The sequence below is a fragment of the Parviterribacter kavangonensis genome, assembly GCF_056863335.1.
In genome coordinates this window covers 830,747-884,387 of record NZ_JBXPJA010000001.1, presented here as the reverse complement: position 1 = coordinate 884,387, position 53,641 = coordinate 830,747, and the positions used below count along the sequence as shown (strand labels likewise).

The window sequence follows — 53,641 nt, the reverse complement described above, 5'->3', positions numbered from 1 at the left end:
TGGCTACCGGCGTCTTCGCCGATGCGCTCGTCGCCCCGCGCTCCTCGAGCTCGGCCCGCCGTTGGAAGCTCGGACGGCGCCTGAAGGGGTTCGCATGAGCGCTCCGGGCGCCTCTCCCCTGCGCGACCAGGGCGCCTACTACGTCGCCACGGGCATCACGCCGTTCGTCTCACGTCGTCTCTTCGAGGCCGCCACCGGCCGCAAGCGCGAGTGGTGGCTCGTGCAGACCGTCGGCGCGCTGACCACCGTGATCGGCTCCGCGCTGCTGCTCGCCGCGCGTCGCCACGAGCCCTCGCCCGAGGCGCTCACGCTCGCAGCCGGCAGCGCCGCGTCGTTCGCCGCCATCGACGTCGTGTACGTCGCGCGGCGGCGGATCTCGCCGACGTACCTCGTCGACGCCGTCGCCCAGCTGGCGCTCCTCGCGCGGATCTTCCGCGCCACGTAGCTCCACGAGGCAACCTCGCGGACGGCGGGTACGTGGACGTCATGTCCGCAGAGAACGACCTGGACCTGGCGGCGGTGCGTGAGCAGCTGAGCCGAGAGCTGGCGGAGACCGACGCGCAGCTGGCCGGCATGACGAAGCCGGCCGAGCGCGGCGCCGCACAGGGATTCGGCAAGCGCATCGGAGACGGAACCGTCGAGGCGGTCAGCAGGCTGACCGACATCGGTGTGGGCCGGTCGGTGGAGACGAAGCGGATGAAGCTCGAGCGGGCGCTGCAGAAGCTCGACGAGGGCACCTACGGGATCTGCGACAGCTGCGGTCAGCCGATCATGCCGGCGCGGTTGCGAGCCATGCCCTCGAGCGTCGTGTGCGTGCCGTGCGCGGACCGCGCGCCGCGGATGCCCACGTCACGACGATGAGGAGCGGCGGAGCGGGCTAGCGGCGGAGCCGCACGCGCGCCTCGAGCAGGTGCGGCTTCTCGCCCAGCCGCAAGAACGCCACGCGGACGAGCACCCGCCGCGGACGCACGGTCCGCAGGCGCGCCGCCGCACGCCGCGTCACCCGCAGCCGCAGGCGCTTGGTCACCGGACCCACCGGCAGCGCGCGCCGGGACACGGTGCCGCGCCGAGGCGGCACGAGGAGCCGCACGCTCGCCCGGCAAGCCGGCTCGCAGGCGATCCGGAGCGGGAGCCCGCGGCGCAGGAGCGTCGACATCCGGATGGACGGCGGAGCGCCGAGGCGCTGCCGACTGCGCGGTCGGGCCGCCGCGCCGGGCGATGGCGTTCCCTGCGGGACGACCGCCGGGGGTGCGTCCAGGCCGACGCTCGACGGGGTCGTGGTCTGCACGCCGCCGGGTGCAGTTGCGGGATTCGGCAGCGACTGCCAGTCCGGGGACTCCTCGAGATCGGGGCTCGAGGCGACCACGTGCTGGTCCGACCCGTCGCTGCGCATCACGAAGATGTCGCCGTCGGGGTCCGAGCGCCCGCTGGTGAACGCGATGCGCGCGCCGTCCGGCGACCACGCGGGGCCCTCGTCCAGCGCGTCGTTCGCCGTCAGCCGGCGCTCGTCGCCGCCGGCGGCGGCCATCGTCCAGACCTCGTTCGTCGGGTCGTCGCCGCCCGCGCCGCGCTCGAACGCGATCCGGGCGCCGTCCGGCGACCACGCCGGCGCCGAGTCGAAGACGTCGTTCTGCGTGAGCTTCTGCACCCCGCCGCCGTCACGCCCCATCGTGTAGATGTCGGTGTCACCGTCGCGCGTGCTCGTGAACACGATCCTCGTGCCGTCCGGGGAGAAGCTCGGGTAGCGCTCGTCGCCGGGGTCGTCGGCGACCTGCCGCGCGTCGGTGCCGTCGGCGCGCATCAGCCAGACGTCGGGCTCGCCGTCGCGGTTCGACCGGAACACGATCTCCGTGCCGTCGGGCGACCAGGACGGCTGCGAGCTGTACGGCAGGGCTCCGTTCGCGGGCCGCGGCGTGAAGGTCAGGCGGTGCTGCGCGCTTCCGTCGGCGTTGACGAGGTAGATCTCGAAGTAGTGCTCCCCCGTGCGACGCGCCCGGAACGCGAGGCGCGTGCCGTCCGGCGACCACGCCGGCTGCGCATCCTCCCCGGGCGTCGTCGTCAGCGGCAGCCAGGCGCTGCCCGGTTCGGCGTCGGCGGCGTAGATGTTCTTGTCGCCGCCGGTCAGGCTGCTGAACACGAGCTTCCCCGGCTGTCCCGGGAACGCGGCGCGAGCGGCCCCCGGCGCCAGCGCCGCAGTCGCGATCGACGCGGCGCAGGTGGCGGTGACGATGACCGAGTGAACGCGAGTCACGGCTTGCGCCGGACGGTAGCGCGCCCGACGGGCCGCTCACTTGTAGGCGATCGCGGCGCTCGCCGGACCGGCCAGAGGACGGACCTCGGTCTCCCGGAAGCCCACCTCGCGGCACCAGCCGTCGAAGTCGCTCCCGGTGTAGTCGAAGGCGTCGCCGAACTCGATCAGCATGTTTAGCGACATCATCAGCCCGAACGCGTTCTCGCGGCGAGCGTCGTCGATGAGGAACTCGATGGCGATCAGCGCTCCTCCCTCGTTGAGCGCCTCGTACGCCGCGCGGATCAGAGCCATCTTCCCGTCGAGGTTCCAGTCGTGGAGGATCAGGCTCATCGTGATGACGTCCGCCCGCGGCAGCGGGTCGGCGAAGAAGTCGCCGGACGCGACCGCCACGCGGTCGCTCAGGCCCGCGGCGGCGATCGACTTCTCGGCGATGGGCGCGACCACCGGCAGGTCGTAGCTCGTGCACCGCAGGTGCGGATGGCGCGCCGCCACGATCGTGCAGAGCTGGCCCGTCGCCCCGCCGACGTCGCAGACGGTCTCGTACTTGGAGAAGTCGAACGTCTCGGCCAGCGCATGGAAGTTGCCGAGCGAGGCGCCCTGCATCGCGGCCATGAACTGCTCGAGCCGCCCCGGGTCGCGGTAGAGCTCGGCGAACATCGAGCTGCCCGTGTGCTTGATCTCGTTCTGCGGCTTGCCGGTCTGCAGCGCTTCGGTCAGGTCGCCCCAGAACGGATAGAGCCGCGCGTTCGCCATCTCCAGCAGGCCGCCGACGTAGGTCGGCCGCTCCTTGTTCAGGAACGCCGCCGTCTCGGCGGTGTTCCGGTAGCGGGCGTCGTTGCCGTCTCCGTCGCGATCGAGGAACCGGAGGGCCACGAGCGTGTCCAGGAAGTCCGCGATCGCCCGCGGGTGGAGACCGAGCTGCGCGCCGATCTCCTCACCGGTCAGCGATCCATCGCCGAGACGCGTGAACAGCTCCAGCTCCACGGCCGAGAGCACCGTCTTCGACGCCCAGAACCCCATTCCGACCTGCATGATGTGGGCGGGATCCAGCTCCGTCGTTGCCATGGCGTTCGCCTCCTCGGATTCGCGCGCCCCCTGGCAACCATAGATCTCCGGGCGTAGTCTCGACAGTGCTTCCGCGCAAGGAGGGAGCCATGAGCAGCGACACCGAGACTGCGATCCTCGCCGGAGGCTGCTTCTGGATCATGCAGCAGCTGCTGCGTCACCCGGACGGCGTCATTGCAACGCGCGTGGGATGGATTGGCGGCGAGGGGGCGACCCCCACCGAGGAAGAACCGCAGGGTCATGCCGAGGCGGTCAAGGTCGTGTTCAATCCCGAGCGGCTCTCGTTCCGAGATCTCCTCGAGTACTTCTTCCAGGTCCACCGTGCGGACCTCGGCGAAGATCTCGTGGGGTCGATCTACCGCTCCGAGATCTTCTACACGAGCGAGGAGCAGCGCAGGGTGGCCGAGGAGACGATCGCGGAGGTCGACGCCGCGGGCCACTGGCTCGGCGAGACCGTCACGCGGGTCAGCGCGGCCGGCCGCTTCCTCGAGGAGCGGGCCGAGATGCAGGACTACCTCCTTCGGTTCCCGGAGTACCCCGAGGGCACCAAGCGCCCGTTCCCGCGCACGCAGACCGCTGGGCCTCACGTCTAGCTAGGCACCCTCAGAAGCGCCAGCGCGTCGCGCCGTATGCCTCTGCCGTCGCGACGCCGAAGACGGTGTGCGCGGCGACGCGGTAGACGCGCCATGGCGGCGGCCCGGTGCCCGGCGCGTTGTAGGGCGCGACGATCCCGTCCCCGCTGACCTCGGCTGCCCAGCCGCCCTCCCGCCAGACAGCGGCGACTGCCTCGAGCGTCGGACCGTCGGTGACCCGCTCGACCACGCCCTCGAAGACCAGATCGATGCCCGCCAGGCTCATCGAGAGCGTGCACGCCGGGTTGACCTCGAGATTGCGGGCCTTGCGGGTCTGCTGCCCGGTCTGGAAGTAGACGTCGCCGTCGTACCAGGCGGCGCCGACCCTCGCCGAGTGCGGGCGGCCGTCGGGCCGCACCGTGCCAAGGAAGACCGCCGCACCCTCCCGGAGCGCACCACCGTCAAGCAGATCGGACGCCCGGCTCCACGGAATCGTGTCGGCCTCGGACGTCTCGTCGAGGTTCTTCGTAGCTGTGGGCTCACGGTTCCTCATGTCGGTCAAGACCGCCCCGCGGCCGCGAACTCATCGCCCGGCTTCCGCCCCCACGCCCGCCGCGGTGCGCGTCGAATCTCCCGGAGCAATCGCCGGTCCACGCTGCTGCTTCTCGTCCAAAGCAGGAGCGCCCAGCCTGGTCGCTCCAACGCCTCCCGCCGGAGAACTTGCCGCGACCGGCCGACCGGCCCATCCGCGGGCCCTGGAGCATCGCGCCGGAAGATGGACAGATGGACGAGTGCGGGTCCGCGGGATCGCCGTTACCTTCCGCCGCGTTCGAGGCCGGCATGACCGTCGGTCGGTTCATCCAAGGGAGGGCCACCATGGCTCGTCGTCTGTCTCTCATCGCTGCGTCCGGAGCGCTGCTCGCCTCCGCGGTTCTTGCCGCTCCCACCGGCGCGCTGGCCAGCGCTGCCCAGCCCTCGCTCAAGGCCTCGTGCCAGGGCCAGGTCAACGGCTACTACAACCGCAACAACAACGACGGCGGCGCGCAGACCTCCGCCTACGTCCACGCGAACGGCGGCCCTGCCTTCTCCGACGCCATCACGCTCGGCGCGCAGTCCCACGACTGCAACGTGCCGGACGGCGTCTAGGACGCCCACGACGGCCCGCGCGAGGAGGTCGCCGGCCTCCTCGCCGACGTCGTCGCAAAAACGGCTGCATGCCGTCGGCGCGCGACGCGAACACTTGCGTGTCGCCGCGAGGGGTTGCCAATCGCCGCAGAGGTGCCGCGTGCGTCGCCGAACTTGCTCTCGCCTTGGCCGAAAGCAGCGGTTGGTCCCCGCGAGCTCGCCGCTGCCGCTTTCCATGCAAAGCAGCAGCCCGTGGCGCGACGAGCAAGCAGCCGGCTCCCCATCCTTGACGAGTTCCGGTTAGGTACTGCCAGGTTCGCCGAAGTGGGGACCGGAGGGGTCGATTCGGGCACCCTCGAGTCACTTGGGCGTTGCGTGGTGAGTGGAGTCGAGCGGCGTCCCCGAACGCGAAACCAAGGACCCAGCGGCTATCGGTGCGCGACGCCGAGCGCGGCGGCCACCTCATCGATCGCCTGCTGTTCGCCGGGGCTCACCCGCACGTCGTCCTCCTCGTGGCGCTCCGCGACACGCTGGGTCAGCGTCAGGACGAATCCTCGATAGTCCTCGACCTCGTCCGCGGTCGCTTTGGCCTCGAGCAGCGCGACGGCCTCGCGCAGCCGCTGGAGGCCGTGCTCCTTGAGCTCCTCGAACGAGTGGTACCGGGTGTGATCCCTTGTCGGCTTCGCCGAGACGAGCTCGTCGAGCAGCTCACTTTCACCGTGCTGCCGGCGCGCCTCCCCGTACACCTGCGCCATCTCGAACGTCTCACGGATCGTTCCGCCACGGGCTGCGGAGATCACGATCATTCCAGCGGTCGGCGGTCCGGCTCGAACGAGATCCCATTCCTGTTCTGTGAAAGCAGCTTTGGTGGTCATGCGCGCGACGCTAGGCACCGGACGGGTTGATGCACATCGCCTCGACGGGGTGATCTGCCGCCGCCCCACCACGCCACGCCGCTGCTGCTGCTGCTTCGCATGGAAAGCTCAGAAGCTGATCAGGACGCGACTACCACGTCGCTGAGCTGGATGATCGGCGCTTCGCTCGCGTAGTTCGCCACGTCGTTCCGGATCTGCTCGGCGACCGGGCCGATCGCCTGCTGGTACGACTCGACGGAATCGAAGCGCAGATGGCAGAGCACTGCGAACTCCGCCTTCGTCCCGGGAGCACGACCGCCGAGCCCCTGCTCCACGATGCAACCTCTGAGCGCGCTCCCGAGCGCGCGCTTCAACATCGGGATGTGCGACGTGAGGTAGTAGTCCATGTCGAACTTCGCGCCGTCTTCGTTCGGATAGAGCACGTTCAGGGTGATCATCGGCCTGCTCCTTCCATCGTGAGTGGGGGACGCATGCTCGGCGCGACGCGCGAAGGAGAACCGCCTGAGTGGCAGGTGCCCGCTCCGCCTGGTCCGCGCAGCTCGACCAGGGGGTCGACGTCGTTCGTGGGCAGGGCGAGCATGCTGGTCCCTTGACGTGGCGCCCGGGGCCGTTGTGACACGCAGATGCCACTTGCCGGGTGTCACGGGATCGAGTTGCGCACCGTCAGGCTGGCATGACGATCCGAACCGATGTGGCCATCCTCGGCGGCGGTGCGGCCGGTCTTTACGCGGCGTGCTGCGCGGCCGCGCAGGGCGCACGTGTCGCACTCGTCTGCGCCGGGCCGTCGAGCGCGAGCGCGAGCCACCGCGCCCAAGGTGGGCTCGCCGCGGCCCTCGGTGCCGGGGACTCGCCTCGGCTTCATCGCCACGACACCGAGCGGGCGGGGCGGGGCCTCGTTCGCCGCTCAGCGGCCGATGTCCTGGTGAGCGACGCAGGGCGGATCGTCGCCGACCTCATGGCGCTCGGGGTGCACTTCGACACCGATCGGGCGGACCGCCTCGCGCTCGGCCTCGAGGGCGGGCACTCGAAGCGAAGGATCGTCCACGCCGGAGGCGCGACGGGCAGCCACATCGTCGAGCGGCTCACCGCGCTGGTCGCCCAGGACAGATGCGTACGGGTGCTGGACAACGCCCGCGCCGGCGCGTTGTGGCTGCGGGACGACGGGAGCTGCGCCGGCGTCGTCCTTGCGGACGGCCGAGCCATCGCTGCGCGCGCCACGATCCTCGCGACCGGTGGTGCGGCCGCGCTCTGGGCGCGGACGACCGCCCCGGTCGCAGCCGTCGGCAGCGGGATCCGGCTCGCTCATGCGGCCGGCGCCGCCCTCGCCGACCTCGAGTTCTTGCAGTTCCATCCCACCGCGGTCGCAGGCATCCGCGGCCTCGACGGCTACCTGGTCAGCGAGGCCGTCCGCGGCGAGGGCGCCGTGCTCGTCGGAGCCGACGGCGAGCGCTTCGTCGACGAGCTCGCGCCGCGCGACTCGGTCGCCCGGGCGGTGACGCTCCAGATGCGACGCGATGGCGCGACGCATGTCCACCTCGACATGCGGATGGTGGACCCCGGGCGCTTCCCAACCATCGTGGCGCGGCTGGCGGCGGCGGGCCTCGACGCGATGAAGGAACCCGTGCCGGTATCGCCCGCTGCCCACCACTTCACGGGAGGCGTCGTGGCCGACGGGTTGGGGCGGACCACAGTGCCCTCGCTGTACGCGATCGGCGAGGCGTCATGTACTGGACTGCACGGGGCGAACCGGCTGGCCTCGAACTCCCTGACCGAATGCTTCGTCTGGGGTCGCCGTGCTGCGCTGGCAGCTCTCGACGAACCCGACGGTTCGCGAGCGCGCGTCCCGGCACCGATGGAGCTCCCGCCGCCGTCCCCGCAGACACGCGCCGCGCTCTCGCAGGACGCGGGCATCGAACGCTCCCACGAGGGCCTCAGCCGGCTCCTCGACGACCCACACCCGCTCGTACGTCTCGTGGCCGGAAGCGCGCTCGCCCGCCGCGAGAGCCGAGGCGCCCACTTCCGCACCGACCACCCCCGAGCCGACCCGGCGCTCGACGGCTGTCACAGCGTCATTCGCGGCGACGGCGAGCTCGCCCACGAGAGATGGGATGTCACAACCGGCGACCGCGTTCCGTCAGAGTTCCACCATGGGATCGGCAATGGCCGATGCTGAGCTTGATGCGGTTCGTCGTCGCGCGTTCGGCATCTCGTACCGGATGCTCGGAAGCGTCAGCGACGCCGAGGACGTCGCCCAGGAAGCCCTCCTTCGGTTCGTGCGCACGACAACACGCATCGACGAGCCGGCGGCCTGGATCACGACCGTGGCCACCCGGCTGTCGATCGACGTCCTGCGCGACGTAAGGGATCGTCGCGAGACCTACGTCGGGCCCTGGTTGCCCGAGCCGCTCATCGGAGACGCGACCATCGAGCCGGGACAGCGAGCGGAGCTGGCCGACTCGCTGTCGCAGGCCTTCCTCGTCGTTCTCGAACGCCTGACCCCGGTCGAGCGCGCGGCGTTCCTCCTGCACGAGGTCTTCGAATACGACTACCGGCAGATCGCGGTGATCGTCGACCGCACCGAGACCAACTGCCGGCAGATCGTCACCCGCGCCAAGAAGCATCTCGAGGCATCCAGACCACGCTTCGACGCCGACGACCATCACCGTGACCGCCTCCTTGAGCTCTTCCTCGCAGCCGCCGACGAGGGCGACCTGGGGGCGCTCGAGGCGCTGTTGGCCGACGACGCGGCGATGTACTCGGACGGCGGCGGCAAGGCGACGGCGGCCCGCAAGCCTCTGTTCGGCGCGTCGCGCATCGCGCACGTCGTCGTCTCGATGGCCGCGAAGATGACCGGCGATGCCAGCCTCGGCCGTGAACTCGTTCACGTGAACGGTCAGCCGGGCGTGATCCTCCGGACGCCCGCCGGCGACGTCTTCAGCGTGCTCTCGATCGATGTCGTCGGCGGCCGGATCCAGACGCTCCGAGTCATCCGCAACCCGGAGAAGCTGGCTCATCTGTAGGTGGGAAAGCGGAAGTCTCGTCGGGCCCTATGTCGCCAAGGGGCGGGTGGCTCGTGCCTCGAGTGGCGAGGAGACGCGTTGGGCTCGGGCCAGAAGCGCGACTGCGCCGGCGAAGCACAGGAGCCCTATCGGTCCGATCGGCGGCGGGTGCGACACCACCATGAACGACAGCGCGAACAAGATCGCGGCGAGAAGCGGCGCGCCGACCTGGCGGTATGCGACGGCGGCCGCCACAACGGCTACGACCCAAGCGAGCGATCCCGCCATGGCCACGACGCCCGGGTCGCCAACGATCACGTTGTCGCCCAAGCTCTGGATGCTGTCCGCCACGGCCGGCCGCTGGCGCGCGGGCACCTCGTTGCCGTGCTGCACGAGCGCCCCGATGGCGAGCCCGATCACGCTCTCCCAGGCGGCGTAGAAGAGCACGAACGGACCGATCGCGAGCCGGCTGATCCTCGCGGCCTTTCCCGGCAAATCCCGAACCAGGAGGTAGAGAGCCAAGCCCATCAACCCGATGAAGACGAGCGTCCCTGCGTGGACGATCTGGTAGGCGACAACGTCCTCGCGCAGGTCGGCGTAGACGTGGTTGGGGTCGACGTCCGGGTGGAACCACAGCAAGACGGCCCAAGCCAGCGGCACCCCGATCGTGAGGGTGAGCAGTGGCCGCGTGAACCTGACGGGCGAGTCCATGAAGGACCTCCTTGGCCCGGGGTCTCCACTCTACGCCCGTGGTGGGGTCAGGTCCACATCAGCGCTTCTGGTCTTCAACGATCCGCCGCGAGGGTGCCGGCCTTCGCCCAGTTCTCGTCGCCGACCTCGTGGATGAAGACCTGGACGTGCTCCCTCGGGACCTTGTACGCGTCGACGAATGCGTCGGTGATCCCGGCGACCAGACGTCGCTTCGCCTCCAGATCGCGCGGTGACTGCTGCACAGTGACGATCGGCACGGCTGCCTCCTTCGGTGGACTTCCGTGGATCGTGCCTCACCTGCGCCTTGTGGTGTACTCGGCTCCATGCCGCTTCTCGATCCGTCGGAGTGCGTGCTGGTCGTCATCGACGCGCAGCCGGGCTTCTACGACGACGGCGCGTTCTCGGAGTCCGACCGGGCTGCGGCCTCGTCCGCGCTGGCTCGGGCGCGCTGGCTGGTGACCCTCGCTGCGCGCCTGGACGTCCCGGTCGTGGTGACCGAGGAGGACGCGGCGAACAACGGTGCGACGGACGCGGGCATCCTCGAGCGCCTCTCCCCCGGCACCCCGGTGCTCGACAAGTCGACCTTCGGGTTGGGTGGGACGCCCACGATCGACGAGGCCATTCGGCGGACCGGTCGCCAGGTCGCGGTGCTCGTCGGCTTCGAGACCGACATCTGCATCGCCCAGTCGGCCGTGGGACTGCTCGACGCGGGCCTGCGCGTGCTGGTGATCGAGGACGCGACCTTCTCTCCCGGGGAGATGCACGCGCGCGGCCTCGCACGCGCGGCGCGTGATGGTGCGGAGCTCGACCACGCCAAGGGCATCGGGTACGAGTGGGTGCGCACCGTCGAGGCGTCGCGGCGGATCATCGACGCCGACCCGCAGCTCAACCCCGCGCCGTTCCGCCTGTAGGACCGGTCGGCGACCTCGCGGTTCGTCAGTCCCTCGGCGACGAGCGTGGCGATCCTCCGCTCCGCGGGCGTGAGTGACGCCCACCCGCCGGGCGGCCGTCCCCCGCGAGCAGCGCGTCCATCTGGCCGATCGCCTCCTGCATGCCCTCGGCGGCGCCCATGTCGAGCAGCTGCTGCATCTCCTCCTTGGAGGCGTTGACCGAGGTGAGCTCCATGCGCGTGCGCCCGTCCTCCTCGGTGAGGCGCATGTGCATCTGCCCGGTGGGCATGTCGGGATCGACGTTGCCGTCGGCGTCCGCGAAGGAGTCCTCGACGTCCAGCGACCGCGGCGGGTCGACCGCGACGACGCGCCAGACGCCGTAGAAGCGCTCACCCTCGGCGCTGGTCATGAAGTAGGTGACGGTGCCGCCGGGCTCGAGCTCGTGGCGCTCGAAGGTCGCAGGGGCCATCGGCGGCCCCCACCAGCGCTCGAGCTTGCGCGGGTCGGCCCACAGCTCCCACACGCGTTCCAGCGGCGCATCGAACTCGGCGGTGATGGTCAGGGTGCAGGCGTCGAGGTCCTTGTCGACGTTGATGACGGTCACTTCGGGTTCCCTTCTTCGGAGAGGACTTCGGACATGCGGGCCACGCGGCCGCGCCACAGGTCTTCGAGCTCGTCGAGCGCGCGCCGTGCCCCGGCCACCGCGGCGGCGTCGGTGCGCACGAGCGTCTCGCGCCCCCGGCGTTCCTTGACCACCAGGCCGGAGCGCTCGAGCACGGCCACATGCTTCTGCACCGCGGCGAAGCTCATCGGATAGGCCTCGGCGAGCCGCGACACCGACGGGGCATCGATCGCGCAGCGCCGCAGGATGTCGCGCCGCGTCGGATCGGCGAGTCCGCTGAAGAGCTGGTCGACATTACCTACAACCACTTGGTTGTAGGTTAGCGCACACGCGCGGGGCCGCCGTGGCAACGTCCCGGCGGCGTTGAAGACGTTCCCGCGGGAACGTTCAACCGCACAAATCCGTCCGGCGCAAGTGCGAACATACGTTCGCACACGAGGAGGAGCTCATGGACGACAACCAGTGCTCGCTGGAGGCGCTCGGCGACCAGGTCACCGAGCTCGCAGCGCACCTGAACGCGGCGACTGCGCGGTGGCTGCGGCTCATCCGGGAGTTCGACGCGCGCGAGGGTTGGGCGAGGTGGGAGTGCCGGTCGTGCGCTCACTGGATCTCGTGGCGGTGCTCGATCGCCACCGGCGCGGCGCGCGAGCACGTTCGTGTGGCGCGGCGCCTGGCCGACCTGCCGTTGGTGAGCGCGGCGTTCGAGAGCGGTGAGCTGAGCTACTCGAAGGTGCGGGCGCTCACGCGTCTGGAGGAGGTTGAGCGTGAGCAGGAGCTGCTCGAGCTGGCCCGGTCCTGCACCGCCGCGCAGCTCGAGCGGATCGTCCGCGGGTACCGGTCGGTAGTGGCCGTCGAGGCCGGCCGCTCACACGACGCGCGCTTCCTCCGCGTCACTTACGACGACGACGGATCGGTTCTGCTGCACGGCCGGCTCGCTCCGGACGAGGGCGCCCTCGTCGTCCAGGCACTCGGAGCGGCGCGTGACGCGCTCTACGCACAGCGGGCCGCCGACGCGTCAGATGCCACCACCGATGCCGACCCGGCGGTCGACGGTCCGGAAGCCCGCCGCGAGGTTCACAGCGCCGACGCGCTGGTCGCACTCGCCGACAGCGTGCTCGAGCACGGCCTCGGCGGACACCGAACCGGCGGCGATCGCTATCAAGTCGTCGTCAGCATCGACGCGACCGCCCGGACCGCCCAGCTGGAGAACGGCACCCCGTTGGCGGTCGAGACCACCAAGCGGATCTGCTGCGACGCGTCGTTCGTCCCGGTCGTCGAGCACGAAGGGCAAGCGCTGTCGATCGGGCGCAAGTCGCGGATCATCCCGCCGGCGCTGCGCCGAGCCCTTCGACGGCGCGACGGCGGCTGCCAGTTCCCGGGCTGCGACCAGCATCGCTGGGTCGACGCGCACCACATCGTCCACTGGGCGAACGGTGGCGAGACGAAGCTCTCCAACCTCGTGCACCTCTGCCGCCGGCATCACCGGTTGCTTCACGAGGGCGACTACACAGTCCGCCGCAAGGGCACCCGCTTCGTCTTCCGGCGCCCCGACGGAACGACCATCGACGCGCTCCCGCGCGAGCGTCGCGGTAGCCCCGGATGCCTCATCGACGCCAACCACCGCAACGGACACCGGATGGCACCGACCACGACCGTGCCGCAGTGGTACGGCGACCGCCTCGATGCCGGCGCCGCCGTCGATGCGCTGCTCACGTTCGCGCCCATTCGGCCTCCGGGGGCGACGCCGGCGCAGCCGCAGGTCGCCTGACGCCGGACGTTCCGCGGAGACGTTCTCGTGCTGCGCCACGGCGGGTCGCCGATCGAAAGCCCGCGCACTCGGGGATCGGCGCGGCGGGAGGACCCTCGCCTTGCTCGATCGCAGTGACGACGCCTCGTCCGCTCCGCGCAAAGGATCAGTCAATTGACTGGTCGGCTTGCGCTCTTGCTTCTCGCGCGAACCGGAAGTGCAGCCTGCCCCTCGGCCCCGCTTCCACCTCTCGTCCGAAGCGCTAGCGCGGGGCTAGGCTTCGCCCGAACTCAGCTCGCCGATTCGGCGGAGCAGCACATCGGCCAGCTCGGCCGCCGGGACCGTTGCCGTCAGGACCAGGTCGGCGGAGCGGCGCAGCAGTGGCTCGACCTCGTCGAGATCCGCGAGAACCCGGGCAAGCTCCGCGTCATCGCGACCGTACGAGTTGGTGGTGCGCGTGCGTAGCCGCTCGACCAGCACGCCTCGCGGAGCCGTCAACAGAACTCGGTAGTCGAACGGAAGCTCGGCCTGCTCCTCGGAGCAGCCTGCGAAGAACAGCAGCCGGTCAGGCGCCCGCGCCAGAAGGTCGGCGACCAGATCGGCGCGCCAGCCCCACCGCCCGTCGGCTCGCGGCTCTGCGAAGCCGTCGTCGGCATCATGTGCGGCGTAGCCACGCTCTCTGAGCTCGTCGACCAACGTCGACTTGCCAGCTCCGCTCATGCCCGTCAGCAGCACGCGCACGACCTCAGCCTACGTGCGAAGCGCTCGCCGGCGCCGGCGCCGGCGCGCGGCGCCAGCGTCTTCCATGCCGGTCCAGCAGCGGCAGGAGACTCGCTTAGCGCGAATAGCGGCAGCGGACGAGCGGCCGCTCTTCGTCCGTTGCGACAGTGGGCGAGCGCTGCGAGGGGCGCTGCCGCTCGTGCCTCATCGCGACAGCGACGCCGCGCGAGCTTCCTCAGCTCGCTCGCCAAGAATCGGCAGCAAGCGCTTCGCGCATCGCATGCCGGCCGCTGCCGCAGATCGTCCAAGGGACAGTGCTCGGGAATACTGCTCAGCGCCGCGCCCGGTGCGGAGCGCGGCGCCGCCAGCTCGCGCCGGTCGGAATCGTGAACGTGAAGACGCTTTCGCCACCGGAGGTGGGCTCGGCCCAGATCTGTCCTCGTCATCCTCGACCATCCGGCGGCTGGTGCGAGGCCGATGTGAGGGGTGAATGGTGGCGCGATTGTCAGCGCAGACCGCTTACCCCCGTAGGCCGGCGTGCGGATTGCAGCCGATCGTGACCAGTATTCCCTCGGGTGGCGCGCCCGGCGGATGGATGAAGAGCGTCAGGCTGCTAGCGCCCTTTTGTGTCAGGACCGTGCCGAAGAACGGGTCATCTGCACGATGTCCGTAGTTCTGCACTGTGCCTGGCGTCGCGGCTCCATCGTCCAACCCTGAGAACGCGCACGCCGAGCTCGCGTTCAACGTCCCGCCCGGCGTTCCGTCGCCGTTCGGACCTCCCTTGCCACTCCCGGTGATCTCACCGGCGAACACGGCACTCGGCCACGCGCCCGCAACGGCGGCTGTGCACGCCGCAACGGCAAAAAGACGTGCCTTGCCCATCGCTACCTCCCTTGACGGTTGACGCCGCGATGGCGCACGGTCCCAATGACCGCCGTCATATCCGAGCCCTTTCGAACATCCGAACTTCTTCTCGGCGTCTTCCAACTGGACTTGGGGCGGCCCAGACCCGCGAGGGTTCTTGGTGCCGCACGGCGAGCCTAACCGGGCCCGTCGCGGCGCGCAATCACCGGAGCGGCGAAGGGCGCGACCTGCTGCTTGCCGCCGCTCCTTTCCTCTGGCAGCGCGAGCAACGCGCATGTCGCCCCCGCTTGGACTTTCCGTGCTCGGGAGCAGTGAGGACGACGACCGCTCGTCGTCCAAAGCGGGAGCGAGCGCGAGGGTCCCGACTTGCTTAGTTCGTGGCGGCGGTCGGCACGTGGGTGCGGAGGAAGGCGAGCTGATCGGCGACGACTCGTTCGAACTGCTCGCCCATGTAGATGTCGAAGTGCCCGACTGGGTAGCGGCGTATCTCTCCGCGGGGTGCCTTGGCCGCGTGGCGCAACGTCGCCTTGGCTGGGGCAACGCTGTCGGCGTCGCAGACGCAGAAGAGGATCGGGCACTGAATTTGACCGGCCTTGCGGCCCGGGGCGTCGAAGGCGATCTCCAAGGCGATGCGGGCTGGGACCTCGTTGCGGTACTCAGCTTCCGTCAGTCCGGAGGCTTCGAGGAGCGCGATGACCGTGTCCACTGCCTCGGCGTCGTTCATCAGCCCGAGCTCGCCGGGGCGCGCTGCGACCTTGACTCGGACCGGTCCGCGGCCGGCCAGATGCGCGAGCCGGTCCTTGGCGCCGGCGAGCATCAGCCTGGCCGACTCCCGGGGCGCGATCTGCAGGACGGAGGCCAGGCCGTCCGTGAACGGGCACTGTGCGATCGCCGCGACGACCTCGCGGTCGACCGCGGCGGTGGCGATCGCGTGCCCGCCGCCGAAGGAGGTCCCCCACAGGACCACCCGCGAGGAGTCGACCTCGGGCAGGGAGCGCACGAAGCGGAGGGCTGCCTGCCAGTCGCCGCGCTGTCGGGCGATGCTCAACAGCTCGCGCGGCTGTCCCTCGCTGTCGCCGAAGTAGCGGTAGTCGAAGATCAAGCAGGCATAGCCCGCGGCTTGGAAACGCTCAGCGAAGGCCGATAGCCGCAGCACCTTGATCGCGCCGAGACCGTGGGCCATCACGATGACCGGCGGCGGGCCGGCGTCAGCGGCTTCGGGCAGGTAGAGCCACGCATGGCACCGGTCAGAGCCAGAGGCGAAGTGCAGCTCGCGGCGAGCGGCCAGGTCGACGGTCATGGAGCACATCATCGAGCAACGCCGCAGTGGCCTGCGCCGACCAAGCTTCGGGGGCGATGCCTCGGTGGCGCGCCCCGCGCCCGCTTGCGCTTTCCATGCAAAGCGACAGCGATGCGGCCCGGCTCCCGGCGCTAGACGTCGGAGACGTCCAGAGCGGTGAGGCCGAAGAACCGCGCCTTGTTCTGGAAATTGCGGTCGCGGGTTACCAGCACGACGCGGGACCTCATGTGAGTTGCTGCCGTGGTCAAAGCGGTGGCGAGGATTCGGTCGTCGAAGTGCTCCGCATCGAGATTCGGATACAGCGACATGTCCGGAGCGAAAGCGAGCTCGCGCAGGGTCCGTCCCTCGCTGACCTTCACACCACGCAGCGTGTCGCCTCTGCGTCCATACTCCTTGAGGCGCCGGATCACCTTCTCTGCCTTCGGACGCACGTGAACGTTGCCGTCGACCTTCTTCGCGTCAAGCTCGGCAACCACGGCTTGGGCGATCAGAAAGCACACCGGTTGGTCGCCTAGGACCCAATCCTCGATCGCGGGGTCCTGCAGGAGAGCATTCGTGTCAGGCACCAGAAAGAGGTCGTCCGGCTCGTCAGCTGGGGCCAGCGTGTCGATGATCGCCAGCTGCCGATTAAGTGAGGCGTCTAGGCCTTCGACGAGCGCCGCGGCTGTACCAGCCCTCGGCCCCGCGCTTGAGCCACTGCGGTCGTAGATGGTGCGCAGCAACTCTGCGTCGTCGTCAAAGTCCGTCAGGTACTCGGGCGCGGAGACCCCGATCACATGTCTGGCCGCCGCGAACCACGCGTTACTGGCGGCGCGGGCGGCTGCCAGCAATGGCGCGTCCGTGGGCTCCAGAGGCAGCCACGAATACGGGTTTTTGGGGACGTAGAAGACCCCGCTGTGCGGATCGTTTCTGAAGGTCCTGATCGCCGACTTGCTGGCAAGTTCACCGAGCGCCGACCGCGCCTCCCCGGCGAGTTGCAGGAGAACGTCTCGGTGGGAAACGACACGATCCAGTTCCGGAGCGGGGACGGTCGGACGCGTGCGCTGCGCGGGGGCGGTCGGCTGCGTCGTGAGTCGGTCACGCACGTCAAAGGCTTCGCTTGTGAAGGCGAAGTAGGTCCCAGCGCTGCCTTGGCGCAGCTTCCTGATCAGTCCTGCGCTGCGCAGTTCCTCGAACTGTGCGGTCGGCCGTCGGCCGGGGAACGAACGGTTCGTGCGCCCGTAGAGCCAGTACCGAGCCCCCGAGCGGCCGGGTTGACCAACGCGCAGCTCCGGCAGGTGCTCGTCGGCTCGATCCAATCCCTCGAGAAGCTCTATGAGCAGACCCTGAGTAGCCGGCAAAAGATCAGACACCGCCCGCTCAGCGTAGGTCTCGCTCCGGCGGTCGCTAACCCGGCCAGCTTCCGCTTTGCATGGAGGCAGCAGTCTTCCCGCCCTCGTGGCGACCGCGTGTCCTGCCCACCTTGACGATCGCGGTCGTCGGACGACTCGACGTGCGAGGGTGCGGCCCTTGCGAGCTGGCGGACGGAGACCAGGTCCGCCGGACGCGCCCGACTTCCTCATTCCGACGGTTCAGTTGTTCGGGCATCGGAACGAACGACATCGGGCCGCGTCGTCGACGCGGCCCGATGGGACGGCAGTCGGCGGCCGAGCAGCCGCCGCTAACGGCTACCGCTCGTCGGCGTCGTACGGGTCACGGCTGCCGGACTTGGCGAGACCGCGGGACACCATGTAGCCAACGGTGAGGATCGTGGCGTAGAGCCAGACCTGCTTGGCGCCGTAGCCGCCGGCGTCGGACGAGTCGACGACCGCGCCGGCGATCAGGATGCCGGCGAGAACAGCGACGTACGAGAAGAACTCGGTCGTCTTGAACGCGGCCTTCGTCTCGGTGCTCAGGCGACGGTTGGTGCGCGGCGCGATGCTGCTGCCGTGATCGCGGTCGGTCGCGCCGACGCGCGGGGAAGCGGAAGTGCTCATGTGGTCCTCCAGGGACTGATTCAGGACGGGCGACAGAGGTGCTTCGTCGCCCAGGGGGGCCGCGAGGAGGGAATGCCACACCGGCTCCTGGCGTTGTCTGGTCTTACCGCGCAGACGCAAGAAGCAAACATCTGTTCGGGACACGGTGCCGTCAGCCGCTGACCCGCTGAACCCGGTTTGGGGCGTCATGCCGTCAGTAGCGCCGAACCCTTCACGCGCGGTGCTCGCTCACTGTCGCTTTGGACGAGGAGCAGCAGCATCGGCGCCCCGGCTACTGCTTCCGCGTGACAGCGACAGCCGGGTGTCGATGTGAATTGTCGTCGATGACCGCGCTGCGCCGCGCGAATCTCGGCGCCGCACTGCGGCCTGCTAGGGCAAGGCAAGGCGAGGACGGGCGGACGAGCCGTCAGTTGGGGCGGAGGCGATTGCGGCAGCACGAGACCGCCGGGCCATCGGGCTGGCAAGGACGTGCGGAACCGCGTCAGCGGAGCTGGTGCATGGGCTAGCGTCCGCGCCCGCCATGAACGCCCGTCGCCTGCTCGCACTGATCTCGCTCGCCACGCTCGTGCTCGCAGGGTCCGCGGGCGCGCATGTGCCGCGTCAGGCGATCACTCAACCGAACGACCTGCTCGCGCTCGGCCAGGGATTCGGCGACCGGCCCGACGCCGCGCAGATCGTCAAGGCGGACGGGCCGCCCGTCGCCCCCACCCCGCGTGCGGAGTGCGGTCCCGGTTCGAAGCCCGAGCCGGACATCCAGGGCGGGGTGCCCGCCGGCTCGGCCGACGCCGGCCTCTGGTGCAACCTCGCGCAGATCGCGCACCAGGGCGACTCGGGCGGGTTCAAGACGTTCCGCTACATCGACGCGAAGGGGCACGAGTGCGCGTACTACGACACCGCGCTCCTGTTCCCGGCCAACGCGTTCAACCTGAACAGCAGCAGCGTCGGCGTGGCGGTGCTCGACATGACCGACTCCGCCAAGCCGGTGCAGACCGCGACGCTGACCGAGCCGGCGATGCTGACGCCGCACGAGTCGTTCGCGCTCAACCGGAAGCGCGGGCTGCTCGCGGCGGTCAGCGGGAACCCGGCGACGTACCCGGGCTGGGTCTCGATCTACGACGCGCACAACGACTGCCGCAAGCCCGAGCTGCAGTTCAGCGGGCCGATCGCGCGGCTCGGCCACGAGAGCGGCTTCTCCGAGGACGGCAAGACGTTCTACGCGACCGGCACCGCCTACCGCTCGATCACCGCCATCGACGTCACCGATCCGAAGAACCCGTACGTCGTCTGGCAGGGCGACGAGCAGACGCACGGCATGACGCTCAGCCCCGACGGCAACCGCGCGTACCTCGCCAACCCGGACACGCAGTTCGGCGACATGATCGTGCTCGACACGAGCGAGATCCAGGCCCGCAAGCCCAACCCGCACGCGCGCGAGATCAGTCGTACGACGTGGGATCGGGTGTCGATCCCGCAGAACGCGATGCCGTTCACCTCGCGCGGCGTGCCGTACGTGCTCGAGTTCGACGAGTACAACGCGGGGACGCTCGACCCGAGCGGCGACCCCAACCAGGTCGGCGCGGGACGGATCTTCGACATGTCCGACGAGCGGCGGCCGCGGATCGTGTCCCACCTGCGCCTGCAGATCAACGAGCCCGCCGAGCACGCGAAGTACGCCGGCGACCCGGGAGCCCAGGGCGAGAACGGCGGCGCGCAGGGCTACGCCGCGCACTACTGCAACCTCTCCTCGCCGGTCGACCCCACGCTGGTGGCCTGCTCGTTCATCGCGTCGGGGCTGCGCCTGTTCGACATCAGCGACCCCGCCAAGCCGCGCGAGGTCGGCTACTACGTCCCGCCGGTCAAGGCGAAGCCGGAGAACCAGAACCAGGCGAGCGCGTACGCGATGAGCCAGCCGGCGTTCGTGCCCGAGCGGCGCGAGGTGTGGTTCACCGACGGCACGAGCGGCTTCTACGCCCTGCGCGTCGCCGACTCGATCTGGAAGGGATCCGCGAGCGAGGGAGCGGCGACCTGCAGCGGCCGCCGCCGGTTCGCCGCGCATGTGTTCGCGCCGCGCGGGAAGCGCATCCGCAAGGCGTCCGCGACGCTCGCCGGCAAGCGCATCGAGGTCTCGCGTCGCGGGCGCAAGGTCACCGTGCCCGTCGACCTGCGCGGCTTCAAGCGCTCGACGGTCCGGCTCGTCATCCGCGTGCAGCTGCGCAACGGCCGGACGATCACCTCGCGCCGCACGTACCACCCGTGCACGCGCCGCACGAGCTGAACGTCGACCGGCGCCTACGCCGCGTGCTCGCGACGCGGCAGCTTCCAGTTCGGCCGCGGGAAGTGGCAGTTGTAGCCGTTGGGATAGCGCTGCAGGTAGTCCTGGTGCTCGGGCTCGGCCTCCCAAAACGGGCCGGCGGCGCTGATCGCGGTGACGACCTTGCCGGGCCAGAGGCCCGATGCGTCGACGTCGGCGATCGTGGCCTCCGCGACCTCCCGCTGCTCGTCGCTCATGGCGAAGATCTCCGAGCGGTAGTCCGAGCCGATGTCGTTGCCCTGGCGGTCCCGGGTCGTCGGATCGTGGATCTGGAAGAAGAGCTCGAGGATGTCCCGGTACGAGATCCGCGCGGGATCGAACACGATCTCGACGGCCTCGGCGTGACCGGGATGGTTGCGGTAGGTCGGGTTGTCGTTCCGACCGCCCGTGTAACCGACGCGGGTGCGAAGGACCCCGTCACGGTGGCGCAGCAGCTCCTGCACTCCCCAGAAGCAGCCCCCGGCGAGGATGGCGGTCTCGGTGTCGCTCGACATGGTCAGAGGACCACCCACGCGATGAACGCTCCGGTGCAGAGCAGCTCGGCCACGACCCACAGGGCCAGGGTGAAGCGGGTCGTCGCGTCGCCGTCGTGGTCGCGGGACTGGGCTTGGGATCGCATGTCGTCTCCTTCGACGAGCTCGTGCCTCACGCGGGTTGCGCAGGACCAAGCCTGGTCATCTTCTCCGCCCGTCGCACCGGTGAGCCCCCCGGTCCGCTCCCCGGGGTGCGTGGGCTTCAGACCCGCGCGACCTGCGGGTCCGAGCCGGCCAGCACGCTCGCCAGCTCGTGGCGCGAGCGGATCCCGAGCTTGTTGAACACGTTCCGGAGATGCCACTCGACCGTGCGGGGGCTGAGGAACAGCTGCGCACCGATCGCCGGATTCGACATCCCGTCGCGCGCAAGTCCGGCGATCTGCTGCTCCTGCGGAGTGAGGTCGTCGCGCGTCTCGACGCTGCGCTTCCGCACCTTCTCGCCCGTTGCCAGGAGCTCCCGCCGGGCGCGCTCGGCGAACGCATCCATCCCGATCGCCATGAGCATGCCCCGAGCCGTCCGCAGCTGCTCACGCGCTTCGACCCGCCGCCCGTCCCGGCGCAGCCATTCGCCGAACAAGAGATGCGCCCGGGCCAGCTCGGGGCGGAGCTGCGTGCGCCCGAGCCGGTCGATCGCCTCCAGATGGGCGTCGGCGGCGCAGGCGCCCGCAGCGACGAGCGCGCGACAGCGGGCTTCGATGCCCGCCGCGAAGTCGTTGCCGCAGTGCTCGGTCATCTCCGCCAGCCGGCGATGCGCATCGCGTGCCAGCTCGGCATCGCCCGCGCGCGCGGCGGCCTCGACGAGCTCGGGCAGCGCCCAGATGCCAGGCACCGACGGGGCCGCCGCGCCCACGGCGGCTTGCCGCGCGGCCGTCGCCGCCTGCTCGTAGCGGGCCAGGCCGTTGAACAGCACCGCCTTCCCCCACTGCGCGTGGACCGTCGCGATCGCTTGCGCCGCACCACCGGCTTGCTCGCCGAGGCGGGCGATGAGCCCCGAGCACTCGGCTTCGCTGCCCCGGAGCGCGGCCAGCCGCAGGGCGATGTAGGGCGGCACGTGACGTCCGGCGGCCGCCGCGACACCGTCCGACTCCGCGCCGATCGAGGCGGCGCGCTCGAAGTCGCCGGTCCACGCCGCGGCCATGCCCCATTGCCGCAGGTTGAGCGAGAGCTCGGCGAGCGCTCCCGCGTCGCGCATGAGCCCTGCCTGCCGCGCCGACAGCTCGTGCATGCCCTCGATGTCCCAGATCAGGCCGCTGGCCTCAGGGGCCATCCACCCCCACCGCAGGCAGTCGTCCAGCGGGAGGTCGGCCGGCGCCGCGGTTGCACGCCGCACGAGCGGCGCGCCGGCGGCGTATCCGTCCGACGACAGCCGGGCGAGCCCGTCGAGCAGCCCGTCGACGGAACGCGGAGCGCCCTGTGGCCGGGGCAGCTGCCGCATGGCGCGGCAGACGTCCGGCCTGACGCTCGCTCCCCCTCCCTGCCCGGGAACGCTCGAAGCGCTCCAGGCGGTCACGTACGCCTCGCGCGCGAGCTCCAAGTCGAAGCGCTCGAGCCGCCGCCCGGCATCGAGCAGGAGTCGCGGAGCGTCACCGCCGGACCCGGAGGCAAGTTGAGCGCGGCCGCGCAGCAGGTCCGCGCGGGCGCGCTGGAGCTCGGCGAGCGGTCCGGTCTCGGCCGCGGCCACGAACCGGAGGGCCGTGTCGTCCGCCCCCACACGCAGGCTCGCCTCTGCGGCGGCCAGCGCGCGATCGCCGCGCCGCGTGGGGTCCACGGTGAGCGCGACCGCGCGCTCGAGGAACGCCGCCGCCGCCGCGAAGCCGCCGCGTGCAGCCGCGCGATCGGCCGAACGCTCGAGCTCGGCGGCGATCTCCTCGTCGGGCGTGGACGCCCCTCGCGCGCGGTGCCAGGCGCGCCTGTCCGGGTCCTCCCGAGCGTCCGTCGCGGAGGCCAGCGCGTGGTGCACGCGGTGCCGGTCCGCGGCGGTGCCCGAGCGGTACGCAGCGCCCCGGACGAGCGGATCCGCGAAGACGACGCGCGCACCGATCTTGATGAGCCCGGCCTCCACGGCAGGCTCGGCGGCGGCGATGTCGAGGCCGAGCGCCTTCGCGGCGCGGTGGAGCAGCATGGGGTCGCCCAGCGGCTCCGCGGCCGCCGCGAGCACGAGAAGCTGCGTCTCGGGTGGAAGCGCGTCGAGGCCCGGGAGGCAGGTCTGCTCGTGCTGCCCAGCCGATGGCTGGGCACGCGGCGGGCCGAACCCGCCCGCGAGGTCGGCGGCGTTCCAGCTGCGCGGCAGGTGGAGGAGCGCCCGTGGGTTGCCGTGGCTCTCCGCGATGACCTGATCGCAGACGGCGGGGTCGAGCGGTCCCTGCACGTTGGCGAGCAGCAGGAGGCGTGCGTCGCCGTCGTCCAGCCGCTCGACGGTCATCTCGGACAGCCCGGCGAGGAAGTCGTGCCCGGCGCCCACGCGGCCCGCGCACACCATCAGGACACGCTCGGCCCGCAGCCGGCGTGCGACGAAGCCGATGATCTGGGCGGATTCCTCGTCGAGCCACTGCGCGTCGTCGATCACGCAGACCAGCGGCCGCTCCTTCCCCGCCTCCGAGAGCAGGCCGAGCACTGCGAGGCCGACGACGAGCCGATCGCACCCGACGTCGGTGTCGATGCCGAACGCCGCCTCGAGTGCATCGCGCTGGGGAACGGGCAGGCGCTCGCGGAGCTCGAGGATGCGGGCGCAGAGCTGATGCAGCGCCCCGTTCGCGAGGCCCATCTCGGACTTGACGCCGGCCGCCCGCAGAACGCGGCACCCGGACGCGCCTCCCACGAGGTGCTCCAGCAACGCCGACTTGCCGATCCCCGCCTCGCCTCGCAGGACCAACGCGTCGCTCCGCCCCGCCCTAACGGCCGCGAGCATGCGATCGAGCGCTTGGCGTTCCCGCCGCCTCCCAAGCAGCGAAGCACGCCCGCCGCGTTCCTCCCCATCTCGCATCTCGGCTGCCACCCGAAGCTTTCGTTCGTTCTCGCCGGGATCCGTTCCGCGCGATCCCGGATCGACGATGGCGCGTGCGGCCGAGTGGGTCTATTGCACGATGGTGTCGGTCGACACCTTCGTGTACATGGGGGGAGCCAGAGGGACGTCGAGAGCCGACGCGACCCGCACCAGGTCCGCGAGGGAGCCGACCTGCATCTTGCGCATCACCCGGCCGCGATGAGCCTTGACCGTGATCTCGCTGATCTCGAGCCGGGCCGCGATCTGCTTGTTCAGCAGCCCGGAGACGACGAGCGCCATGATCTCCTGCTCGCGCGGCGTCAGCGAGGCGTGATGAGCACGAGCGGCCCGCAGCTCCGCCTCGCGGGCGAGCGCAGCGCGGCTGCGCTCGATCGCCTTCGCGATCGCGTCCTGCAGGACGTCGTCGCCCAGTGGCTTGGTGAGGAACTCGACGGCGCCCGCCTTCATCGCCTCGACGGTGGTCGGCACGTCGCCGTACCCCGTGATGAAGATGATCGGCATGTCGCCCCGGTCGACGACGCGCTTCTGGAGGTCGAGGCCGTTCAGGTCGGGAAGCGCCACGTCCAGCACCAAGCAGCTCGGACCGTCCGCGCACGCCGCGGCGAGGAACTCCTCCGCCGACGCGTAGGTCTCCGCACGCCAGCCGGCTGCGCCGATCAGCAGCTCCAGCGATTCCCGGACCGACACGTCGTCGTCGACGACGAAGACAACCGGGCAGGCCTGCCTCATGTCGTCCTGACGGAGGGTGGGCGCCGAACCGCGTCGCGCACCGCGCGCAGCACGGCCGCCTCGCTGAACGGCTTGAACAGGCACTCGACCGCTCCGCGCGCGATCAGGCGGGGACGGAGGGTGTCGTCGCCGTTCGCGGTGATGAACACGACGGGGATCCCCTGCCGCCGGCGTGCGAGCTCGTCCTGCAGGTCGGTGCCCGACATCCCGGGCATCGCGATGTCCAGCAACAGGCAGCTCGTCTCGCTGATGGCCTCCGACGCGAGGAAGGCCTCGGCGGACGGGAACGCTTCGGCGGCGAAGCCCGACTGCCGCAGCAGGTCCGGGAGCGACTCGCGCACGGACTCGTCGTCATCGACGATCGACACCAGCGAACGCTCGTCGGTCATGAGCGCCCCACCCCCTCGGCGCGTCCGGCGCTCACCGGGTCGCTCGGGACGGAGAACGAGAACGTGGCACCCGGTCCGTCGTTCGGCTCCGCCCAGAGGCGACCGTGATGGCTCTCGATGATGGAGCGGCTGACCGAGAGGCCGATCCCCATCCCGTCGCTCTTCGTCGTGTAGAAGGCGTCGAGCAGCTTGTTCATGCCCTCGGGGTCGACGCCCACGCCGGCATCCCGCACGCTCACGCGCGCGCGATCGCCGTCCTCCCTCCGGGTCGTGACGAGCAGGTGCCGCGGGCGGTCGTCCACGTCGGCCATCGCGTCACACGCGTTGCGGAGAAGGTTCAGGATGACCTGCTGAAGCTGAATGCGATCGCCGGTGATGCGCGGGAGGTCCGCGGCGAACTCGGTGCGGAGGGCGACCCGGTTGCGCTGGAGGTCGCTGAGCGTCAGCGCCATGACCTCGCGCGTCACCTCGTTGAGATCCAGCGGCTCGAGCGTCAGGCCTTCCTTGCTGAAGAGCGCGCGAAGCCGCGTGATCACGTCCGCGGCGCGGTTGCCGTCCCGGATCGTCCGTCTGGCGGTCTCGCGCGCGCCGTCGAGGTCGGGCGGATGGGCATCGAGCATGCGCAGGCACGTACCGGCGTTCGTGATGATGCCCGAGAGCGGCTGGTTGACCTCGTGCGCGATCGACGCGGTGAACACCCCGAGGCTCGTGGCTCTCGTGACCTTCGCGAGCTCCGACCTGGCCTTGGCGAGCGCCTGCTCCGACATCCGGCGGGCCGTGACGTCCTGCACCGCCGCGATGTACTCCAGCTGGCCTTCCTGGTTGTGCGTCGCGTGCGCGACGGCGTGGAGGTGCTTGACCGAGCCGTCGGGCATCGCCAGGCGGTACTGCCACTCGAAGTCGTCCAGCCCGTCGCGCGCCTGCTCGAGCATCCTCTCCACCAGGCTGAGGTCCTCCGGATGGACGCGCTCGCGCGTCATCTCGGGCGTGACCGGAACGCCGGTCTCGAACCCGTAGATCCGGTAGAGCTGCTCCGACCAGGTGATCTCGCCGGTCGCGACCTTCCAGGAGAAGCTGCCGGTCAGGCTGAGCCGCTGGCCCTCTGCGAGGAACGCCTCGCTGCGACGCAGCTCCTCCTCGGAACGCTGGTCCTTGGCCGTCTGGGCCTGCTTTTGCGCCGTGATGTCCTGGAACGTCACGAGGACCCGGCGTTCGGGATGGCCCGGGAACGACAACGGCCGGCCGTCCAGGATCAGCGTGCGGCGCCCGCTCGGCGTGGCAACGCGATCCACTTCGATGGGCTGGAACGACTGGCCGCCGGCGAGCAGCTTCCTGAGCTGCTTGCGCAACGGTTCCAGCTCGAAGGCTCCGTCGGCGAGGTCGTGGAGCGCGGCTCCCTGCGTCTCGTCGCGCGACACCCCGAACATCAAGTAGAAGGCGCGGTTCCCCGATTGGATGCGCTGATCGGCGCTCAGCACGACCAGAGGGTCGGCCACCGTGTTCAGGATGACCTTCGTGCACTCACGCTCGTAGACGGCCTGATCGATGCTCGCCCGGAACGCCGTGACGTCGGTGAACGTCAGCACGGCGCCGGCGGCATGCCCATCGCCCGTCATGTACGGCGATATCCGGACGACGAACCGCTCGTCACCGTCGTGGAAGTCGACCCGGGTCTCCAACCCCCCCGCGATGACCTCGCTGCAGCGCTGTTCCAGCCGGGCCAGGCCCGCCAGCGCCGCGACGTCGGCCACTGCCCACCCGATGTGCGCTCGCGAGAGGGCGAGCACACGCGCCGCCGCCCTGTTGAAGCCGGCGACCGCGAGGTCCCGCCCGACGACGACGATGGGAACGTCGACGGTGTCGAGGATGTTGACCAGGTCCGCCGTGGACGCGTTCCCCGCCACGGCCTCGCCGTTGCTCGTGCCGAAGCCGGTCCAGCCGCCGTTGAGCGTGACGGCCCGGCCCGTCATCGCGCGGCGCCCGATGCGGCGTAGAGCTCGCGGCTCCGTCGCAGGACGGGGTTGGCCACCGTCGGGAGGACCTGACGCAGAGCCAGCAGCAGCGCCTGCGCGCGCGGCATGGCGAACGGCTGGGGAACGTCGGACAGCAGCCGGCGTTCGAGCATCCGCGCCTCGTCCGTCCCAACCGCCTCCTGCAGTGCGACGGCCACGGCGTGCTCCAAGCGGGCGTAGTCCTCCACCGGGATCAGGTGGGAGTGGTTCGTCCCGAGCCGCGGCAGCATGTGCGCGTGGACCTCGCCATCGAAGTTGTCCATGAGGAACGAGCAGAAGATCGCGATGTCGTGCTGCGTGGCGAGCTGGTCGAAGAGGTCCTCGAGGTTCATGCTCGCCGCGACGTCCCCGCGTTCCCAGAGGACGTTCACCATCTCGCCCCACCAGCGCACTCGCTGGTAGCGGCCTTCGTCGCGCGCCTGGCCGATGACGTCCGCGGCGAGGCCGAGGAACACGGGTGAGTCCGGCATCGCGTCCCGCATGAAGCGGGGCAGGAACTCGTCGGCGTCGACGACCGTCAGCTGTCCGCGTTCCCGCGCTGCATCCACGTCGACGTGCTCGGCCTCGAGGCGTGCACGGATCGCGTTCCAATGCGTGAGCGTCGGGACCAGGATGATCCCCTCCCCGTTCGCGAGGGCGGAACCGGCGAACCGGCACACGGCTCGGTTCAGGAAGTCCTGGTCCTGGTACAGCTGGACGATGTGGTCGCACGGGCCGGCGTGCGCCACCACCCCATCCCAGCTGCTGACGTCGTCTTGTTGACGCCCGGGCTCGTTGTCCATCGCAACCCCCTTCGGCCTGGATGTTCCGACCATACGCCGCTGGAGGCCGGAGGTCCAAGGCGGGAACGCCCCGGGGAGCCGCCGGGGAACCAGCCCGGTGACCGGGACCGGGGCTTCGACGGGCGCCGTGGCCGGACAACCCGGAGACGCTTCGTCCGTCACCGCATCCCAAGCCAGGAGAACCCCATGGCTACCACGGTCGAACGCTCGGAGAGCGCAACGACGATCCGCCCCTTCACGGTCGAGATCCCCGAGGCCGACGTCGAGGAGATGCGCAAGCGCATCGCGGCGACGCGCTTCCCCGACAGGGAGACCGTCGAGGACGACTCGCAGGGCGTGCAGCTCGCGCTCATGGAGGACCTCGCTCGCTACTGGGCGACCGAGTACGACTGGCGCAAGTGCGAGGCGCGCCTGAACGCCGTGCCGAACTTCGTCACCGAGATCGACGGGCTCGACATCCACTTCATCCACGTCCGCTCGAAGCACGAGGACGCGCTCCCGCTCGTCGTCTGCCACGGCTGGCCCGGGTCGATCGTCGAGCAGCTGAAGCTGATCGGCCGGCTCACCGATCCGACCGCGCACGGCGCGAGCGCGTCGGATGCCTTCCACGTCGTGATCCCATCCATGCCGGGGTACGGGTTCTCCGGCAAGCCGACGAGCGCCGGGTGGGATCCGGTGCGCATCGGGAAGGCGTACGTCGAGCTCATGAAGCGCCTCGGCTACGAGCGGTTCGGGGCCCAGGGCGGCGACTGGGGCGCGATCGTCGTCGACGCGATGGCAGGCGGCCGCGCCGACCCCGCGGCGGCCGAGCCGGCGCCGCCGGAGCTGATCGGCATCCACACCAACATGCCGGGCGTGATCCCGCCGGAGCTGTTCACCTCGTCGTTCGTCGGCAGTCCGCCTCCGGACGGGCTCTCGGACGAGGAGCGGAGCACGTACGAGCAGCTGCTCAAGTTCTTCGCGACGCACGTGGCGTACGGGCTGATCATGGGCACGCGTCCGCAGACGCTCTACGGCCTCGCGGACTCGCCCGTGGCGCTCGCCGCGTTCATCCTCGACCACGGCGACGGAAGCGGTCAGCCCGGCCTGGTCCAGCAGGTCCTCGAGGAGCGTCTCGAGCGGCCCAGCGACCTCACGCGCGACGACATCCTGGACAACATCTCGCTGTTCTGGCTGACCAACACCGGCGTGTCCTCCGCACGGCTGTACTGGGAGAACAAGCTGCCGTTCTTCGCCGTCAAGGGCGTGAAGGTCCCGGTCGGCGCGACCACCTTCGCGGACGAGATCTACCGGGTCCCGCGGAGCTGGGCCGAGAAGGCGTATCCCAACCTGGTCCACTACGAGCGGCACGACCGGGGCGGGCACTTCGCTGCCTGGGAGCAGCCGGACCTGCTCTCCGCGGACGTGCGCGCGACGTTCCGCTCGCTGAGGTGATGCCGTCGCTCGGCGGGGCGACCGAGTGGCTCAACTCCCGGCCACTCGGCCCCGCCGAGCGGACGCTGGATCTCGTTCCTCGAACCTGGCGCCGAGGCATACGCGTTCGCGTTCGGGGAGGCCCCCCACGCGCTTGACCGCGCCCGGCGTCCTACGTAGGTTCGGATCGACGCTGAGTCGGCGTCATCCCGAACCACTCCACGGAAGGATCGTTCCCCGTGCCCTTCAAGCGCCTCCTGGCCGCTGCCCCGTGCGCAGCCGCCATCGCAGTGGCCGCCGCCGTCCCCGCTTCCGCCGGCGAGTACAACGCCCACGGCAAGCGCACCGGCGCCGCCACGCAGGCGAACTCCATCTGCTCGACCTCCGGTCTCAACCTCGATGCCCCGGGCGGCCGGACGCAGAGCTTCGGCGAGGAGCCCCCGGGCGGCAGCGCTCGCTTCTTCAACCCGGGCGACGCGTGCAGGCCGCCGTGGGACGGTGTCGAGGACCCGTCCGACCTCTAGAGGGCGGCATCAAGTCCGGCCGGGCTGCGCCAGACGCGGCCCGGTCGGACCAGCCGCCGGAATCAGAAGAGCGGGAGCGCCACCGCGTCCACCTGCCGGTGGGCGAGCCAGAGCGCTCGGTGGAGCGCGACGGTCGTGTCGGTGTGCGACGGGACGAGGCGGATGACGTCTCCGGGGCGGAGGTCTGCCACGTCTCCGCGGACGAGGCCGTGTTCGTCTCCGGCCGACGCCCAGGCGGCGTCGCGATCGGCGACGAGCGCGGGGCCGGAGTCGGTGCTGAGGGCCTTGAAGCCGGCGTCGACGATGACGGCGTCGTCGGCGAGGCGGGAGCGGACGGTGGTGTGGAGGTGGACGGCCTGCTGGAAGCCGGCGCCTCCGGTGGTCGTCGCGTAGGTGGCGTCCATGAGGGCGTAGGAGCCGGGCTGGATCTCGGTGATCGGGCTGTCGCCGGCCAGGGCGAGGGATGCGGTGCCTGTCCCGGCCGACGTGATGACCGGTGGGTCGTGGCCGGCGTCGCGCAGCGCGTCGAGCGCGGTGGTGAGGGCGGCCGCGGCCGACTCGTAGCCGGTCTTCTGCCGGTCGGGATCGAGGAGCTGGAGGTGGCCCTCGTAGGCCTGGACTCCCGCGTACCGGACGCCCTCGCCGGATGCGGTGAGCGCCGTCGCGAGCTCGATCGCGCGTGACGGGTCCCCCACGCCGCTTCGGTGCTGGCCGATGTCGAGGTCGATGGAGACGCGGACGGTCGTGTCCGCGTCGGAGGCGACGGCGGCGAGATCGGTGACGAAGTCGAGGTCGTCGGCGACCACCGCCAGGTCTCCGAGCTGCTGCAGCGCGACGATGCGCCCGACCGCGCGCGAGGAGACGACGCTCGTGAGGAGGACGTCGTTGCCGAGGCCCGCGCGCAACAGGCCCTCGGCTTCGGTGAGCGTCGCCGCCGCGAAGCCCGAGGCGCCGGCGTCTGCCTGACGCGCCGCCACCCACGCGCACTTGTGGCCCTTGACGTGCGGGCGCAGCGCCACGCCCGCAGCGCGACAACGCGACTGCATGAGCTCCAGGTTCGCCTCGACCGCGACCGGGTCGAGGACGAGGCATGGGGTCGGCAACGCCATCGGCCCCGACGCTACCGGGGACGGGTCTAGGGGATCCCCCGTGGCCACGACCCCGTGCCGAAGCGCACGATCCCCCCATGCCCCGCCCGACACGACTCCTGATCCCAGTGGCCGCCGCGCTCGCGCTCGCATCGACCACGGCAGCGCAAGCCAAGACCGCCACCTTCACGGGCACGTTCGAAGCAACCCGCACCGCCGAGTGGAAGCAGCCGAAGGGCGTCAGCCTCAAGGACTGCATGGGCGAGCACTACTACGAGGGCTGGGGTTCGCTGTCGCAGACGATCAAGTCGCGCGCGCCCTTCAAGGTCAAGGTCCAGAGCTTCGTGAAGGGCTCGGAGATGTGGACGTTCGGGAAGGGCGTCGCCGTCGCGGACCCGCGCGACTACGGCATCGAGTCGAACGGGCCGAACAAGCGTGAGCTGACGGTCATCGCCGGGACGACCGGCGGCTGGTGCGGCGGCGGCGACCAGGCGCCTCCGCACAAGGGCGACTGCGGCACGAAGCTGCCGACCTACAACGTGATCCTCTCGGCGGCGCTCGGGAAGATGACGTGGACGGCGGGCTACGCGCCGCAGATGCGCAACGAGAAGCTCGAGTTCTACGACTGCATGACGATCACGCCCGAGGGCATGCCGGAGAGCTCCTTCCCGAACCTCGACGCGAAGTACCGCAGCGCGGACGTCTTCAACAAGAAGAAGGGCTCGCTCGTCATCAAGGCGCACAAGGAGTTCGGCCCGAGCACGTGGCCCGTCGTGAACCTCGGCGTCGACCGCACCGCGAGCGGCACGGTCGACTGGAAGCTGACGCTCAAGCGGTCGAAGTAGACGCGGTCCCGTCCGCGGCGGCGCGAAGGGCGGCGATGTCGAGCTTGCCCATCTTGAGCATCGCCTCCATCGCCCGCCGCGCCCGGTCGGGGTCATCGGAGCTCAGCGCCTCCTCCATCCCCTGCGGGACGACCTGCCACGAGAGCCCGAACTTGTCCTTGAGCCACCCGCACGGCCCCTCGGACCCGCCTTCGGACAGCTTCTCCCAGTAGTAGTCGACCTCGTCCTGGTCCTCGCAGGTGATCTGGAACGAGACCGCCTCGCTGAACGTGAAGTCCGGCCCGCCGTTGATGCCGACGAAGCGCATCCCCTCGAGCTCCCACTCGACGGTCATGACCATCCCGGCTTCGCGCGGGCCGGCCTCGTTGTAGTGCGTCTTGCCCAGCACCCGGGCGTTCGGGAAGATCGAGCAGTAGTGCTCGGCCGCCTCCTCGGCCTCCGTGTCGAACCAGAGGTTCGGGACGATCTTGTGGACGATGGGCATGGCGCGACCTCCAAAGCGAGTCGAACAAGCAGTCTCGCCCATGGAGACCGCGGTCAGCCGGTGAACTCATCGGGTGACTTCCGCACCAGCGTGAATGAGGGCGCCGCCGCGCGCGTCGGCGGAGCGCCGGCGCCCGTGTGATCGGACGTTAGGCCGCGCTGGGGCGCTTGAAGCGCCGGCCGGCGGTCGGCGAGGTGGCCTCGTCCGGGCGCAGCAGGCTCTCGCCGCCGCCCGCGGCCTTCGCCGCCTCGGCCTCCGCGGCGGCCAGGCGCTCCGGCGTCTCCGCGGTCAGGTCCTCGTTGTCGACGACCCACTGCGCCGCCTCGGCCGCGCTGCTCTCGTCGCGGACGACCTTCTTGCCCGCCGCGTAGTACTTGTCGATCTCCTCGAAGAGCACGTCGACGAGGTCCTCGGTCTTCACCTTGCGCAGCGGCTCGCCCTTCGAGAAGACGACGCCCGCGTCCTTCGCGCCGCTGATGCCGAAGTCGGCGTGGCGCGCCTCGCCGATCCCGTTGACGCCGCAGCCCAGGACCGAGACCTCGATCGGATCGTCGTAGGCCTGCAGGCGCTGCTCGACCTCCGCGACGACGGAGTCCATGTCGAACTGCAGCCGGCCGCACGTCGGGCAGGCGATGAGGACGGGGCCGCGGTCGCGCAGCTTGAGCGCCTTGAGGATCTCCCAGGCGACCTTGACCTCCTCCTCGGCGTGGAAGGTCGACAGCGAGATGCGGATCGTGTCGCCGATGCCGTCGGCGAGCAGCGTGCCGAGGCCGACCGCGCTCTTGATCGAGCCCGACCACTTCGTGCCCGCCTCCGTCACGCCGAGATGGAGCGGGTACGGGATCTTCGAGGCGAGCAGCCGGTTCGAGGCGATCGTGTTCGGGACGCTCGTCGACTTCATCGAGACCTTGAAGTTCGTGAAGTCCAGGCGCTCCATCAGCTCGACGAACTCCACGGCCGCGGTGACGAGCGCCTCGACGGGGTTCTCGAACTCGAGCTCGAGCAGGTGGTCGGGCAGCGAGCCGGAGTTGACGCCGATGCGCATCGGCGTGCCGAGCTGCTTGGCCTTCGCGACCACCTCGGCGACCTTGTCGGGACCGCCGATGTTGCCGGGGTTCAGGCGGATGCAGTGCGCGCCCGCATCCATCGCCTTCAGCGCCAGCGTGTGGTTGAAGTGGATGTCGGCGATGATCGGGATCGGCGACTGCGGGATGATCTCGCGCAGCGCCTGGACGTCCTTGTCGCGCGGGACCGCGCAGCGCACGACGTCCGCGCCCGCGTCAGCGACGGTGCGGATCTGCTCGAGGGTGGCGGGGATGTTCGCCGTCTCGGTCTTCGTCATCGTCTGCACGACGACCGGCGCGCCACCGCCGACGGGCACGCTTCCCACGTGGATCTGCCGCTCGGAAGCCATCGAAGAGCCAGTGTAGGCGGCGGGAACTGCGACACTGCGCCCATGAGCTCCTACTTCGATTCGGCCGTCGGCGACGTCCGGGCACGGGCGAGCACCGCGACCATCCTCGCGCAGGTGCTGTTCCTCGTCGCGATCGCGCTCGGCTTCTGCGTGGTCGGCACGGCGATCGGACGGGATCTCTCCGTCGGGACCGCGCGGGCGTTCTCGTTCGCCGGCCTCGGCATGCTGATCGCCCAGTCGTTCGTGCCGCGGCTGCGGTACGGCAGCGTCGGGATCGGCTGGCTGTGCGCCGTCGCGCTGCTCATCGGGCTCGGCCTCGGGCCGGTCATCGCGTACGCCTCCGAGGTGGATCCGGGCGCGATCACGAGCGCCGCCGGCATCACCGCGCTGACCGTGCTCGGCATGGGCGCGCTGAGCGCCGTCGTCTCGAAGGACCTCTCCGGTTGGATGCGGCCGCTGTCCTTCATGGTGCTCGGCGCCGTCGCGATCTCGCTGATCGGGCTGCTCTTCGGCGGACTCGGGACGCTGTCGCCGCTGATCTCGGTCGTTGTCCTCGCCGTGTCGTCGCTGCTCATCCTCGTCGACTTCCAGTACGTCCGGCTGCACGCGACCGAGGACGACGTCGTCTGGCTGGCGACCGGCATCTTCGTCTCGATCATCAACATCTTCATCTCGCTGCTGAACCTGTTCCTCAGCGATTGAGCGAGGTCTACGGCACGGCCAAGCCCGGTCTGCGGGCGCGGCTGGGCTCACGGGTCGCCGCGCGGGCGCGCGCGCGGCGGCACGAACGGTTCCGCGCCCTCACCGGCGCAGGCGAGGGCGTGCGGATCCTCGACGTCGGGTGCGGGACGCTCGGCCTGCGCGCGCTCGAGCCCGAGCTCGACATCACCGGCGTCGACCTCGTCGACCGGCCGTCCTACCCCGGCCCGTTCGTCCGCGCCGACGCCACCGAGCGCCTGCCCTTCGACGACGGCGCCTTCGACCTCGTGCACTCGAGCAGCGTCGTCGAGCACGTCTCCCCCGCCGACCGGCCGGCCTTCGCCCGCGAGGTCATGCGCGTCGGCCGCGGCTGGTGGGTCCAGACGCCCGCGTTCTCGTTCCCGGTCGAGCCGCACGCCCTCCTCCCCTTCGCGCACTGGCTCCCGCCCGCGCTCCGCCGGCCCTACTGGCGGCTGGGCGTCGCCGGCGACTGGGAGGAGATCGCGCTGCTGCGCCGCCGCGAGCTGGAGGCGCTCTTCCCCGGCGGCGAGATCGTCGCCGAGTGCGCCGGGCCGCTCGTGAAGAGCTGGATCAGCGTGCGCGCCACGTCGCAGCGCTGAGGCGGCGCCTCATCCGCGCGTCTCCGCCCTGACCCACACGTGCGGGGCGCCCTTCGTCAGCACGATCTCGTCGAGCACGCGGCCGCCCGCGCGAACCCTCTGCCGCACCGGTGCGGGCCGGTGCCCCTCGCCCCAGGGGATGAGGAACGGGCGGCTGGCGTCGCGGACCTCCCAGCCCGCCGCCTCGACGTACCGCAGCAGGGCGGCGCGGTTCGGGATCCACCAGAACGGGAGGCCTTCGCGGGCGAGCAGCCGCGCCGCCGGCGTCCGCGGATGCCGCACGGTGAGCGGCACGGAGACGACGTCGCAGACGACCAGCCGCCGGGCCACGCCCCGGATCGCCCGCAGCGCGCCGATCGGGTCGCGCAGGTGCAGCAGCAGCGTCCCGATGACCGCGAGGTCGAACGTGCCGACCGCATCCGGGTCGAGGTCGTAGACCGACACGTGGCGCAGGTCGACCGCCGAGCCGCGCGCCTCGTGGGCGAGCGCGAACGCCCCGCCGCGCCGATCCACCAGCGCCTGCGCGTCGCCGAGCGCCGCGGGCGGCACGCCCGGCCAGTCGATCTCCTCCGGCCCGGCGAGGTCGATGGCGACGACCTCCCGCGCGCCGCGGCGCTCGAGCTCGAAGGCGTAGAAGCCGTCGTGCGTCCCGACGTCGAGCGCCCGCGACCCCGCGACGTCCAGCGGCAGCCGGTCGACGATCGGCCGGAGGTCGTACTCGCCGGGCGTTGCGAGGCCGGGCGTGAGATCGATGGTGTGGTACCAGTCGAGCGCGTCGACGCGGGCGGCGAGATCCGGCACCGCGGGGAGCCTAGTGGCTGGACCCATCTCCGATCCGCTGCACCGAGAACTTGAGCGTCGCCGCCGGGCGCCGACGCTGACGGCATGGAGATCCTGTACGCGAGCGTCGTGTCGACGCAGCGGAGCATCACGGTCACCTACAGCAGCGGTCTGAGCCATCGGTTCGCTCTGTTCGGGCCCGCCTCCGGCGACGTGTACTGGCGTCTGGATGACTTCCGCGACGACGCGGCCGGGACGCCGGAGTGGATCGCGTCGCACGGCCGGCTCACGGTGAGCGAGGTCATCGAGCGCATCCCCGCGCACGCTCGCACGATCCTCGACTGGACCCGCCGCGAGATCGAGCTCGGCCTCACGGTCGCCGACGACATCTTCGCGGCGATGCGCCGCGAGGACGCGCTCAAGCAGCTCGCCGACGAGCTGCACGACGCCGAGCAGCTCGCCGCCGCGGCCTAGAGGCGGCCGCTCTCGCGCAGCCAGCGCTCGGTCCGCGCCATCCCCTCCTCCAGCGAGACCCGCGGCTCCCAGCCGAGCACCTCGCGCGCCTTGCGGTTCGAGTAGGTGCCGGTGCGGTCGAGGTAGCGGATCGCCTCCGGCGTGCTCTCGGTCTGCACGCCGCGGAGCCGGTCGATCCGCGACAGCACCGCCGTCGCCGCGGTCAGCACGCGCAGCGGCGCCGTCCGCAGGTCGCCCCGGCCGGCGATGCGGGCGAGGTGGCCGAAGTACGTCGAGATGGGCACCGGGTGGCCGTCGGTGAACGTGAAGACCTGGCCGGCGCCCGCGGGGCTCGTCGCCGCGCGGATGACGCCGTCGACGAGGTCGTCGACGTACACAGGGCTGAACACGCCCCGCCCGCCGCGCGGGAGGGTCGCGCGGCCCTGCTCGATCAGCTCGAGCGGCAGCAGGACCCACGGGCGCGAACCCGGCCCGTAGACGTCGCCCGGCCGGACGACCGTCACGTCGATCTCGCCGGCGGCGTGCGCCTGGAGGGCGACCTGCTCGGCCGCGACCTTCGTGTCGACGTACGGGCTGCCCTGCGTCCGCACCGGCCAGCGCTCGTCGGCGCCGTCGGGGAACACGTCGCTGAACGCGCGGACCGACGAGAAGAGCACGAAGCGCCGCGCCCCGGCGGCGACCGCGGCGTCGAGCGCCCGCCGCGTGCCGAGGACGTTCACCCGCCACTGCCGCTCGAGCCCGATCGCCACGGACACGACGGCCGCCGTATGCAGGACGACGTCGGCGCCGGCCATGGCGTCCTGCCACGCGCCGGGTTCGGTGATGTCGCCCGCGACGACGCCGGCGTCCGGGTCGGCGGCGACGTCGACGCCGCGCACGGTCCAGCCGTCGTCGCGCAGCCGCGCGGCGAGCGCCGCGCCGATGAAGCCGCTCGCGCCCGTGATGAACGCGGTCCTGTCGCCGTCGACGCTCATCTCCGGCAGGAGAGGTTAGGGTCGCGGCCGTGGAGCGGCTGGTCAACGTCCATGACTTCGAGCGCGAGGCGGCCGAGCGGCTGGAGCCCGGCGTCCTCGGCTACTACGCGGGCGGCGCCGCCGACGAGCGGACGCTGCGCGACAACGTCGACGCCTTCGCCCGGTACCGCCTGCGGCCGCGCGTCATGGTCGACGTCAGCAGCACCGACGCGCGAACGACCGTCCTCGGCAGCGAGATCAGCATGCCGGTGATCGTCGCGCCGACCGCGCTGCAGAAGCTGGCGCACCCCGACGGCGAGCCGGCGACGGCCCGGGCCGCGGCGGCGGCCGGGACGATCTACACGCTCTCGACGCTCGCGACCGCCCGGCCGCGCGAGGTCACCGACAACTGCGATCCGTCGCCGCGCTGGTTCCAGCTCTACGTCCTCGAGGACCGCGGCGTCTCGCGCGCGCTCATGGACGAGGCGGTCGACTGCGGCTTCGACGCGATCGTGCTGACGGTCGACGCGCCGCGCGCCGGCCGCCGGGAACGGGACTTCCGCACCGGCTTCGCGGTGCCGCCGGACGTCGACATGCCCGGCGTCCGCGCCGCGATGGGCGACGGCGTGTGCCCCACACCGCAGGAGTTCTTCAGCCTCGTCGACCGCAGCCTCACCTGGCGCGCGCTCGAGCAGCTCGTCGACGAGTCGCCGGTCCCGGTGCTCGTCAAGGGCATCCAGACCGCCGAGGACGCCGCGCTCGCGGTCGAGCACGGCGCCGCCGCCGTCGTGGTGTCCAACCACGGCGGGCGTCAGCTCGACGGCGTTCCCGCGTCGCTGGACATCCTCCCCGAGGTCGTCGACGTGGTCGACGACCGCGTCGAGGTCCTCGTCGACGGCGGCGTCCGGCGCGGCACCGACGTCCTCGTCGCGCTCGCCCTCGGCGCCCGCGCGGTCCTCATCGGCCGCCCGGTCCTGTGGGGGCTCGCCTGCGGCGGCGAGGCGGGCGTCAAGCGCGTCCTCGACATCTTCCGCGAGGAGGTCACCCTGGGCCTCTGCCTCCTCGGCGCCCCCACCCCGTCCGACGTCCGGCCGGAGCACATCACGAGGAGAGCACCATGAGCACGTACCTCGTCACCGGCGCGTCGCGCGGCATCGGCCGGGTCACCGCGGAGCGGCTCGCCAAGGCCGGGCACGACGTCATCGCCGGCGTGCGCCGGGAGGATGACGGGGCATCGCTCACCGCGATCGACGGGCGCATCCGGCCGATCACGCTCGACGTCACGAACGAGGAGCACGTCGCCGCCCTGCCCGGCGCCGTGCCGCGGCTCGACGGGGTCGTGAACAACGCCGGCATCGTCGTCGGCGGCCCGGTCGAGGCGGTCTCGCTCGACGAGCTCCGCCGCCAGCTCGAGGTCAACCTCGTCGGCCAGATCGCCGTCACCCAGGCGCTCCTTCCGCGCCTGCGCGAGTCGAAGGGCCGGGTCGTCTTCGTCTCCTCGCTGAGCGGCAAGGTCGCCACGCCGATGACGGGGCCGTACAACGCGTCGAAGTTCGCGCTGGAGGGCATCGCCGACGCGCTGCGCCTCGAGGTCCACCCGTGGGGCATCCGGGTCACCGTCGTCGAGCCGGCTCAGACCGACACCGACATGTGGCGCACCGCCGACGACGAGTACCAGCGGACCGTCGACGCGCTCTCCCCGCAGCACCGCGAGCTCTACGCCAAGCACCTCGCGGGCTGGCGCAAGAGCATCCCGCGCAGCCAGAAGATGGCCTCGCCCGCCGACGGCGTCGCCGCCGCGATCGAGAAGGGCCTGACCGCGAAGCGGCCGCCGGCGCGGATCGTCGTGGGCGCCGGCCCGAAGGTCCAGGGCACGCTCGCGCGCTTCGCCCCCACCCCGGTGATGGACGCGCTGCTGCGCGCCGCCACCGGGGTGCCGAAGAAGCCGTAGCTACTGCCGCGTCCCGACGGCCAGCAGGTACTCCTTCTCGAACCGCGCCGGGCCCTCGGCCGCGACGTTCCACTCGTCGCAGAACGCGTCGAGCGCCGCGACGAACTCCGGCTCGCGGCGCTCCTTGCGCGCGTTCGCCTGCACGGCGATCGTCGGCCCGTAGTGGTCCCTGAAGTGCTCGCCGTACTCGCGGGCCTGCTCGAACGCAGTGATCTCGAGCACGTCGCGCTGCAGCGTGTGCAGGTCGACGCGGTCGCCGAACAGCGACCGGAGGTGGTCCTCGCTGCCCCACAGCGGCGGCGGCTGCACGCCCGCCGGCGGCGCCGCGGCGAACGCGCCCATCGTGCGGAAGAGCGCACCCAGCATGCCCTCGGGCGTCCAGCTCAGCAGCGCGATGGTCCCGCCGGGGCGGCAGACGCGCACGAGCTCGTCCGCGGCCGCCTGGTGATGGGGCGCGAACATCACGCCGATGCTGGACATCACGACGTCGAAGGCGCCGTCGGCGAACGGCAGGTTCTCGGCGTCGGCCTCGACCCAGTCGAGTTCGAGCCCGGCGGCGGAGGCGCGGCGGCGCCCGTGCTCGAGCAGCTCCGGGGTCAGATCGGACGCGATCACGTCGGCGCCGGCGCGCGCCGCGGGCAACGACGCGTTGCCGGTGCCGGCGGCGACGTCGAGCACCCGCATGCCCGGCCGGATGCCGGCGGCCGAGACGAGCCGCGGGCCGAGGGGCAGGAGGAACGTCTCGACCATGGCCGAGTAGTTGCCGGATGCCCACATCGCGCGGTGGCGGGTCTTGAGCGGGGGATGGGTGCTGACGACGGTCACTGCTGGCCTCCTGGCTCGGATGCGATGGCGAGCCGACCGTACGGACGCCCCCGGCAGGCACGCATCGGGACGCCACCCCCAAGTTGGGCGCCGTGCGCCCCTAACTTGGGATGCCGAGCCGGCGCGCGGCGCTCGCCGCGTCGCCGCGCGTGTGCACGCCGAGCTTGTCCAGGACCGCGGCGACGTGATGCTCGACGGTCTTCGGTGACAGGAACAGCCGCTGCGCGATCTGCGCGTTCGAGAGCCCGCCGGCCACGAGCTCCAAGACCTCCAGCTGGCGGGCGGTCAGCCCGGCCGGGTTCGCGCGCGTCACGGCACGCGGGCCGCGCGGAACGCTGGCGGCCCCCGTGCGCCGCAGCCTGGCGCGCCCGAGGGCGGCGACCGCAGTCGCACCGAGGCGATCGAGGCGCGCGATGGCGTCGCGAAGGGCCTCGGCGTCGCTCGATCCCAGCAGGGCGACCGCCGCGGAATACGGATCGCCGAGGGCGTCCCAGCGGCTCGCCGCGGAACGCTCGTCGCCGGAGAGCTCGGCCGCGATCGCCGCCGGGCACGGATCGGGGGCCTCGACGGGAAGCCCGGCCCTGAACCGCCAGAGCATCAGCTCGCTCGCGTCCCGCTCGTGCCCGACCTCCCGCGCCAGCGCGAGCGTGGCGCGCGTCGCGGCATCCACCGCATCCGCGTCTCCGTCCAGCCAGGCGGCTTCCGCACGTGCGCACGCGATCGGCCGCATCCGTTGGAGCTCGCCGCTGGCGCTCGCCATCGCCCACGCCTCGTCGAGCATCCCGCGGGCATCCGGCTGTCCGCGCCGGAGCCGGATCAGCCCCGCGACCTCGAGCGCCGGGATCCGCGCCACGCCGTTGCTGAGCCGCGGCTGATCGATGAGCTCCTCGGCCGGGCCGAGGGCGGCGTCCCAGTCGCCCGTCGCCAGGTCGATCAGAGCACGCGTAGCGACGAGGTACTCGACGTAGATCGTCTGCTCGCGCTCGCGGACGAACGCGAGAGCTCGCTCGAGCGACTCCCTCGCGCGCGCGAAATGCCAGTGTTCCTTGAGCATCCAGACCTCGTTGACCATCGCACGGCCGGCGTGCTCGTCGAGCCCCGCCTCGACCGCCAGCCTCGCCGCTCGGTCGAGCTGCTCCAGGCCCCGTTCGAGATCGCTGTCGGCGAGCGCCATGCCGACGTTCGTCTGCGCGTGGACGAGCGTCTCGGTGTCGCCGAGCGCGCGCGCGAGCTCGCTCGCCCGGTGGCCCCAGTTGAGACCCTCGTCGTTCCGCTCGGCGAGCATCGCGAGCTGCGATCGGTTGCTGAGCGCCATCGCCAGCTCCCGGCTCGGCGGAAGGGGCTCCAGCTGCTCGACCGCCTCCGCCGCCGCGCGCTCGGCCGCGGGACGATCGCCGGCCAGCCACTGGATCCGCGACAGCCAGCGCAACGTGGCACCGGTCGCCAGCGGATCGCCGAGGTCGCGGCGAAGCGCCAGCGCACGCTCCCGCGCCGACACCGCGCGCTCGGGCTGGTTGGCGTAGTAGGCCTCCTCGGACAGGAGCTCGAGCGCCGCCGCGCGCTCCGCGGGCTCGATCAGGTCTCCGTACACGAGCACGCCCACCAGCAACGCCTCCGCCTCGCGATGGGATCGTGCGGCGATCGCCGCGTGCGCCGCCTCGAGCCCATGCCGCACGATCGCCTCGCCATCACCCGCCCGCCAGGCGTGATGCGCCTTGCGAGCCGGCGCGGCCTCGTGCCGTTCGAGCACGCGCAGCACCAGTCCGTTGAGCTCTCGGCGCCGTGGTCCCGCGAGCGCTTCCTCGACGGCCCAGCGGGCCAGCTCGTGACGGAAGCCGACCTCGTCGCCGTCGAAGACGAGGAGCCCGGCCTGCTCGCACTCGGCGAGCGCGGTCCGGGCCGAGGTCGCCGACTCCACGCACTCCTCGACCACCGGCAGCGACGCGCGGGCCGGGAACACGCTCACGAGCTCCGCCACCGCGCGCGCGTCGGGCCCCAGCCGCGCCGCCCGTGCCAGGACCGCATCGCGGACGCTCGGCGGGGTCCGATCCGTACCGCTCGTCAGCGCCTCGCGGACGAAGAACGGGTTGCCACCGGTGATCGTGTGCAGCGACACCGCGTCGGCGTCCGCACCCGCCAGCCGGGCGACGGCGCCGAGGCTCAGGCGCTCCAGCTCCAGCCGGACGGTCCCGTCGGCCGGCGTCGCGGCCAGCGCGCGTCGCAGCGGATGGCCCGGGCCGATCTCGTCGTCGCGGAACGACACGACCAGCAGCACCGCAAGCGCCTCGATGCGCCGGACGAGGAACGTGAGGACGTCGATGGTCGCGTCGTCCGCCCAGTGCGCGTCCTCGACGACGCAGATCGCCGGGCCGCCGCCCCGCAGCTCGTCCAGCACCAGCCGGCCGGCATCCGCGCCGTCGGACCGCAGCTTCGCGCCGAGCCCGGGCAGGTCGTCCGCGATGTCCATGAACGGGCCGAGCGGACGCGGCACGGCGAGGTCATCGCAGGCGCCGGCCAGCACGCGCTCCGCACGGGCCTCGGCGGCGGCGAACGCCCGCACGAGGCTCGACTTGCCGATCCCTGCCTCGCCGCTGACGAGCGCCACGCAGCCGCGCCCTTCCACCACCGTTCCGAACGCCGACTCCAGGGACGACAGCGCCCCGTCGCGCTCGAGCAGAACCGCGCTGGAACGCTCGCCGGGCATCGCGCCGATCATCTCCGACCGGCCGCGAGCCCTGCAACACCGGACCTAGGGAAGCGGCTTGAGCCCGCCGCCGCGCACCTGCTCCGGCCGGTAGTCGACCTTCTCGCAGTTGCGGAACGTGTAGCCCTTCCGGCGCGAGCGGGCCACGTGGTAGATGTCGCGGCCGGGACCGCAGTCGACCATGCCGTAGCCGTAGTGCACGGAGATCGCGTCGTTGCCGCTGCCGCCGTAGACGATGTTGTGGCCGTGGGAGCCGTAGATGAAGTCGCTCCCGTCGCCGCCGTAGATGACGTCCTTCTGCGTGGCCGGCTGGCCGGTCGGGTCGAAGTCCCCCCACAGCACGTCGGAGCCCTTGGCGCCCCGGAGCGTGTCGGACGTGTGCCACCCCATCAGCTCGTCGTTCTTCGACGAGCCCTGCAGGTTGCGCCCGTGCTTGTCGGCGCGCTTGACCTTGCCGTTGATCTTCGGCCATTCCTTGTGGTCGGCGCAGCCGGTGCACCCATGCTTGGGGATGTGGGACCCCACCGCGATGCCGGCGGAGAGGACGAACGCAGCGACCAGCAGCGACGGGAAGATGAGGCGACGCATCGGATCCACGGTACAGGCATCACCGGCTCTCCTGGCAGAGATCTGGCCGCGCGGGGTCGTTCAGCCCCCTCCGCAGGGAGAGGAACCCGACCGAGCCGCCGATGAGCGGCACCCAGAAGAGGATGAGCCGGTAGGCGAAGACCGCCGCGGCCGTCGTGGCCGGGTCCGCGCCATAGACGATGAGCGTGCCGATCAGCCCGCCGTCGATGCCGCCGATGCCGCCGGGGATCGGCAGGAGCCCGCCGAGCTGCCCGATCAGGTACCCCAGCAGGATCACCGACAGCGGCGGCACGTCGCCGAACGCGTGGAACGTCGCCCACAGGACGAGGTTGTCGAAGAGCCAGTAGCCGACGGCGCCGACGAGGAGCGCGGCGTCGCGCCCCTTGACGATCGTCACGGCCTCCCCCGTGCCGGCCAGCACCGCGCTCCAGGCGGCGGCCAGCCAGCGCCGCGCCCGCGAGGCGCCCTCCTTCGCCATCCGCGGCGCCCGCAGCAGCCGCGGCGCCAGCAGCACGACGCTGATGAGCGTGATCGACAGCAGCGCCGGCAGCCCGGTCAGCCAGAACGGCTGGTCCGGATGCAGCAGGCCGAACGCCCACAGCCCGCCGATCACCGCGACGGCGACGAAGTTCACCGACGACTTGATGAGGAAGAACGCGACGGACCGGTGCGCGATCCGCTCCGGCGCCATGCCGCTGCGGTTGAGCACCCAGGCGCCGAGCGCGAGGCCGCCCGCCCCGCTCGCCGGCACGAGCGATCCGACGCCCAGCTCCGACCAGCTGATCTCCCACGCGCTGCGCCGCGACATCCGGCGGCAGAACACCGGCCGGAACATCGCCACGTACGACAGGCAGGACCCGATCTCCAGCGCGATCCCGAGGAGGATCCAGCCGGGCGCCGCGTCGCCAAGCCGCTCGCGCACCTCGTCCAGCCCCGGCGCGAGGACCGCGACCAGCACCAGCACCGAGAGCAGCAGGACGACCTGGCCGGCACGCCGAGCGAGGCGCCGGGGGGCGAACTGCGAAGGAAGGGTGACCTGCGGCGCCGCCATCGTTGCCTGAGCAACGATACGGCGCCGCCGGTCGGACGCCTACTTCTCGTACAGCGCTTCGATCTCCGCCTCGTACTTCTCGGCGATCGGCTTGCGCTTGAGCTTCATCGTCGGGGTCAGCTCGTCCCCGCCGGGTTGCCAGTCGCCCTCGACGATGTGGAACTTCTTGACCCCCTCGACGCGCGACAGCTTGTCGTTGGCGATCTCGATCTCCTTCTCGACCGCCTCGCGGACCGCGTCCTCCTTCGCCAGCTCCTCGAGCGACTTGCCCTCGAGCCCGTTCTTGGCGGCCCACTGCGGCGCGCCGTCGGCGTCGAGCACGATGAGCGCGACGTTGTACGGGCGGCGGTCGCCGATCACCGCGGCCTGGCCGATGAGCGGCCCGGCGCTCTTGAGCTCGGACTCGATGTTCGCCGGCGACATGTTCTTGCCGGCGGCGTTGATGATGAGCTCCTTCTTGCGGTCGACGATCTTGAGGTAGCCGTCCTCGTCGATCTCGCCGATGTCGCCCGTCATCAGCCAGCCGTCGTCGGTCAGCGTCTCCTTCGTCTTCTCGTCGAGGTTGCGGTAGCCCCGCATGACGAACGGCCCGCGGATGAGCACCTCGCCGTCCTCGGCGAGCTTGATCTCCGCCCCCGGCGCCGGCGGACCGACGGTGCCGATCTTGATCTTGCCGCGCGGCGGGTTCGTGGTGCCGTAGCCGCACGTCTCGCTCATGCCCCACAGCTCCGCGATCGGGACGCCGATCGCGTGGAAGAACTCGAGCACCTCGGGCGGCGTCGGCGCCGCGCCGACGTTGCACGCCTCGAGCTGGTCGAGGCCGAGCATCGCGCGGACGTTCGAGAAGACCTCCTCGTCGGCCTTCGCGACCGCGTCGGCGAGCTCCTGCGGGACCTCCTTGCCCTCCTGCTCGAGGCGGACCTTCTGGATCGCGGCATCGAGCGCGCCGCGGATCTTGTCGCCCTGCTCGCCCTCGAGGCCGCCGACCATCGCCTGCAGGCCGGCCTTGATCTTCTCCCAGATCCGCGGGACGGCGAAGAACCAGTTCGGGTGGACCTCCTTGAGGAACTCGCCGATCTGGCGCGGGTCGTCGCAGATCGTGATCTCGAGGCCGAGCGCGATCGGGATGTAGTGGTGCGCGTTGCGCTCCGCCACGTGGGCGTTGGGCAGCCACGAGATGACGCGGCCCTCGGGCGGGAAGTCGATGAGCTGCTTGAAGCCCTCGATCGACTTGATGAGGTTGTCGTGCGTCAGCTCGACGCCCTTCGGCGGGCCGGTGGTGCCCGACGTGTAGATGAGCGTCAGCAGGTCGTCGGGCTGGACCGCCGCGGCGGCCTTCTCGGCGTCGAAGTCCGGATCGGGATCCGCCTCGACGTCCTCGAGCTTCAGCGTCCCCTCGGCGCCGTCGCCGCCGACGACGATCACGTGCTCCAGCGCGTCGAGCTTGCCCTTCGCCTTGAGGAAGCGGTCGGCGAACTGCGCGTCGATGACGGCGATCCGCGCGCCCGCGTCGCCGACGACGTACTCGATCTGCTCCACCGACGCGGTGACGTAGAGCGAGAACGGCGTGGCGCCGACGGTCATCGCGGCGAGGTCCGCGAGGTGGAACTCGACCTGGTTGGGGAACATCAGCGCGAGCGTGTCGCCGCGCTTGAGGCCCAGCTTGCTCAGACCGGCGGCCAGGGCGTCGACGCGCTTGCGCACGTCGCTCCACGTCAGCTCGGTCTCGCCGCCCTTCGTGCGGATCGCGATGCGATCGGGGCTCTCGGCGACGGTCTGGTGGAACGCCTGGATGACGGTCGTCGCGCCGACGTCCTCCTCGAGCTTGGTCTCGGCGTGATCGACGGTGCTGCTCTCCATGTTCCCTCCCGGACTGGACCTCCGGGCGGGACGCTATCGAACGGTGCGGCTCAGCTCGCCGCTCTCTATCCGCTGGATGTCGTTGCTCAACCCGATGAAGAACAGGATCCCGACGAGCATGAAGCCGATCACGCTCGCGCGCTCCATCACCCGGAACGAGATCGCGCGGCCGCGGACCTTCTCCGCGAGCGCCCAGAAGATGTGCCCCCCGTCGAGCGGCAGGAACGGGAACAGGTTGACGACGGCCAGCGACAGCGAGATGAACGCGAGGATGAGCATCGCCTGGGCCGTGTCGAACTCGAACGACTGCCGCGTGGCCTCGTAGGAGCCGACGACGCCGCTGACCTCGTCGCGCGCCTTGCTGTCGTAGAAGAGCCGGACGATCGCGCCGACCGTCTCCGACGTCACGACCCACATGCGGTCGATGCTCGTCGCGGCCGCCTCGCGCGCGTCCTGGCCGACCCACTCGCCACCGTAGGCGAAGCCGATCCGCGTCCGCTTGACGGCCTCGTCGTAGCGCGGGGCGACGCGCACCTCGCGGGTCGCGCCGTCACGCTCGATGGTCAGCACGGCGGGCGTCGCGGCGGCGCAGCCGGGACGCGGCGTGCCGGCGCACTTGTGCGAGGAGATCTGCTGCGAGAGCGTCTGGCGGTCACCGCGCTTGCCGTCGACGGCCAGGAGGCGGTCGCCGTCCCGGAGCACGGACGCGGCGGGCGAGCCCTTCTCGATGTCGCGCACCGTGTTGTCCGGGTGGAACAGGCCCCGGCCCATGAAGAGCACCCAGAGGATCAGGAACGCGATGACGAGGTTGACGAACGGCCCCGCCGAGATGACGACGATCCGCTTCCACACCGGCTGGCGCCAGTACGCGCGATGGGCCACCTCCGGAGGCAGCTCCTCCGTCGGGTTCATGCCGGTGATCTTCACGAACCCGCCGAGCGGGATCGGGCCGACGCCGTAGAACGTCTCGCCGCGCCGGAAGCCGAAGAGCGGCTTGCCGAAGAAGAGCATGAACTTCTCCACGCGCATGCCGGTCGCCTTCGCGGCAGCGAAGTGGCCGGCCTCGTGGAGGATGATCAGCGCCGCGAAGCCGGCGAAGGCAAGGAACCAGGACACCTCTCCACAAGGTAGGGGTCGCGGTTCAAGACGCGATCAGGCGTGCGCGGCGACGAGGTCCGCCGCGGCGCTGCGCGCGGCGCGATCGGCCTCGTAGAGCGTCTCGAACGCCCGCACCGGCTGCGCCGGCAGCTGCGCGAGGACGTCCTCGATCACCGACGCGATCCCGAGGAACGGCAGGCGCCCTTCGAGGAAGGCGTAGACCGCGACCTCGTTGGCGGCGTTCAGGACGCACGGCGCCGTGCCGCCCGCCATCGCCGCCTCGCGCGCGAGGCGCAGGCACGGGAACGCGTCCACGTCGACCGGCTCGAAGGTCAGCGCGCCGACCTCGACGAGGTCGAGCGCCCGCACGGGCACGGCGACGCGGTCGGGGTGGTGCAGCGCGTAGGAGATCGGCACGCGCATGTCGGGGAAGCCGAGGTGCGCGAGCGCGGCGCCGTCGTTGAGCAGCACGTAGGAGTGGACGATCGACTGCGGGTGCACCACGACGTCGATGCGCTCGTACGGCGTGCCGAACAGGTGGTGGGCCTCGATGACCTCGAGCCCCTTGTTCATCAGCGTCGCGGAGTCGACGGTGATCTTGCCGCCCATCGCCCACGTCGGGTGCGCGAGCGCCTCCTCGACGGTGACCGACGCCAGCTCCTCCCGCGTGCGGCCGCGGAACGGGCCGCCGCTGGCGGTGAGGACGAGCTTCGAGACCGCCGCGCGCTCCTCGCCGGCGAGCAGCTGGTGCAGCGCCGAGTGCTCGGAGTCGACCGGCAGGATCTGCGCGCCGGTGGCCTCGGCGAGCGCGGTGACGAGCTCGCCGCCGACGACGAGCGACTCCTTGTTGGCCAGCGCGAGGTCGATGCCCTCGCCGAGCGCCGCGACGGTCGGCCCGAGGCCGGCCGAGCCGACGAGCCCGTTGAGGACGAGGTCGGCGCCCGACTCGACGACGAGCCGCACGAGGCCCTCGGCGCCGCCGAGCACGTCGCCGTCCGTCCACGCCTCGGCCGCGCGCGCCGCCGCGTCCACGTCGGCCAGCGCGATGCGCGAGACGCCGAACGCCTGCGCCTGCTCGACGAGCTGCTCCCACGAGCGCTCGGCGCTCAGGCCGACGAGCTCGAACTCGTCGCCGCCGCGCTCGAGCAGGTCGAGCGCCTGGGTGCCGATCGAGCCGGTCGAACCGAGGATGAGCAGGCGGCGGGCCACGGCGCCCGAGACTAGTGGCCCGCGCTCAGAGCAGGGCCTGCCACACGTAGAAGCCGGCCACGAGCGTGAACAGCACCGCGTCGAGGCGGTCCAGCGCTCCGCCGTGGGCGCCGAAGAGGCGGCCGGTGTCCTTCGTGCCGACGTCGCGCTTGATGAACGACTCGAAGAGGTCGCCGAGCGGCGCGGCGAGCGCGACGGCGAAGCCGAGGATGAAGGCCTCGCCGGTGTCGAGCCAGTCCTGGTACCACGAGGCGATCCAGACGGCCGCGACCGCGCAGACGATGCCGCCCACGAGCCCCTCGACCGTCTTGTTCGGCGAGATCCGCGGCGCGAGCTTGGTGCGGCCCAGCGCCCGGCCGACGAAGTACGCGCCGGTGTCCCCCACGAACGTCCCGACGAGGACGTCGCCGAGGATGCCGCCGCCGTGCGGCAGGTCGCGCAGCATGATCGCGTGGGCGATCCCCATGCCGATCCACACGACGCCGAGCAGCACGGCCGCCATGCCGAACGTGCCGCCCTGCGCGGACGGCCCGGCGATCGTCATGAGGAAGAGCACCGGCACCACGGCGACGAGCACGATCACGAGGTGCTTCGGCTCCCCCACGTGGGCCACGATGCCGAGCCCGATGAGCCCGAGGAAGCCGGCCAGCCGCGCGGGCCGGACGTCGGCCAGCATCAGGTACAGCTCGTGCAGGCAGATGAGCCCGAGGGCGATCGCGCCCGCCGCGAACCACCAGCCGCCCTGCAGGACGATGAAGAGCGCGAACGCCGCCGCGGGGACGCCGGCGACGATCCGGCCGCGCAGGTCGGCGCTCATCAGCGGCCGCCGAACCGGCGCTGGCGGGAGCCGAACTCGCCGAGGCAGCGCTCGAACGCCGCGCGGTCGAAGTCGGGCCACAGCTCGTCGGCGAAGACGAGCTCCGAGTAGGCGGACTGCCACAGGAGGTAGTTCGAGAGGCGCTGCTCGCCGCTCGTGCGGATGACGAGGTCGGGGTCGTGCATCTCGGGCGCGTAGAGCAGCTCCCGGAACGCCTCCTCCCCGCCGCCGGTGTAGCGCTCGGCGGCGTCGAGGATCTCCGCCCGCCCGCCGTAGTTGAACGCGACGAACAGCGTGATGCGGTCGTTGGCCGCGGTCTCGGCCTCCGCCCACTGCATCCGCTCGACCAGCGCGGGCTCGACGCCCTCGCGGCGGCCGACGAAGCGCATGCGGACGCCCTCCTCCTTGAGCTCGGGCGTCTCGCCGACGATCCGCTGGGCGAACATGCCCATCAGGCCCGAGACCTCCTCCGGCGAGCGGTTCCAGTTCTCGGTCGAGAACGAGTAGACGGTCAGTTCCAGGACGCCGAGGTCGACGGCGTCGCGCAGCCGCGCCTTGACGACGTCCGCGCCGGCGCGGTGCCCCTCGAGGACGGGGAGACCGCGCTTCTGCGCCCAGCGACCGTTGCCATCGGTGATGATGGCCACGTAGCGAGCGCGGTCGCTCACACCTCGAGGATCTCGGCTTCCTTGGACTTCAGGATGTGGTCGAGCTCGGCGACCTTCTCGTCGGTCAGCTTCTGCAGCTCGGACTCGGCGCGCTTCTCGTCGTCGGCGCCGACCTCGCCCTCGCTCTTGAGCTCGCGCAGGTCGTGCATGATGTCGCGCCGCACGTTGCGGATGCCGACGCGGCCCTCCTCGGCGATGTGGCGCGCCGTCTTCACGAGGTCCTTGCGCCGCTCCTCGGTCAGCTCGGGCACCGACAGGCGGATCATGTTGCCGTCGTTCGACGGGTTCAGCCCGACGTCGGAGTCACGGATCGCCTTCTCGATCGCCTTCATCGAGCCCTTGTCGAACGGCTGCACGGTGAGCAGCCGCGCCTCGGGCGCGTTGATGGTGGCGAGCTGCTTGAGCGGCGTCTGCGCGCCGTAGTAGTCGACCATGATGCGGTCGAGGAGGTGCACGTTGGCCCGCCCGGTCCGGACGGTGCCGAAGTTGTTGACCGTCGCCTCGACCGAGCGCGCCATGCGCTCACGGGCGTCGGCGATCAGCTCATCGGTCAGCTCAGTCATCGCTCTTCGTCGCCACCAGGGTGCCCACGCGTTCGCCGGACACTATCCGCTCGATGTTGCGCTCGTCGTCCATGTTGAAGACGTGGATCGGCAGACCGTTCTCGGCGCACAGCGTGAGCGCCGTCGCGTCCATCACCTTCAGCCCGCGCTGCAGCGCCTCCATGTGGCTGATCTCGGGGATGAACTCCACGTCGGGGTCCTTCCGCGGGTCGCCGGAGTAGACGCCCTCGACGCCGTTCTTCGCCATGAGGATCGCCTCGGCGTGCATCTCCGTCGCGCGCAGGGCGGCGGCGGTGTCGCTCGTGAAGAACGGGTTGCCGGTGCCGGCCGCGAAGATGACGATCCGCCCCTTCTCCAGGTGCCGCAGCGCGCGGCGGCGGATGTAGGGCTCGGCCACCTCGCGGACGTGCAGCGCGGACTGGATGCGCACGTCGACGCCGACCTTCTCGAGCGCGTCCTGCAGCTGCATCGCGTTGATGACGATCGCGAGCATGCCCATGTAGTCGGCGGTCGCCCGGTCCATGCCGGACGCGACGCCGGCGATGCCGCGGAAGATGTTCCCGCCGCCGGGCACGATCGCCATCTCGACGCCGCGCGCCTGCACGCGCGCGATCTCCTCGGCGATCGCCTTGACGCGCTCGGGATCGGTCCCGTACTCGAGCGAGCCCATGAGGGACTCGCCCGAGAGCTTGAGCAGGACCCGCTTGAAGGCGGCCGGAGCCAACGGGCTACTGGCCGACGGCGAAGCGGGCGAAGCGGCGGATCGAGAGGTTCTCGCCCGTCTTCGCGCGCATGTCGTCCTGGATCTGGCCGATCGTCTTGTTCTCGTACTTGTCGCCGTTGACGTGCTCCTGGTTGAGGAGCACGACCTCGCTGAGCCACTTCTTGATCTGGCCCTCGACGATCCGCGGGCGGACGTTCTCGGGCTTGTCGGCGGCCTGCTCGGCGAAGATCTTCTCCTCGCGCTCGCGCGCGGCGGGGTCGACCTCGTCCTCGGAGACGTAGAGCGGGTTCGCAGCGGCGATGTGCAGCGCGATGTCCCGCGCGAACGCGACGAAGTCGTCGTTGCGCGCGACGAAGTCGGTCTCGCAGTTGACCTCGATCAGCACGCCGACCTTGGCGTTCGAGTGGATGTACGTCTGGATCGTGCCCTCGGACGCGGCGCGCTCGCCGCGGTCCTCGATGCGCTTGCCCTGCTTCTTGCGCAGGATCTCGATGGCCTGGTCGACGTCGCCGCCGGACTCGGTCAGCGCCTTCTTGCAGTCCATCATCCCCGCGCCGGTGCGCTCGCGCAGGGCCTTGACGTCCTTCGCGGACGGGCTGTAGGCGTCGGTGCTCACTTGGCTTCCTCGGTCGTCTCGGTCGCGGTCTCGGGCGCCTCGGCGGTCTCGGGCTTGGCGTCCTCGTTCGTCACCGGCTCGCCGGCCTCGGCGACCGGAGCGGGCTCGGGCGACGGCGGCTGGCCGGGCGGGTCGGGCGTGGCGACCGGCTGGTTGGCCTTCGGGGCGACCTGCGGGTCGGCCAGCGGCCGGCCGCCGGCCTGGACGGCCTCCGCGACCTCGGCCTCGGCGACCTGGCGGTCGCCGCCGCCCTCGGCCTGCGTGAGCGTCTCCTTGCGCTGGCGCTCCGCCTCCTCGGCCTCGCGGCGCTGCTGCTCCTCGGCCTCGCGGCGGGCCTGCTCCTCGGCCTCGCGGCGCGCCTGCTCCTCCGCCTCGCGGCGGATGCGCTCCTCCTCGGCCTGGCGGTAGGACTGCGCGCCCTGCTGGATCACGTCGCCGATCGCGGCGGTGATGTACTGGCAGGACTTGATCGCGTCGTCGTTGCCCGGGATGACGTAGTCGATGCCGTCCGGGTCGCAGTTGGTGTCGACGAGGCCGATGATCGGGATCCGCAGGCGCTGGGCCTCGCGGACGGCGATCGCCTCGGTCTTGAGGTCGACGACGAACATCGCCTGCGGCAGGCGCTGCATGTGCTTGACGCCGCCGAGGTTCGCGCGCAGCTTCTCGAGGTCGGCCTGGGCCGCCATGCGCTCGCGCGTCGGGAGCAGCGCGAGCTGGCCCTCGGTCTCGTAGCGCTCGAGGTCGTGCAGGCGCTTGATGCGGTTCGAGATCGTCTGGAAGTTCGTCAGCAGGCCGCCGAGCCAGCGGTGGTTGACGTACGGCATGCCCGACGCCTCGGCGATCTCCTTGACCGCGTCGCGCGCCTGCTTCTTGGTGCCGACGAAGAGCACGGACCCGCCGCGGCCGGCCACCTGGCTCGCGAAGTCGCGCGCCTGGTTCAGCAGCTGCTCGGTCTTGAGCAGGTCGATGATGTAGATGCCGTCGCGCTCGCCGTGGATGAAGCGGCGCATCTTCGGGTTCCAGCGGCGGGTCTGGTGACCGAAGTGGACTCCGGCCTCCAGCAGCTCGCGGATGCCGACCTCGGGCATGGTGCGAGTCTCCTTGTGGTGTGGCTTGGCGATGTGCCCGCGGGGGCCGTCGGGAGACCCGGCGAGTGCCGGGCAGGAGCCCTGCGACCGTCATCCCACGGGGTAGGGGGACGAAGAACGGCTATGAGCCTAGCGCGCGCGCAAGAACGGCCCTGCACGTTCGTTGATGGGGAGTGCGGGCCGGTCCCCTTCCCCTATCTCCGGTGATCGGTCCGCACGAAAGCTTCGGCCAGGTCGGCGGGGAGCGGGCTCTCCACGTCGACGTCCTCGTACGCGAGCCGGGTCGCGTGGAGGAACTGGCGCTTGAGCCCGAACGCTCCGGCGCCCCCGTACTCGGGGTCGCCGGCCACGGGATGGCCGATCGCCTCGAGGTGCGCGCGGATCTGGTGGGTGCGGCCGGTCTCGAGCCGCACGCGCAGCAGCGTCGCGTCCGGCCGGGTCTCCTCGATCGTGAAGTGCGTGCGCGCCTCGCGCGGCGTGTCGGTGTCGGTCGACATCTTCGTCCGGTGCCGGCGGTCGCGGCCGATCGGCGCGTCGATCGTCCCGCTGCGGGCCGGCGGGCGGCCGAGCACGAGCGCGAGGTACTCGCGCGTGATGCCGCGCTGCTGCAGCAGCGCCTTCAGCCGGCGGTGGGCCTGGTCCGTCTTCGCGACGATCAGCAGGCCCGAGGTGTCCCGGTCCAGCCGGTGCACGAGCTTGCCGCCCGGGATCGCGTCGGCCAGGGTCGCGCCGTGGTGGCCGGGCGCCGGGTGGACGACGACGCCGGCGGGCTTGTCGACGATCCACACCTCGTCGTCCTCGTAGGCGACCGTGAACGGGACGTCCTCGGTGACGCGCGCCTCCTCGCGCTCCGGCTCCTCCCAGCGGATCACCTCGCCCGCCGCGACCTTCGTGCGCTTCGGGCGCTGCTCGCCGTCGACCGTCACGCGGCCGGCGTCGATGAGGCGCTGGGCCGCGGAGCGCGAGCCCACGTGCTCGCCGAGCACGACGTCGAGCCGCTCGCCCCCGAGCTCAGGCGGGACGCGCAGCTCCATCGCGGCGCGGGCCCTCCAGCACGTAGGCGAGCGACAGCACGCCGAAGGTGATCGCGATGTCGGCGACGTTGAAC

General features: G+C 71.3%; 57 protein-coding genes and 1 pseudogene (2 of these 58 cut by a window edge). 18 read left to right on the top strand and 40 right to left on the bottom strand.

What is annotated here, in order from left to right:
• The 3 genes in view from AC1UE4_RS04460 to AC1UE4_RS04450 are tightly spaced (at most 41 nt apart) and all read left to right on the top strand, a layout consistent with a single transcriptional unit that may run on beyond the window.
• Positions 1–98 carry the 3' end of a hypothetical protein gene (locus AC1UE4_RS04460; protein WP_482916016.1) on the top strand. It extends 418 nt beyond the left edge of the window, so 98 of the gene's 516 nt are visible here — the last part of the coding sequence; the start codon falls outside the window, past its left edge; it ends in the stop codon at positions 96–98.
• A complete protein-coding gene (locus AC1UE4_RS04455) occupies positions 95–445 on the top strand; it encodes a hypothetical protein (RefSeq protein ID WP_482916015.1) in 351 nt (116 codons plus the stop codon). Before AC1UE4_RS04460 ends, AC1UE4_RS04455 begins: the two co-directional genes overlap by 4 nt.
• 41 nt (positions 446–486) lie before the next feature.
• Positions 487–861, top strand: a complete 375-nt coding sequence (locus AC1UE4_RS04450; protein WP_482916014.1) for a TraR/DksA family transcriptional regulator — start codon at positions 487–489, stop codon at positions 859–861.
• Between the two features lie 16 nt (positions 862–877).
• Here AC1UE4_RS04450 and AC1UE4_RS04445 read toward each other — a convergent pair whose 3' ends face one another.
• Both AC1UE4_RS04445 and AC1UE4_RS04440 read right to left on the bottom strand, forming a co-directional pair.
• Entirely contained in the window at positions 878–2,251 is a 1,374-nt protein-coding gene (locus AC1UE4_RS04445) for a hypothetical protein (RefSeq protein WP_482916013.1), read from the bottom strand.
• A gap of 36 nt (positions 2,252–2,287) precedes the next feature.
• Positions 2,288–3,316 carry a methyltransferase gene (locus tag AC1UE4_RS04440; protein ID WP_482916012.1) on the bottom strand — a complete coding sequence of 343 codons (1,029 nt, stop codon included), beginning with the start codon at positions 3,314–3,316 and terminating at the stop codon, positions 2,288–2,290.
• Between the two features lie 89 nt (positions 3,317–3,405).
• On the opposite strand from AC1UE4_RS04440, the gene AC1UE4_RS04435 reads away from it, so the two are divergent.
• Positions 3,406–3,909, top strand: coding sequence for a peptide-methionine (S)-S-oxide reductase MsrA (locus AC1UE4_RS04435; RefSeq protein WP_482916011.1), 504 nt, complete (start codon positions 3,406–3,408; stop codon positions 3,907–3,909).
• A 10-nt stretch (positions 3,910–3,919) separates the two neighbouring features.
• Here AC1UE4_RS04435 and AC1UE4_RS04430 read toward each other — a convergent pair whose 3' ends face one another.
• Positions 3,920–4,441 (bottom strand): pyridoxamine 5'-phosphate oxidase family protein, encoded by a 522-nt coding sequence (locus tag AC1UE4_RS04430; protein ID WP_482916010.1) that lies wholly within the window; start codon positions 4,439–4,441, stop codon positions 3,920–3,922.
• A 323-nt stretch (positions 4,442–4,764) separates the two neighbouring features.
• Here AC1UE4_RS04430 and AC1UE4_RS04425 point away from each other — a divergent pair, with 323 nt between their 5' ends.
• Complete coding sequence (locus AC1UE4_RS04425) at positions 4,765–5,034, top strand: hypothetical protein (protein WP_482916009.1); 270 nt, start codon at positions 4,765–4,767, stop codon at positions 5,032–5,034.
• A gap of 407 nt (positions 5,035–5,441) precedes the next feature.
• Here AC1UE4_RS04425 and AC1UE4_RS04420 read toward each other — a convergent pair whose 3' ends face one another.
• Both AC1UE4_RS04420 and AC1UE4_RS04415 read right to left on the bottom strand, forming a co-directional pair.
• Complete coding sequence (locus tag AC1UE4_RS04420) at positions 5,442–5,888, bottom strand: ras-related protein Rab (protein WP_482916008.1); 447 nt, start codon at positions 5,886–5,888, stop codon at positions 5,442–5,444.
• Positions 5,889–6,007: 119 nt separating this feature from the next.
• A complete protein-coding gene (locus AC1UE4_RS04415; protein WP_482916007.1) occupies positions 6,008–6,325 on the bottom strand; it encodes an EthD family reductase in 318 nt (105 codons plus the stop codon).
• A 236-nt stretch (positions 6,326–6,561) separates the two neighbouring features.
• Here AC1UE4_RS04415 and AC1UE4_RS04410 point away from each other — a divergent pair, with 236 nt between their 5' ends.
• Complete coding sequence (locus AC1UE4_RS04410) at positions 6,562–8,061, top strand: L-aspartate oxidase (protein WP_482916006.1); 1,500 nt, start codon at positions 6,562–6,564, stop codon at positions 8,059–8,061.
• Positions 7,997–8,908, top strand: a complete 912-nt coding sequence (locus AC1UE4_RS04405) for an RNA polymerase sigma-70 factor (RefSeq protein ID WP_482916005.1) — start codon at positions 7,997–7,999, stop codon at positions 8,906–8,908. Before AC1UE4_RS04410 ends, AC1UE4_RS04405 begins: the two co-directional genes overlap by 65 nt.
• 27 nt (positions 8,909–8,935) lie before the next feature.
• Here the strand turns inward: AC1UE4_RS04405 and AC1UE4_RS04400 are convergent, their stop codons facing one another.
• Together AC1UE4_RS04400 and AC1UE4_RS04395 are read right to left on the bottom strand one after the other, a co-directional pair.
• Positions 8,936–9,598 (bottom strand): hypothetical protein, encoded by a 663-nt coding sequence (locus tag AC1UE4_RS04400; protein WP_482916004.1) that lies wholly within the window; start codon positions 9,596–9,598, stop codon positions 8,936–8,938.
• 74 nt (positions 9,599–9,672) lie between these two features.
• Positions 9,673–9,855, bottom strand: coding sequence for a tautomerase family protein (locus AC1UE4_RS04395; RefSeq protein WP_482916003.1), 183 nt, complete (start codon positions 9,853–9,855; stop codon positions 9,673–9,675).
• Between the two features lie 66 nt (positions 9,856–9,921).
• On the opposite strand from AC1UE4_RS04395, the gene AC1UE4_RS04390 reads away from it, so the two are divergent.
• Positions 9,922–10,509 carry an isochorismatase family protein gene (locus AC1UE4_RS04390; RefSeq protein WP_482916002.1) on the top strand — a complete coding sequence of 196 codons (588 nt, stop codon included), beginning with the start codon at positions 9,922–9,924 and terminating at the stop codon, positions 10,507–10,509.
• Between the two features lie 25 nt (positions 10,510–10,534).
• Here the strand turns inward: AC1UE4_RS04390 and AC1UE4_RS04385 are convergent, their stop codons facing one another.
• Both AC1UE4_RS04385 and AC1UE4_RS04380 read right to left on the bottom strand, forming a co-directional pair.
• Positions 10,535–11,092: an SRPBCC family protein gene (locus AC1UE4_RS04385; RefSeq protein WP_482916001.1), complete on the bottom strand. Its 558-nt coding sequence runs from the start codon at positions 11,090–11,092 to the stop codon at positions 10,535–10,537.
• Positions 11,089–11,418, bottom strand: a complete 330-nt coding sequence (locus tag AC1UE4_RS04380) for an ArsR/SmtB family transcription factor (protein WP_482918197.1) — start codon at positions 11,416–11,418, stop codon at positions 11,089–11,091. Before AC1UE4_RS04380 ends, AC1UE4_RS04385 begins: the two co-directional genes overlap by 4 nt.
• Before the next feature lie 140 nt (positions 11,419–11,558).
• Here AC1UE4_RS04380 and AC1UE4_RS04375 point away from each other — a divergent pair, with 140 nt between their 5' ends.
• Positions 11,559–12,878 carry an HNH endonuclease signature motif containing protein gene (locus AC1UE4_RS04375; RefSeq protein WP_482916000.1) on the top strand — a complete coding sequence of 440 codons (1,320 nt, stop codon included), beginning with the start codon at positions 11,559–11,561 and terminating at the stop codon, positions 12,876–12,878.
• 252 nt (positions 12,879–13,130) lie between these two features.
• Here the strand turns inward: AC1UE4_RS04375 and AC1UE4_RS04370 are convergent, their stop codons facing one another.
• The 4 genes from AC1UE4_RS04370 to AC1UE4_RS04355 all read right to left on the bottom strand — a co-directional run bounded on the left by AC1UE4_RS04370 (position 13,131) and on the right by AC1UE4_RS04355 (position 17,717).
• Complete coding sequence (locus AC1UE4_RS04370) at positions 13,131–13,598, bottom strand: AAA family ATPase (protein WP_482915999.1); 468 nt, start codon at positions 13,596–13,598, stop codon at positions 13,131–13,133.
• A gap of 1,213 nt (positions 13,599–14,811) precedes the next feature.
• Positions 14,812–15,729, bottom strand: a complete 918-nt coding sequence (locus AC1UE4_RS04365; protein WP_482918196.1) for an alpha/beta hydrolase — start codon at positions 15,727–15,729, stop codon at positions 14,812–14,814.
• A 143-nt stretch (positions 15,730–15,872) separates the two neighbouring features.
• Complete coding sequence (locus tag AC1UE4_RS04360; protein ID WP_482915998.1) at positions 15,873–17,093, bottom strand: PIN domain-containing protein; 1,221 nt, start codon at positions 17,091–17,093, stop codon at positions 15,873–15,875.
• A gap of 315 nt (positions 17,094–17,408) precedes the next feature.
• Positions 17,409–17,717, bottom strand: coding sequence for a hypothetical protein (locus tag AC1UE4_RS04355; RefSeq protein ID WP_482915997.1), 309 nt, complete (start codon positions 17,715–17,717; stop codon positions 17,409–17,411).
• A 520-nt stretch (positions 17,718–18,237) separates the two neighbouring features.
• Here AC1UE4_RS04355 and AC1UE4_RS04350 point away from each other — a divergent pair.
• Positions 18,238–19,992, top strand: coding sequence for an LVIVD repeat-containing protein (locus AC1UE4_RS04350; protein ID WP_482915996.1), 1,755 nt, complete (start codon positions 18,238–18,240; stop codon positions 19,990–19,992).
• Between the two features lie 14 nt (positions 19,993–20,006).
• Here AC1UE4_RS04350 and msrA read toward each other — a convergent pair whose 3' ends face one another.
• From msrA to AC1UE4_RS04315, 7 genes are all read right to left on the bottom strand, one after another.
• Positions 20,007–20,522: a peptide-methionine (S)-S-oxide reductase MsrA gene (msrA, locus tag AC1UE4_RS04345; RefSeq protein ID WP_482915995.1), complete on the bottom strand. Its 516-nt coding sequence runs from the start codon at positions 20,520–20,522 to the stop codon at positions 20,007–20,009.
• 2 nt (positions 20,523–20,524) lie between these two features.
• Positions 20,525–20,647 carry a hypothetical protein gene (locus AC1UE4_RS04340; protein WP_482915994.1) on the bottom strand — a complete coding sequence of 41 codons (123 nt, stop codon included), beginning with the start codon at positions 20,645–20,647 and terminating at the stop codon, positions 20,525–20,527.
• A 116-nt stretch (positions 20,648–20,763) separates the two neighbouring features.
• Positions 20,764–23,544 (bottom strand): helix-turn-helix transcriptional regulator, encoded by a 2,781-nt coding sequence (locus tag AC1UE4_RS04335; RefSeq protein WP_482915993.1) that lies wholly within the window; start codon positions 23,542–23,544, stop codon positions 20,764–20,766.
• A gap of 90 nt (positions 23,545–23,634) precedes the next feature.
• Positions 23,635–24,294, bottom strand: a complete 660-nt coding sequence (locus tag AC1UE4_RS04330; RefSeq protein ID WP_482915992.1) for a response regulator transcription factor — start codon at positions 24,292–24,294, stop codon at positions 23,635–23,637.
• Complete coding sequence (locus tag AC1UE4_RS04325) at positions 24,291–24,683, bottom strand: response regulator (RefSeq protein WP_482915991.1); 393 nt, start codon at positions 24,681–24,683, stop codon at positions 24,291–24,293. Before AC1UE4_RS04325 ends, AC1UE4_RS04330 begins: the two co-directional genes overlap by 4 nt.
• A complete protein-coding gene (locus AC1UE4_RS04320) occupies positions 24,680–26,653 on the bottom strand; it encodes a PAS domain-containing sensor histidine kinase (protein WP_482915990.1) in 1,974 nt (657 codons plus the stop codon). The genes AC1UE4_RS04325 and AC1UE4_RS04320 overlap by 4 nt, the downstream gene beginning before the upstream one ends.
• Positions 26,650–27,477, bottom strand: a complete 828-nt coding sequence (locus AC1UE4_RS04315) for an MEDS domain-containing protein (protein WP_482915989.1) — start codon at positions 27,475–27,477, stop codon at positions 26,650–26,652. Before AC1UE4_RS04315 ends, AC1UE4_RS04320 begins: the two co-directional genes overlap by 4 nt.
• Before the next feature lie 186 nt (positions 27,478–27,663).
• Here AC1UE4_RS04315 and AC1UE4_RS04310 point away from each other — a divergent pair, with 186 nt between their 5' ends.
• Positions 27,664–28,911 (top strand): epoxide hydrolase family protein, encoded by a 1,248-nt coding sequence (locus AC1UE4_RS04310; RefSeq protein ID WP_482915988.1) that lies wholly within the window; start codon positions 27,664–27,666, stop codon positions 28,909–28,911.
• 218 nt (positions 28,912–29,129) lie between these two features.
• A complete protein-coding gene (locus AC1UE4_RS04305; RefSeq protein WP_482915987.1) occupies positions 29,130–29,414 on the top strand; it encodes a hypothetical protein in 285 nt (94 codons plus the stop codon).
• A 62-nt stretch (positions 29,415–29,476) separates the two neighbouring features.
• Here AC1UE4_RS04305 and AC1UE4_RS04300 read toward each other — a convergent pair whose 3' ends face one another.
• Positions 29,477–30,523: an alanine racemase gene (locus AC1UE4_RS04300; protein WP_482915986.1), complete on the bottom strand. Its 1,047-nt coding sequence runs from the start codon at positions 30,521–30,523 to the stop codon at positions 29,477–29,479.
• Positions 30,524–30,630: 107 nt separating this feature from the next.
• Here AC1UE4_RS04300 and AC1UE4_RS04295 point away from each other — a divergent pair, with 107 nt between their 5' ends.
• Complete coding sequence (locus tag AC1UE4_RS04295; protein WP_482915985.1) at positions 30,631–31,347, top strand: hypothetical protein; 717 nt, start codon at positions 30,631–30,633, stop codon at positions 31,345–31,347.
• Here the strand turns inward: AC1UE4_RS04295 and AC1UE4_RS04290 are convergent.
• Together AC1UE4_RS04290 and ispG are read right to left on the bottom strand one after the other, a co-directional pair.
• Positions 31,331–31,831, bottom strand: coding sequence for a VOC family protein (locus AC1UE4_RS04290; protein WP_482915984.1), 501 nt, complete (start codon positions 31,829–31,831; stop codon positions 31,331–31,333). The genes AC1UE4_RS04295 and AC1UE4_RS04290 overlap by 17 nt on opposite strands.
• Before the next feature lie 148 nt (positions 31,832–31,979).
• Complete coding sequence (gene ispG / locus AC1UE4_RS04285) at positions 31,980–33,245, bottom strand: flavodoxin-dependent (E)-4-hydroxy-3-methylbut-2-enyl-diphosphate synthase (protein ID WP_482915983.1); 1,266 nt, start codon at positions 33,243–33,245, stop codon at positions 31,980–31,982.
• Positions 33,246–33,287: 42 nt separating this feature from the next.
• Between ispG and AC1UE4_RS04280 the strand changes: the two genes are divergently transcribed.
• Positions 33,288–33,947, top strand: coding sequence for a Bax inhibitor-1/YccA family protein (locus tag AC1UE4_RS04280; RefSeq protein ID WP_482915982.1), 660 nt, complete (start codon positions 33,288–33,290; stop codon positions 33,945–33,947).
• Entirely contained in the window at positions 33,944–34,564 is a 621-nt protein-coding gene (locus tag AC1UE4_RS04275) for a class I SAM-dependent methyltransferase (RefSeq protein ID WP_482915981.1), read from the top strand. The genes AC1UE4_RS04280 and AC1UE4_RS04275 overlap by 4 nt, the downstream gene beginning before the upstream one ends.
• A gap of 9 nt (positions 34,565–34,573) precedes the next feature.
• On the opposite strand, the gene AC1UE4_RS04270 is transcribed toward AC1UE4_RS04275, so the two are convergent.
• Positions 34,574–35,365: a class I SAM-dependent methyltransferase gene (locus AC1UE4_RS04270; RefSeq protein ID WP_482915980.1), complete on the bottom strand. Its 792-nt coding sequence runs from the start codon at positions 35,363–35,365 to the stop codon at positions 34,574–34,576.
• A gap of 84 nt (positions 35,366–35,449) precedes the next feature.
• On the opposite strand from AC1UE4_RS04270, the gene AC1UE4_RS04265 reads away from it, so the two are divergent.
• A complete protein-coding gene (locus AC1UE4_RS04265) occupies positions 35,450–35,818 on the top strand; it encodes a hypothetical protein (protein WP_482915979.1) in 369 nt (122 codons plus the stop codon).
• Here AC1UE4_RS04265 and AC1UE4_RS04260 read toward each other — a convergent pair.
• Positions 35,815–36,792, bottom strand: a complete 978-nt coding sequence (locus tag AC1UE4_RS04260; protein ID WP_482915978.1) for an NAD-dependent epimerase/dehydratase family protein — start codon at positions 36,790–36,792, stop codon at positions 35,815–35,817. The two genes, AC1UE4_RS04265 and AC1UE4_RS04260, sit on opposite strands and share 4 nt — an antisense overlap.
• Before the next feature lie 29 nt (positions 36,793–36,821).
• Between AC1UE4_RS04260 and AC1UE4_RS04255 the strand changes: the two genes are divergently transcribed.
• Both AC1UE4_RS04255 and AC1UE4_RS04250 read left to right on the top strand, forming a co-directional pair.
• Positions 36,822–37,892, top strand: coding sequence for an alpha-hydroxy acid oxidase (locus AC1UE4_RS04255; RefSeq protein WP_482915977.1), 1,071 nt, complete (start codon positions 36,822–36,824; stop codon positions 37,890–37,892).
• Positions 37,889–38,722, top strand: coding sequence for an SDR family oxidoreductase (locus AC1UE4_RS04250; protein WP_482915976.1), 834 nt, complete (start codon positions 37,889–37,891; stop codon positions 38,720–38,722). Before AC1UE4_RS04255 ends, AC1UE4_RS04250 begins: the two co-directional genes overlap by 4 nt.
• Here the strand turns inward: AC1UE4_RS04250 and AC1UE4_RS04245 are convergent, their stop codons facing one another.
• From AC1UE4_RS04245 to lspA, 15 genes and pseudogenes are all read right to left on the bottom strand, one after another.
• On the bottom strand, positions 38,723–39,499 hold the full coding sequence (locus tag AC1UE4_RS04245; RefSeq protein WP_482918195.1) for a class I SAM-dependent methyltransferase: 777 nt from the start codon (positions 39,497–39,499) through the stop codon (positions 38,723–38,725).
• Between the two features lie 148 nt (positions 39,500–39,647).
• Positions 39,648–42,251, bottom strand: a complete 2,604-nt coding sequence (locus tag AC1UE4_RS04240; RefSeq protein WP_482915975.1) for an ATP-binding protein — start codon at positions 42,249–42,251, stop codon at positions 39,648–39,650.
• Between the two features lie 45 nt (positions 42,252–42,296).
• Complete coding sequence (locus AC1UE4_RS04235) at positions 42,297–42,839, bottom strand: calcium-binding protein (RefSeq protein ID WP_482915974.1); 543 nt, start codon at positions 42,837–42,839, stop codon at positions 42,297–42,299.
• 19 nt (positions 42,840–42,858) lie between these two features.
• On the bottom strand, positions 42,859–43,890 hold the full coding sequence (locus AC1UE4_RS04230; protein WP_482915973.1) for a lysylphosphatidylglycerol synthase transmembrane domain-containing protein: 1,032 nt from the start codon (positions 43,888–43,890) through the stop codon (positions 42,859–42,861).
• A gap of 39 nt (positions 43,891–43,929) precedes the next feature.
• On the bottom strand, positions 43,930–45,750 hold the full coding sequence (locus AC1UE4_RS04225; RefSeq protein WP_482915972.1) for an AMP-dependent synthetase/ligase: 1,821 nt from the start codon (positions 45,748–45,750) through the stop codon (positions 43,930–43,932).
• A 33-nt stretch (positions 45,751–45,783) separates the two neighbouring features.
• Positions 45,784–46,866, bottom strand: coding sequence for a M50 family metallopeptidase (locus AC1UE4_RS04220; protein ID WP_482915971.1), 1,083 nt, complete (start codon positions 46,864–46,866; stop codon positions 45,784–45,786).
• A 36-nt stretch (positions 46,867–46,902) separates the two neighbouring features.
• Positions 46,903–48,057, bottom strand: coding sequence for a 1-deoxy-D-xylulose-5-phosphate reductoisomerase (gene dxr, locus AC1UE4_RS04215; protein WP_482915970.1), 1,155 nt, complete (start codon positions 48,055–48,057; stop codon positions 46,903–46,905).
• Between the two features lie 25 nt (positions 48,058–48,082).
• On the bottom strand, positions 48,083–48,874 hold the full coding sequence (locus AC1UE4_RS04210) for a phosphatidate cytidylyltransferase (RefSeq protein WP_482915969.1): 792 nt from the start codon (positions 48,872–48,874) through the stop codon (positions 48,083–48,085).
• Complete coding sequence (gene uppS / locus AC1UE4_RS04205) at positions 48,874–49,542, bottom strand: polyprenyl diphosphate synthase (RefSeq protein ID WP_482915968.1); 669 nt, start codon at positions 49,540–49,542, stop codon at positions 48,874–48,876. The genes AC1UE4_RS04210 and uppS overlap by 1 nt, the downstream gene beginning before the upstream one ends.
• A complete protein-coding gene (gene frr, locus AC1UE4_RS04200; protein WP_482915967.1) occupies positions 49,539–50,105 on the bottom strand; it encodes a ribosome recycling factor in 567 nt (188 codons plus the stop codon). The genes uppS and frr overlap by 4 nt, the downstream gene beginning before the upstream one ends.
• On the bottom strand, positions 50,098–50,829 hold the full coding sequence (pyrH, locus tag AC1UE4_RS04195; protein ID WP_482915966.1) for a UMP kinase: 732 nt from the start codon (positions 50,827–50,829) through the stop codon (positions 50,098–50,100). Before pyrH ends, frr begins: the two co-directional genes overlap by 8 nt.
• 4 nt (positions 50,830–50,833) lie before the next feature.
• On the bottom strand, positions 50,834–51,376 hold the full coding sequence (gene tsf, locus AC1UE4_RS04190) for an elongation factor Ts (RefSeq protein ID WP_482918194.1): 543 nt from the start codon (positions 51,374–51,376) through the stop codon (positions 50,834–50,836).
• A 461-nt stretch (positions 51,377–51,837) separates the two neighbouring features.
• Positions 51,838–52,533: pseudogene (gene rpsB / locus AC1UE4_RS04185) on the bottom strand (30S ribosomal protein S2); the annotation flags it as partial.
• Between the two features lie 194 nt (positions 52,534–52,727).
• Complete coding sequence (locus tag AC1UE4_RS04180) at positions 52,728–53,567, bottom strand: RluA family pseudouridine synthase (protein WP_482915965.1); 840 nt, start codon at positions 53,565–53,567, stop codon at positions 52,728–52,730.
• On the bottom strand, positions 53,545–53,641 hold the end of the coding sequence (gene lspA, locus AC1UE4_RS04175; protein WP_482915964.1) for a signal peptidase II. Its footprint extends 374 nt past the window's final position; the window shows 97 of its 471 coding nt (coding positions 375–471); its start codon lies beyond the right edge, outside the window — the gene reads right to left on this strand; its stop codon occupies positions 53,545–53,547. Before lspA ends, AC1UE4_RS04180 begins: the two co-directional genes overlap by 23 nt.

What these genes read in the sequence shown, in the direction of transcription:
- AC1UE4_RS04210 (WP_482915969.1), bottom strand. Translation starts at nt 48,874, where the DNA reads ATGAGCGCCGACCTGCGCGGCCGGATCGTCGCCGGCGTCCCCGCGGCG.
- AC1UE4_RS04390 (WP_482916002.1), top strand. Translation starts at nt 9,922, where the DNA reads ATGCCGCTTCTCGATCCGTCGGAGTGCGTGCTGGTCGTCATCGACGCG.
- AC1UE4_RS04435 (WP_482916011.1), top strand. Translation starts at nt 3,406, where the DNA reads ATGAGCAGCGACACCGAGACTGCGATCCTCGCCGGAGGCTGCTTCTGG.
- AC1UE4_RS04265 (WP_482915979.1), top strand. Translation starts at nt 35,450, where the DNA reads ATGGAGATCCTGTACGCGAGCGTCGTGTCGACGCAGCGGAGCATCACG.
- AC1UE4_RS04415 (WP_482916007.1), bottom strand. Translation starts at nt 6,325, where the DNA reads ATGATCACCCTGAACGTGCTCTATCCGAACGAAGACGGCGCGAAGTTC.
- AC1UE4_RS04430 (WP_482916010.1), bottom strand. Translation starts at nt 4,441, where the DNA reads ATGAGGAACCGTGAGCCCACAGCTACGAAGAACCTCGACGAGACGTCC.
- AC1UE4_RS04440 (WP_482916012.1), bottom strand. Translation starts at nt 3,316, where the DNA reads ATGGCAACGACGGAGCTGGATCCCGCCCACATCATGCAGGTCGGAATG.
- AC1UE4_RS04450 (WP_482916014.1), top strand. Translation starts at nt 487, where the DNA reads ATGTCCGCAGAGAACGACCTGGACCTGGCGGCGGTGCGTGAGCAGCTG.
- AC1UE4_RS04320 (WP_482915990.1), bottom strand. Translation starts at nt 26,653, where the DNA reads ATGACGGGCCGGGCCGTCACGCTCAACGGCGGCTGGACCGGCTTCGGC.
- frr (WP_482915967.1), bottom strand. Translation starts at nt 50,105, where the DNA reads ATGACTGAGCTGACCGATGAGCTGATCGCCGACGCCCGTGAGCGCATG.
- AC1UE4_RS04250 (WP_482915976.1), top strand. Translation starts at nt 37,889, where the DNA reads ATGAGCACGTACCTCGTCACCGGCGCGTCGCGCGGCATCGGCCGGGTC.
- AC1UE4_RS04225 (WP_482915972.1), bottom strand. Translation starts at nt 45,750, where the DNA reads ATGGAGAGCAGCACCGTCGATCACGCCGAGACCAAGCTCGAGGAGGAC.
- AC1UE4_RS04310 (WP_482915988.1), top strand. Translation starts at nt 27,664, where the DNA reads ATGGCTACCACGGTCGAACGCTCGGAGAGCGCAACGACGATCCGCCCC.
- AC1UE4_RS04425 (WP_482916009.1), top strand. Translation starts at nt 4,765, where the DNA reads ATGGCTCGTCGTCTGTCTCTCATCGCTGCGTCCGGAGCGCTGCTCGCC.
- AC1UE4_RS04260 (WP_482915978.1), bottom strand. Translation starts at nt 36,792, where the DNA reads ATGAGCGTCGACGGCGACAGGACCGCGTTCATCACGGGCGCGAGCGGC.
- AC1UE4_RS04455 (WP_482916015.1), top strand. Translation starts at nt 95, where the DNA reads ATGAGCGCTCCGGGCGCCTCTCCCCTGCGCGACCAGGGCGCCTACTAC.
- AC1UE4_RS04375 (WP_482916000.1), top strand. Translation starts at nt 11,559, where the DNA reads ATGGACGACAACCAGTGCTCGCTGGAGGCGCTCGGCGACCAGGTCACC.
- AC1UE4_RS04405 (WP_482916005.1), top strand. Translation starts at nt 7,997, where the DNA reads ATGTCACAACCGGCGACCGCGTTCCGTCAGAGTTCCACCATGGGATCG.
- AC1UE4_RS04180 (WP_482915965.1), bottom strand. Translation starts at nt 53,567, where the DNA reads ATGGAGCTGCGCGTCCCGCCTGAGCTCGGGGGCGAGCGGCTCGACGTC.
- AC1UE4_RS04245 (WP_482918195.1), bottom strand. Translation starts at nt 39,499, where the DNA reads ATGTGGGCATCCGGCAACTACTCGGCCATGGTCGAGACGTTCCTCCTG.
- AC1UE4_RS04235 (WP_482915974.1), bottom strand. Translation starts at nt 42,839, where the DNA reads ATGCGTCGCCTCATCTTCCCGTCGCTGCTGGTCGCTGCGTTCGTCCTC.
- AC1UE4_RS04230 (WP_482915973.1), bottom strand. Translation starts at nt 43,890, where the DNA reads ATGGCGGCGCCGCAGGTCACCCTTCCTTCGCAGTTCGCCCCCCGGCGC.
- AC1UE4_RS04340 (WP_482915994.1), bottom strand. Translation starts at nt 20,647, where the DNA reads ATGCGATCCCAAGCCCAGTCCCGCGACCACGACGGCGACGCGACGACC.
- msrA (WP_482915995.1), bottom strand. Translation starts at nt 20,522, where the DNA reads ATGTCGAGCGACACCGAGACCGCCATCCTCGCCGGGGGCTGCTTCTGG.
- AC1UE4_RS04300 (WP_482915986.1), bottom strand. Translation starts at nt 30,523, where the DNA reads ATGGCGTTGCCGACCCCATGCCTCGTCCTCGACCCGGTCGCGGTCGAG.
- ispG (WP_482915983.1), bottom strand. Translation starts at nt 33,245, where the DNA reads ATGGCTTCCGAGCGGCAGATCCACGTGGGAAGCGTGCCCGTCGGCGGT.
- AC1UE4_RS04280 (WP_482915982.1), top strand. Translation starts at nt 33,288, where the DNA reads ATGAGCTCCTACTTCGATTCGGCCGTCGGCGACGTCCGGGCACGGGCG.
- AC1UE4_RS04355 (WP_482915997.1), bottom strand. Translation starts at nt 17,717, where the DNA reads ATGAGCACTTCCGCTTCCCCGCGCGTCGGCGCGACCGACCGCGATCAC.
- AC1UE4_RS04330 (WP_482915992.1), bottom strand. Translation starts at nt 24,294, where the DNA reads ATGAGGCAGGCCTGCCCGGTTGTCTTCGTCGTCGACGACGACGTGTCG.
- AC1UE4_RS04325 (WP_482915991.1), bottom strand. Translation starts at nt 24,683, where the DNA reads ATGACCGACGAGCGTTCGCTGGTGTCGATCGTCGATGACGACGAGTCC.
- AC1UE4_RS04290 (WP_482915984.1), bottom strand. Translation starts at nt 31,831, where the DNA reads ATGCCCATCGTCCACAAGATCGTCCCGAACCTCTGGTTCGACACGGAG.
- AC1UE4_RS04410 (WP_482916006.1), top strand. Translation starts at nt 6,562, where the DNA reads ATGACGATCCGAACCGATGTGGCCATCCTCGGCGGCGGTGCGGCCGGT.
- AC1UE4_RS04315 (WP_482915989.1), bottom strand. Translation starts at nt 27,477, where the DNA reads ATGGACAACGAGCCCGGGCGTCAACAAGACGACGTCAGCAGCTGGGAT.
- AC1UE4_RS04240 (WP_482915975.1), bottom strand. Translation starts at nt 42,251, where the DNA reads ATGCCCGGCGAGCGTTCCAGCGCGGTTCTGCTCGAGCGCGACGGGGCG.
- AC1UE4_RS04350 (WP_482915996.1), top strand. Translation starts at nt 18,238, where the DNA reads ATGAACGCCCGTCGCCTGCTCGCACTGATCTCGCTCGCCACGCTCGTG.
- tsf (WP_482918194.1), bottom strand. Translation starts at nt 51,376, where the DNA reads ATGATGGACTGCAAGAAGGCGCTGACCGAGTCCGGCGGCGACGTCGAC.
- AC1UE4_RS04400 (WP_482916004.1), bottom strand. Translation starts at nt 9,598, where the DNA reads ATGGACTCGCCCGTCAGGTTCACGCGGCCACTGCTCACCCTCACGATC.
- AC1UE4_RS04420 (WP_482916008.1), bottom strand. Translation starts at nt 5,888, where the DNA reads ATGACCACCAAAGCTGCTTTCACAGAACAGGAATGGGATCTCGTTCGA.
- AC1UE4_RS04335 (WP_482915993.1), bottom strand. Translation starts at nt 23,544, where the DNA reads ATGCGAGATGGGGAGGAACGCGGCGGGCGTGCTTCGCTGCTTGGGAGG.